We start from the raw sequence: 41,345 nt of genomic DNA, 5'->3' as shown, positions 1-41,345 counted from the left end.
CGCAGCGGATGCCGGGCCAGCACCGCCTCCACCTCCGGCGTCAGCGCCGCCGCCAGCCGGGTGGCGCAGGGCAGGGAGTCGTCACGCAGCGTCCGGGCCGCGGCCAGCACCACGTCCTGCCCGTCGTTCCTCGGGACCCCGGCCGCCGCGCGCTCGTGGAGATCGGCGCCCTCCTCCAGGACCAGCCCCGCGTCGATGCCCGCCGGGACCTTGATGCCGGCGGTCCGGCGCCAGGTGGTCACGGGGTCGCTCCAGGCCTCGACCCGGTAGGTCCACAGGCCCGGGCCGTCCGCGGCGACCTCGGCGCCCCACCGGTCCGTGCCGGGCGCCAGCTCCCGCATCGGCGTGAACGGCCCCGGCCGCCCCTCCGGATCCTTCAGCACCACGTTGGCGGCCACCGCGTCGTGCCCCTCACGGAACACCGTGGCCGTGACCTCGAACGCCTCGCCGGTGACGGCCTTGGCCGGCCGCCTCCCGCAGTCGACCGCAGGCCGCACGTCCCGTACCGGGACACGACCGATGGTCCGGGTCGTCTTCATCGGGTTGTGCACCTCCGCCGTGCTCGACGCCCGGGCGGTCGCCCGGGCGTGGGACCAGACAGCGGCGGGAAGGTCACTGCCTTCCCGCCGGGGAGCGCCGCTCGACGGCCGGCGGGCCCCGCCGGACCGTGGCGGCCGGACGGGGCCTGTCGTCCTGTTCCTGCAAGTAGGTGACGACGGTGGTGCGCAGATACCGTTCGGCGGCGTCGGCCGCCTCCCGCGCGCAGCGCTTTCCCATCAGCACGCAGAGGGTGTAACCGGAGTCCTCGAACGTGGCCCGCACCGTGCGGTCGGCGGGGGCCGCCAGCATCACGCGTTCCCAGGCCCGGTAACGGCGCAACTGCCGGGCGACTTCGGCTTTGGCGGGTAGCAGCATGCGGCCGTTCACCTTTCCGGGGCTCGATGGAGGCGCGTTGTCCCGGCGGTCGGGCGTGACCGTGCGCACCTGTGCACGGACCCGTAACGGCGATCGAGGTCTTCACACATGGTGCACGGGTGATGACCCACCGTCTTGTTAGATTTTCAATCAACCTGGCCGTGGCGTCCGCGGCTCCCCCCGGACCGGGTATCCGCACGTCCGGCGCCTTCCGCCACCCCACGCGCCTCACGAGGCGCTCGTGTTGCACGAATGGACCAACCCCCTCACTCTGAAGGTGACTCAGAAGCGACACCCGCTCACGTTCCGTGTCCGGGGGCTCGCCCCGCGGGGCGAGGAGGAGCGAGAGCTTCGCGGTGAGGAGCCGACGACGATGAAGACCGCAGTGCCCTGCTACTACCACCTCGACGTGGAAGTGAGCCCGGAGAAAGTGGGACAGGTCAGCCGCATACTGGCGGCCCACCTCCGGTTCTGGGATCTGGAGAACCTGATGGAACCCGTCTGCGGCGGCGCCGAGATGCTGTTGCGCGCCATCGCCGAACACGCCACCGACCGGAACATCTCGATCGAGATGTGGTGGAACGGACAGCACCTCATCACAGCGGTCGGGGACAACAACCGCGCCCTGCGCCCGGACCAGGAACTGCGCGGCTGCCTCCAGCACATCGCCGCGTGCAGCGACGGCTGGGGCTGCTGCGCCACCGAGAGCGGAGCCAAGGTCATCTGGTTCTCCCAGCGCGCCCGCGCCGGTGAACGCGTCCCCCTCGTGCCCACCGCGCCCGACCCGCGCGAGAGCGAGGGCCTCGACCTGCCCCGCGAGCTGAGCGTCACCCTGCTGGCCGGCCGGGTGCGCACGCCCGGCGGCCTCCTGGAGGAGGCCCGGTGACCCGGCGACATACCCGGAAAGGGGCGCCCGCGTGGAGCGGGCGCCCCTATCCGCTGGGTGCGACGTACGACGGCGAGGGCACCAACTTCGCCCTCTTCAGCGAGGTCGCCGAACGCGTCGAACTGGTCCTGGTGGACGACGACGGCCGGCACCGCACCGTACGGCTCACCGAGGCGAGCGGATTCGTCTGGCACGGCTACCTCCCCGGCATCGGCCCCGGCCAGCGCTACGGCTACCGGGTGCACGGCCCCTGGGCCCCGTCGGCCGGCCACCGCTGCAACCCGGCGAAACTCCTCCTCGACCCCTACGCCACCGCCGTGGACGGGCAGATCGACAACCACCCCTCGCTCTACGAGCGCGACCCGCACGGCCCCGACCCGGCCGACAGCGCCGGCCACACCATGCTCGGCGTGGTGACCGACCCGGCGTTCGACTGGGGCGACGACACCCGGCCCGGCCACCCCTACTCCGACACGGTGATCTACGAGGCCCATGTCAAGGGCATGACCCGCACCCACCCCGACGTCCCCGACGAGCTCCGGGGCACCTACGCCGGGCTGGCGCACCCCGCCGTCGTCGAGCACCTGACCTCGCTGGGCGTCACCGCCGTCGAACTGATGCCGGTGCACCAGTTCGTCCAGGACGGCGTGCTGCAGGGCCGCGACCTGGTCAACTACTGGGGCTACAACACCATCGGCTTCTTCGCCCCGCACAACGCCTACGCCGCCCGGGGCACCCGCGGGCAGCAGGTCACCGAGTTCAAGAACATGGTCAGGACCCTCCACGCGGCAGGGCTCGAGGTGATCCTCGACGTCGTCTACAACCACACCGCCGAGGGCAACGAGAAGGGCCCCACGCTCTCCTTCCGGGGCATCGACAACTCCTCGTACTACCGCCTGGTGGACGGCGACTGGCGGCATTACTACGACACCACCGGCACCGGCAACAGCCTGCTGATGCGCCACCCCTACGTCCTCCAGCTGATCATGGACTCGCTGCGGTACTGGGTGACCGAGATGCACGTCGACGGGTTCCGCTTCGACCTCGCGGCCACCCTGGCACGGCAGTTCCACGAGGTGGACCGGCTGTCGGCGTTCTTCGACATCATCCAGCAGGACCCGGTGATCAGCCGCGTCAAACTGATCGCCGAACCCTGGGACCTCGGTGAGGGCGGCTATCAGGTGGGCAACTTCCCGCCGCTGTGGTCGGAGTGGAACGGCCTCTACCGGGACGCCGTACGGGACTTCTGGCGCGGGGAGGAGCACACGCTCGGCGAGTTCGCCTCCCGGCTGACGGGCTCCGCCGACCTCTACGCGCACCACCGGCGCAGGCCCCGCGCCAGCGTCAACTTCGTCACCGCGCACGACGGTTTCACCCTGCGCGACCTGGTCTCGTACAACGACAAGCACAACGAGGCCAACGGCGAGGGCAACCAGGACGGCGAGAGCAGCAACCGGTCCTGGAACTGCGGCGCCGAGGGCCGCACCCGCGACCCGGCCGTGCTGGAGCTGCGCGCCCGCCAGCAGCGCAACTTCCTCGCCACGCTGCTGCTGTCCCAGGGCATCCCGATGCTGTCCCACGGCGACGAGCTCGGCCGCACCCAGCGCGGGAACAACAACGCCTACTGCCAGGACAACGAGACCAGCTGGATCGACTGGCGGCTCACCGGTGAGCAGCGGAGCCTGCTGGAGTTCACGCGCACCCTCATCGCGCTGCGCGTCGCCCATCCGGTGCTGCGCCGCCGCCGCTTCTTCCGGGGCGAGACGGTGCGCCACGCGGACCAGCCGCTGCCCGACCTGGTGTGGCTGCTGCCGAACGCCGAGGAGATGACCGACGACGACTGGCGGCGCTCCGACGCCCACTCGGTCGGCGTGTTCCTCAACGGCGACGCCATCGCGGAACCCGGCCCGCGCGGCCGGCGCCTGGTCGACGACTCGTTCCTGCTGCTCCTCAACAGCCACTGGGAACCGGTCGACTTCCGGCTGCCGGACGCCTCCTACGGCGAACGCTGGACGGCCCTGATCGACACCGCCGACCCGGACGGCGCCCCCGACGAGTCGGAACGCAAGGCCGGCACCACCCTCACCGTCGACGCCCGCAGCCTGGTGCTGCTGTCGCGCCCGTCCCGCGCGCCGCGGTGACGCGCGGCCCCGGGGAGGTCAGCGCCCCCGGCGCGAGGTCACCGTGAACTGGGCGCCCTCGTTGTCGCGGAGCACGGCCTCCCCGGGGCCCTCGGACAGCACGCTGCCGCCGTGCCGTTCGGCGGCACGGGCGCAGGCCGCCACGTCCTTCACCGCGAAATGGACCTGCCAGTGGGGCCGGATGGCCGGGTCGGGGGCCGATCCCAGCGCCCCCGACTCGATGCGCGCCACCACGTCCCCGCCGCTGCGCAGCACCACTTCGTCGCCTTCGTAGCCGACCTCGCAGTAGCCGGGCTTCGCGGACGCCCAGTCGAAGACCTCGCCGTAGAAGATCGCCGCGTCGAAGGCGTCCCGGGTGTGCAGCCGGATGAAAGCGGGCTGCGCCCGGTGCCAGGCGGCCCAGTCGCTGAACAGCTCCCCCTCCCACACCCCGAACGTCGCCCCGTCGCGGTCGGCGAGCAGCGCCGCGCGCCCGGGCGGCAGCGAGAGGGGACCGACCGCCGACGTCCCGCCGCGCTCCTGCACCCGCGCCGCGGCCTCGTCGGCACTGCGCACCGCGAAGTACGGCGTCCACGCCACCGCCATCTGCCACATGCCGGCGACGGCGGCGATCCCGGCGACCGGCCGGCCGTCGGCCAGGGCGACCCGGAACCGGTCGCCCAGGCGCATCGGACGCCACTCCCAGCCCAGCACCGCCCCGTAGAACTCCTCGGTGGTCCGCACGTCGCGGCTGGTCAGGCTCACCCAGCAGGGCGCGCCGTAGACGGAGTGCGTCGAGACGACTTCCGTCGCGGCGGAGGAGGGCGTGTCGTGGTTCATCGCAGTCGTGTCCTGATCTCTTCGGCCTGGCAGCCACCCGGATGGCACCAGTGTCGGCCGGGTACCGGCCCGGGCGCCTGCCGAGTACCCCGGCGGTGCCCCCGAAACGGTGCCCCCGCACGCCCCCGGACCACCCCGGTGGCACAGGGCGGCCGCAGTGGCGACGATGGAGGAATCGGACACTGGGTGAAGGCACTCAAGCACCCTGCGACGGCACGACGAGAGCGGCACACCGGACCCGGAGGTGACCATGCCCACGGACGGGGGCGCGGACCGGATTCTCCAGCTGGAGCAAGAGGTACGGCAGCTGAAGGACGCGGTCGTCTCGCACGCGGTGGTGGACCAGGCGATCGGCATGATCGTCGCACTGGGGCGGGTCTCGCCCGACCAGGGCTGGACGGTGCTCAAGGAGGTCTCCCAGCGCACCAACATCAAACTGCGCAACGTCGCCGACATGATCCTCGTCTGGGGCCGCACCGGCCTGCTGCCCGCGGAGGTGCGCACAGTGCTGGAGGAGGTCCTGGACCGGCTCGGCCCCACCCGGATCCCCGGCGCGCCGCCCGAGCGCTGACACCGCCGGGCCCGGTGCGGGGCCGGGCGGGGGTACGGTCAGCCGGCCTCGGTGCGCAGCTCCTCGCGCAGCTGCGCGAAACAGCTGCTGAGCAGCCGGGAGACGTGCATCTGCGAGATGCCGAGCTGCTCGGCGATCCCGCTCTGCGTCATCCCCTTGAAGAAGCGCAGATAGAGGATCAGCCGTTCGCGCTCCGGCAGCGCCTCCAGACAGGGCCGTACCGCCACCCGGTCGACGACCGTGTCGTAGCCCGGGTCCGGGCCGCCGAGCGCGTCCCCGAGGGCGTACCCGTCGGTGCCCGGCATCTCCGCCTCCAGCGACAGCGCGGAGAAGCACTCCAGGGCCTCCGCACCGGTGCGCACCTCGTCCTCGGTCAGGCGCGCGTACGCGGCGATCTCGGGGACGGTGGGGGAGCGCCCCGGAGTCGTCTGCGCCAGCTCCTTCGCCGCGTGCCGCACCCGGTTGCGCAGGTCCTGGACCCGGCGCGGCACGTGCAGGGTCCACATGTGGTCGCGGAAGTGCCGCTTGATCTCACCGGTGATGGTCGGCACGGCGTACGCCTCGAACGCGTTGCCGCGGTCCGGGTCGTAGTGGTCGACGGCCTTCACCAGGCCGAGGGCCGCCACCTGGTACAGATCCTCCAGTGCCTCGCCGCGCCCCCGGAATCGGACGGCGATCCGCTCGGCCATGGGCAGCCAGACGGTGACCAGCTCGTCGCGCAGCGCCCGGCGCTCGGGCCCTTCGGGCAGCGCGGCCAGACGCGAGAAGTGCCCCGCCGTGTCGGGGGCGTCGTCGTGGGAGTGCGGCTTCCTGGGACTGACGGTACGCATCGCGCGCACCTCCCTGAGCGGGATGCCGGATGGACGGACCCCGTGGGAAGCGGCGGACGGACCGGGCGGGCCCGGGGCCGGCGAGCCGGTTCCCACGGACGTGCCTCCTGTCCGAAGCACTGAGCTTTCCATTCCCCGTGCGCCGTCCTTTCAAAACGGCTCACGGAATTCCCGGTCATTCACGGGGTCCGCATTACGGAGGGAGTACGTTCTGGAATCGGAGGAATTCACTGCGTGAAATTCCGGGCCGGTCCGCGGAGGGGCCGGGGCCGTGGTGCGGCCGGCCGGCCCGCCCGCGGCCGCGGCGCCCCGGTGATCGTCGCGGCGGACGTGATGTGCGGCACGCCGCGCCGGCTGCCCGGCGGGCCGGTCGGGGGATTCCTCCAGCGCAGCGCTTGATCACTGATCAGATCGGGCGAACTGCCTGACCACGGCGCATTCCGCTCATTTGACAGTGCGCTGAGCCCACAGATAGGAAACAGCGGACAGAAGTCGAGAGGTGCACTGTGTACGAGCCGAACGTGGTCGGGGACTGGCAGGAGTACGACGAGCATGCCGGTCTGCGGGTCCGCGTCCACCGTCTGGAACCGGGCGAGCCGCCCCGCGGACGGGACGACGCCGCCGAGGGGCTGGCGTACTTCAGTGTCCGCGTGACCGTCGAGAATCGCGGGAACCGGCCTTTCTGCATTCACCTCGAAGACGGCCAGATCGACGTACGGACCGGTGCCGACGGCGAGAGCGCGTTCATCGACTGGCGCAACTCGCAGTTCATCGAGGGATTCGACGTCCACCCGCTGCGCCGCGCCACCGCGGTGCTCTACGCGGCGGGACCCGAGGCGTGCCTCGGCCAGGTCGACGTCCAGGTGCAGCTGCGCGCCGACGAGGAGTGGACCGGCCGCCGGATGTGGACCGGAGGAGTCGGGGTGCGCGAGGGGTCAGCGGGCACCCCCGTCGGCGCCGGCCGGGACAGCCTCGCCCAGCAGGTGAGCTTCTTCCTGCAGCAGCAGGCGGAGGAGGGCACCTCCTGACCGGGTGTCAGTGAGGGATGCCGTCGATGATCTCGCGGGCGCCCTGGCGCAGCAGTGCCACGGCGACCGAGGTGCCGAGGGTGGCCGGATCGAGCCGTCCCGCCCACTCGTGGGCGTTCAGTCGGGTCTTGCCGTCCGGGGTGAAGACGCAGGCGCTCAGGGACAGTTCGCCGCCGCGGTCGACGCGCGCGTAGCCGGCGATCGGACTGTTGCAGTGGCCCTGCAGCACGTGCAGGAACATGCGTTCGGCGGTGGCCTCGCGATGGGTGTCCGCGTGGCCGAGGACGCCGACCGCCTCGATGAGTCCGCTGTCCCCCTCGCGGCACTGGAGGGCGAGGACGCCCGCGCCGATGGGCGGCATCATCGCCTCGGGGGAGAGCACCTCGCTGATCACGTCGGTGCGGCCGATGCGTTCCAGCCCGGAGACCGCGAGGAGCAGCGCGTCCGCCTCGCCGTCCGCGAGCTTGCGCAGCCGCCGGTTGGCGTTGCCGCGCATCGGTACGCACCGCAGGTGCGGGTGGGAGGCGGCCAGTTGGGCGACCCGGCGCACCGAGGAGGTGCCGATCCGCGTCCCCGGCGCGAGTTCGTCCAGGGTGAGTCCGCCGGGGTGCACCAGGGCGTCGCGGATGTCGTCCCGCTTCAGGAACGCCGCGAACACCGTGCCCGCCGGAAGCGGCCGGTCGGCGGGCACGTCCTTGACGCAGTGCACGGCGACGTCCGCCTCGCCCGCCAGCAGTGCCGCGTCCACCTCCTTGGTGAACGCGCCCTTGCCCTCGACCTGCGACAGATCGCCCAGCCATTTGTCGCCGGTCGTCCGCACGGGTACGACCTCGGTGCGCACACCGGGCCACACGGCGGCCAACTCCTCGCGCACCCGCTCCACTTGAGCGAGCGCCATGGGTGAGTCGCGGGACACGATGCGGATCGTTCCGGGGACGGACATGGCGACACGATAGACCCTCCCCGCCCCCCGGGTGCCGGGAACGCCGTACGGCGCTCCCGGCGTCAACGGGACCGCCCCGCTCAGCCGTTCGGGTCGAACGGGATGCCCGCGGGTTTGGCCTTGGCGAGGTGGGAGGCGAAGCTGCCGTCCTTCAGCCCGAAGTGCGCGCTGCCGAAGTCGTGCGCGACCAGGGTGTCGCGCAGTCCCGCCGGATAGCCGTTCCAGCCGACCAGGGCCGGGTACTGCCAGCCGCCCCGGTGGTTCTCCGGCGGTTCGTCGCCCGCGCCCGCGAGACGGAAGCAGTGGGTCCCGATGCCGTCCTTGTGGTAGACGACCTTCGGGTGGGTGCCCTCGAAGCGGACCGCCGAGCGCGGGTGGATCGAGAACGAGCCGTGGTTGGACGTCGCGACGTACTGGACCGTGTCGTTCTGCACCCACACCACCACGTGCTCCCAGTCGTGGCGGTGGCCCCCGAGGCTGACGCCCGGCAGGGCCTGGTCCTTCTCGAAGTACAGGGCGTAGACGACGGCGCACCAGCCGTTGTTGCACTCGGAGCGGGCGTAGCCGTTGGTGTTCGCCAGGTCCGAGGCGTCGCGGCAGTTGCCGTTGAGGGCGCCGGTCGGCTTGAGACCGGGGTTGACCGTGCCGTCCGGGCCGATCGCGGCCGTGGGGTAGCAGCCGTCGGTGTCGTAGTCGTAGGCCGGCTGGTAGGTCTGCTCCAGCGCGTCGGCGCGGGCGGGCAGGGCGGGCGGGGGAGCGGCGAAGGCGGTGGCGGGGAAGGCGATGACGAGCGCGGCCGCACCGGCCAGGCCGGTCAGCCATCTCCTGCGGTTGGTTCGGGACGTGCTCGACGACACTGCGTCCTCCTCTGGACCCGGGCGCAGCCCAACGGCTGTGGGGGATGGGGGAGTTCAGCATCCCGGGTGGACGCAGACATGCCAAGGGGGAAGAGGCGTACCGCCGGTGAAGCGCGGCACAACAGTGACGGCACCGGGCCGCGGATCACACCATGTCGTCCGGAATGTCGGCCGCCGCCTCCTCGGGGGCGAGGTCCGGACGCAGCCGCAGCCAGGACGGCTGGCGCAGCATGCCGTCCCGGGTGCGCGTGCTGTAGCGCACCTCGCCGACCAGCCGGGGCACCACCCAGCGTGCCCCCGGGACGGCCGGTACCGGGTCGAAGGGGCAGACGTCGGTCGCCGCGGCCCGCAGCAGCGCGGCGAGTTCGGTGCGTTCGGCCTCGCTCCAGCCGGTGCCCACGCCGCCGACGTAGCGCAGCCGTCCCTCCGCACGCTGCCCGGCCAGGACGGCGCCCGGCAGCCCGCTCAGCCGCCCCCTGCCGGGCAGCCAGCCCCCGACCACGACGTCCTCGCTGCGCATGTTGCGGATCTTGATCCAGGCGCGGGAGCGCACTCCCGGCTCGTACACCGAGTCGAGCCGCTTGCAGACCAGCCCCTCCAGCCCGTGTTCCAGGGTGGCCCGCAGGGCCTGCCGGCCGTGGCCGGTGATCGCGGACGGAGTGGACCAGGCGGGCCCGTCGAGGGAGAGGTCCAGCAGCGCCTCGCGGCGCCGGACGTAGGGGAGGCGCAGCAGCGACCGCCCGTCCAGGTGCATGACGTCGAACAGCACCAGGTGGACCGGCACCGCCGCCGCGCGCCGCGCCGCCCGGGCGGGGGCGTGCGCCAGCCCCATCCGGGACTGCAGCAACTGGAAGCTCGCGCGGCCGTCCTCGTCGAGGGCGAGCACCTCCCCGTCCAGGACCGCGGGCCGCGGGCCGAGGGCGGTGGCCAGTGGGTGGAGCTCCGGGTACGCGCCCGTGATGTCCTGGCCGGAGCGGGCCCGCAGGACGAGGGTCCCGTCCCCGGGGAGGTAGACCACCGCCCGCTGCCCGTCCTGCTTGGTCTCGTAGGCCCAGCGTGCGTCCGCCGCCGGAGGCGGCAGCGAGCCGGACGTGGCGAGCATGGGCGGGATCAGCGGCAGGGTCGTCACGGGGGAGGTGTGGACGCCCGTGCCGGCCGCCACGCGCCCTCCGCGGCGGTTTCCCCCGATCGGCCGCCGAAGGGGGACGGGGCCCCGGACCGACGGCTCTTTTGATTGAGTTACGCAATGAGATGGTAAAGTTCGGGTATGCCCACACCCCCTCTCCCCGACGCCCCCGCTTCCCCGGAAGTGACCGAGATCGAGCGTGCGCTGCACCGCATCACGTATCTGAGCTCGCGGGCCCGTCGGCACGAGCGGCTGACCGCCCTGGCGGGGGTGCCGCTGGACCGGGCCGCGGTCGCGCTGCTGCGGAAGATGGCCGACACCGAGCCGATGCGGCCGGGTGAGCTGGCCGCGCAGCTCGGTGTGGAGGCCTCGCACGTCACCCGCACGGTGCAGCAGCTGGAGAAGTCCGGCCACGCCGTCCGGGTTCCGGACCCCGACGACCGGCGCGCGCAGCGCATCGAGCTCACCGACACCGGAAGGGAGGCCATCGCGCGGCTGCGTGAGACCGGTGTCCGGGGCATGCAGGCCGCCCTCGCCCACTGGTCGCCCGACGACCTGCGGCAGCTCGCCACCCTCTTCCACCGCATGGTCGACGACTTCCTCGCCCACGCCGCCGACGAGGACGCGGAACCAGGGGCCACCCGCTGACCCCTCGGCGGGGGCCCGGCGCCCGACCGTACTTACCGTCCGGTAATATCGCGCGGCAGGTCATCGGAGGAGGAACCGTGTCACGGTCCGAACGCTCGCCCCTGCTGCTCGCCGGCCTGCTGGCCGCCGCGGGCACCGCCCACTTCGCCGTCCCGCGCCGGTTCGACCACATCGTGCCGCGCTCCCTGCCCGGATCGCCCCGGGCCTGGACCCACGCCAGTGGTGCCGTGGAGCTCGCGCTGGCCGCCGGCCTGGCGCTGCCCCGCACCCGCAGGGCCGCTGCCCTGGCCTCGGCGGCGTTCTTCGTCGGGGTCTTCCCCGCCAACGTGAAGATGGCCGTCGACTGGCGGCACCGCCCCACGCCGCAGAAGGCCGCGGCCCTCGGCCGGCTGCCGCTCCAGCTGCCCCTCGTGCTCTGGGCGCGCGGCATCGCCAGGAACGCGGAGGGCCGGTCGTGAGCGGGCGCCCCGGCAAGGGCGACACGGTCGAGGATTTCGCGCTGCCGGACGAGACCGGCACCGTCCGCAGGCTCTCCGACCTGCTCTCCGAGGGGCCGGTGGTGCTCTTCTTCTACCCGGCCGCCCTCAGCCCCGGCTGCACCGCCCAGGCCTGCCACTTCAGGGACCTGGCCGCCGAGTTCGCCGCCGTCGGCGCCCGCCCGGTCGGCATCAGCGGGGACCCGGTCGAGCGGCAGGCGGAGTTCGCCGGACGGCACACGCTCGGCATGCCCCTGCTGTCCGATCCCGACGGCAGCGTCCGCGAGCGGTTCGGCGTGAAGCGGGGGATCGCCCTGGCGCCCACCAGACGAGCCACCTTCGTCATCGGGCGGGACCGCACCGTCCTGGAGGCCGTCCGCAGCGAGCTGCGGATGAACACCCACGCCGACCGGGCGCTCGCCGCCCTGCGCGCCCACCGGGCGTGAGCCCGTCCCGGGTGCCGCGCCGCGGTTGAGAGGGCGCGGCCCCGGGTCGATGCTGGACCAATGGAGGAAGCCTCCGGCGCGGTGATCGTCGACACCCGCTCCATCGTCACCTGCTGGAGCGAGGGTGCCCGGCGCCTGACCGGCCACCCGGCCGGGGACGCCGTGGGGCGGCCCGTGCGCGAGCTGCTCGCCGGGGACGTGCCGGCGGGCCCCGGGCAGCCGCGGCCGAGGACCGTCGTGGCGCGCCACCGCGACGGTCACCCCGTGCCGCTGCGGCTGACCGCGCAGCCCCTGCTGGACGCCCGGGGCGCACCGGCCGGACACGCCATCACCGTCGAGCCGTCCGGAGCCGGGGAGACCTCCCTGGCGGGCCTGGCGTTCCAGCAGGCGTCCCTCGGCATGTCCGTCCTCGACACCGAACAGCGCTATCTGGGTCTCAACGAGCTCGCCTGCCGGATGCTCGGCAGGCCCGAGAGCGATCTGGTCGGACGCAGCTACCTGGACACCATGGGCGACTCCGAGGCGAGCCGGGGCTTCAGCCGGCACCTCCGCCGGGTCGCCGAGACGGGCGACCCCGTGCACCTGGAGGACTTCACCCGGCTCCCCTCCGGCACCCGGATGCACGCCTGGCACGTGGAGATGTGGCCGGTCCGCGACACCACGGGCACGGTGCTCGGTATCGCCGTGGCGGCGCTCGACAGCAGCACGCAGCTCCGGGCCCGCGAACGCCTGACGATGCTGAACGAGGCGGCCGCCCGGATCGGTACCACCCTGGACGTGGTGCGCACCGCCGAGGAACTCGTGGAGATCCTCGCTCCGGGCTTCGCCGACTTCGCCGCCGTCGACCTGCTCGACGAGGTCATCGGGACCGGCGGACCGCCGGCCCGCCCCTCGGACGGCTCCCCGCTGCGCCGCGTGGCCCACCGCTCCGCCACCGAGGGGACGCCCGAGTCGGTCGTCCGCATCGGCGAGGTCGACGGACATCTCGCCGACTCGGCCCCCGCGCGCGCCCTGCGCGAGGGCCGCGCGGTGCTCCGGCGCGCGGGCGACCCGTGGTTCGACCGGTGGCTGCGCGACCGCGGCACCTCCCCGCGGGGCGAGGGCCCCACGGTCCCCGACGGCACCCACTCCCTGCTGAGCGTGCCGCTGCGCGCCCGCGGGACGACGCTCGGCGTCGTGGTCGCCGCGCGCACCACCCACCCCGACGCGTACACCGCCGACGACACCCTGCTCGCCGAGGAGCTCGCCAGCCGGGCCGCCGTGTGCGTCGACAACGCCCGCCGCTTCGTCCGCGAGCGCACCACCGCGCTGGCGCTCCAGCAGAGCCTGCTGCCGAAGGGACTTCCCGGCCAGGCGGCCGTGGAGGTCGCCCACCGCTACCTGCCCTCCGGGTCGGCGGCCGGCATCGGCGGCGACTGGTTCGACGTCATCCCGCTGGCCGGCAGCCGGGTGGGCCTCGTCGTGGGCGACGTGGTCGGCCACGGCATCCCCTCCACCGCCGCCATGGGAAGGCTGTTCACCGCCGTGCGCACGCTCGCCGACGTGGACCTCCCGCCCGACGAACTCCTCACCCACCTGGACGACCTGGTCCTCCACCTGGCCACCGACGAGAGCGACGACCACGTCGCCGAACTCGGCGCCACCTGCCTCTACGCCGTCTACGACCCGGTCTCCCGGCTCCTGACCGCGGCCGCCGCCGGACATCCGCCGCCCGCCGTGGTCCTGCCCGACGGGACGAGCCGGCTCCTGCCCGTCAACACGGGCCCGCCGCTCGGCGTCGGAGGGCTCCCGTTCGAGGCCACGGAGCTCCGGCTGCCGGAGGGATCCGTCGTCGCCCTCTACACCGACGGGCTGGTCGGGCACCGCGACCGCGATCCCGACCGCGCCACCGACGAGCTGCGCCGCGCCCTGACGGTGCCCGCCGAGTCGCTGGACGCCCTCTGCGACAGCGTGCTGAAGGCCGTGCTGCCGGAGGAGCCGGACGACGACGTGGCCCTGCTGCTGGCCCGTACCCGGGCCCTCGGCGACGACCGGGTCGCCACGCGGGACGTGCGGCCCGACCCCGAGGAGGTGGCCGCCGCCCGTGAGTGGACCACCGCCGTGCTGAGCACCTGGGGACTGGACGAGATCGCCTTCGTCACCGAACTGGTCGTCAGCGAACTGGTCACCAACGCCATCCGGTACGGCGTGCCGCCCGTCCAGCTGCGGCTGATCCGCGACCGCACCCTCATCTGCGAGGTCTCCGACGCCAGTTCCACCTCACCCCATCTGCGCCGCGCCCACGTCTACGACGAGGGCGGCCGCGGACTGCTGCTGGTGGCCCAGCTCACCCAGCGCTGGGGCAGCAGGCAGACCGACCACGGCAAGACGATCTGGGCGGAACAGGCGCTGCCACGCCGCTGATCCACCCGCGGCGCCCGCGCCCCGCGTCCGCACCGCGGGGGCGCCGGGCACCCGCTCAGAACTCCTCGTGCACCTCGGGGTCGCCGCCGATGCGCCGGTGCGCGCGGTCGGCGATCGTCCGCATCTGGGCGGCGTCCAGTTCGAAGCCGAACACGTCGAGGTTGGCGCGCTGCCGCGCCGGGTCGGACGACTTGGGGACGGGCAGGACACCCGACTGGACGTGCCAGCGCAGGACCGCCTGGGCCGGGGTGACGCCGTGCGCCTCGGCCACGGCGGCCACCGCGAGGTCGTCCAGCAGCCGCGAGCCGCGGCCCAGCGGGCTCCAGCTCTCGACGAGCACGCCCTTGTCCGCGTGGTAGGAACGCAGCTCCTCCTGGGGGAAGAAGGGGTGCAGCTCGATCTGGTTGACCGAGGGCAGCACCCCGGTCTCCTTCTCCAGCCGCTCGATGTGGGCGGGCGTGAAGTTGGAGACGCCGATCGACCGGACCAGCCCGTCCTCGCGCAGCTTGATCATGGCCTTCCAGGAGTCGACGTACCGGTCGACGCGGGGGAGCGGCCAGTGGACGAGGTAGAGGTCGACGTACTCCAGGCCCAGCCGGGCGCGGGACTCCTCGAAGGAGGCGAGGGTCTCCTCGTGACCGTGGTGCCGGCCCGGGAGTTTCGTCGTGACGACGATCTCCTCGCGGGGCACGCCGGAGGCGGCCACGGCCCGGCCGACGCCGGTCTCGTTGCGGTAGTTCGCCGCCGTGTCGATCAGGCGGTAGCCCGCCTCCAGGGCCGTGCCGACCGCCCGCTCCGCCTCGGCGTCGTCCATCGGCCAGGTGCCCAGGCCCACGGCCGGGACGGTGGTGCCGTCGTTGAGGGTGTGGCTCGGGATGCTGATCACGAGGGGGCCTTCCCGTTGACAGTGTCGTTCCCCCAGCGTCGCGGACGGCGGGGGAGGTGATCAACCGGAGCGGCGGGCCGTCGTGGCTCGAGGCCCTGTCGCCAGGCAGCCGCTTCGCTGCCACGATCTTCCCGGGAGCCGGTCCGAACGGACCCGGCGGGGACGAACGACCGAGAGGGGAAGCATGACGACGGACACGGACGGCGCGGCGGACGGGGAGCCGACCGGTCCCCTGCGGGTGCGCCCCGCCGCCGGGCACATCGGGGCGGACATCACCGGCGTCGACCTCGCCGGGGACCTCGACGAGGCCGTGATCGCAGGCATCAGGGCGGCGCTGCTGCGCTGGAAGGTGCTGTTCTTCCGCGATCAGCGCCTCGACCACGCCTCCCATGTGGCCCTGGCCCGCCGGTTCGGCGAGCCCGTCGTGCTGCCCCGGCGCGGCACGGCCTCCCCGCCGGACGTCCCCGAGGTCGAGACGACCGCCGACCGGCTGGAGCTGGGCGGGCGGTTCGGCATGGAGCACGACGAGTGGCTGCGGCGCCGCCGCCACACCCTGCTGCGCGGCTGGCACTGCGACCACGGCGCCCGCGTCGACCCGCCGGCCGCGACGATCCTGCGCGCCGAGACCGTCCCGCCCTACGGGGGCGACACCACCTGGTCGAATCTCGCCGCCGCGTACGCCGGACTGTCCGCGCCGCTGCGCGCGTTCGCCGACGGGCTGCGCGCCGAACACCGGCTCGGGGTCGGCTACCAGCCCCGTCCCGGCGACGACGCCTACCTGCGTCATCTCCTGGACCGGCAGACCGCCACCGAGCACCCCCTGGTGCGCGTCCACCCGGAGACCGGGGAACGGGTGCTGTTCGTCAACGGCTACTACGTCGAGCAGATCACCGGGCTGTCCCGTCCGGAGAGCGCGGCCGTCCTGGAACTGCTCCTCCACCAGGCCACCCGCCCCGAGTACACGGTGCGCCTGCGGTGGGAACCGGGCACCGTGGCGTTCTGGGACAACCGGGCCACCATCCACCTGGCGCCGGGCGACACGGCCCACCTCGACCACCCGAGGATCATGCACCGCGTGATGCTCGCGGGGGACGTCCCCGTGGGCGTGGACGGCCGGCCGTCCACGCCCCTCACCGGTACCGCGCCGGGCCGCTGGTAGCGGCCCGCGCTCATCTCAGCGGGATGGTCACCTCGTCCTCGACCGGCGGGGCGACCTCGTGCGCGCGCAGTCCGGTGGCCGCGTGGCAGCGCAGCCGGACCGCGTCCGGGCTCACGTCGAGGCGCAGGAAGCTCTTGAAGAACGGCGGGCTGTACGTCGCCGACCCCGGCGAGAACAACGACGTGTAGGCCTTCCGCACCGGCAGCCGCAGCCGCCTGCCCCGGTCCGGGCGGCTGCCGGTGCCCAGCAGCCCCGCCACCAGCCGCATCCGGCGGGTCACCCGGGGCGCGGCGCCCGGCGTACGGGTGGGGCCGATGCCGAGGCGCTCGGCGATCACGGCCATCGCCTCGGCGTCGGTGAGGGCGAAGAAGCGCCGCAGCCGCAGCCGCCGCCCGTAGAGGGCGCTGTAGAAGGCGAGGGAGTCGCCGCGCAGCGGGTAGCAGCGGAAGTCCCGCTCGGTGACCCCGGCGACGTCCACCCGGGGGATGGTGTGGGTGGCGTGGGTGAACGCGCCCGAGCCGCCCGCCACCACGTACTGCAGGGTGCGGCCGTCCTCCAGCCGCACCGGGTAGCGCTGGTAGTTGTGGATGTCACCGCCTATCGCGGCCACGTAGTGGTGGGCGGGATCGCGGACGACGTCGTCGACGGTCCCGCCGCCGTCGATCGGGCACGGCTCGTGCTTGCCGTCGACGTACAGCGGCGACCCCGTGACCAGGATCTTCGGACGCGGCCCCCGGGAGACCTCCCGCAGCCAGGCGCCCTGCTCGGCGTCGAGGGTGCCCCGCAGCCCGGTGTCGATGCCGACGATGCGCACCGGACCGGCGTCGATCGCCCAGTACGGCCCCGGCTGCACCGCCCTCTGATCCGCCCCGGACCGCAGTAGGCGCGCCTCGTCGAGACGCGCGCCGTCCCCGGGGCGCGGCCGGTGCCACAGCAGGGAGCGCAGCCAGGCCCGGGTGAGGGGGCGGGGCGCGGGCCCGGGCGGCAGCGGCGGGGCGTCGTCGCAGAAGACGCGCATGAAGCCGCCCAAATCCTCGTACCAGTCGTGGTTGCCCGGTATCGCGTAGATCGGCGCCCGGTAGTCCCGGTACGGGCGGAAGAACTTGGGGCCGTAGTCGTCGGCGCTGCCCACCGGGTAGATCACATCGCTGGCGAGCACGGCGAAGGCGGTGTCGCGGCCCTCTTCCAGCAGGCCGGGCACGACCGCGTACTGAGGATCGCCGCCCTCCCCGGTGTCGCCGATCACCAGGAACGAGAAGCGGTCCGGGTCGTCGCGCCGGATCACCTTGTCGGCCGGGGCGCCGGCCGCTTCCCGCTGGGCCACCCAGCGGGCGCGGACCTCCCCCGTGGGGTCGCCGAACAGCGTGGCCAGGACGCCGTTGCGGGCCGCCCACAGCATTCTCGGGTCGAGCCAGGAGATCCTCCTCGCGGCCCTGTGCGGCATCAGCCGCCGGTACGCGCCGTGTTCGGCGGCGCCCCAGCCGGCACCCTCGGAGGTATCGCGTGAAGATTCGGACACCGGTGCACCGTAACAACGTCGTGCCGGACGGCCGGTGGCCGGGTGCCCGCGGCGGGAGCGGTGAACCCCTGTCGTGGGCACCCCTGTTGGGCTCACCGGATCGGGCCGGACCGGACCGGCCGGGCACGGTGCGCGCCGGCCGGTCCGCCGCCCGTCCGGCCCCCGCGCCAGGTCAGAGGGCGCGTTCCAGCAGACCGAGCAGCGCCGCCCAGTGGCGCTCATCCGCCTCCTTGTCGTAGGCGGCCGTGTCGGACTGGGTGAAACCGTGCCCCGCCCCGGTGTACACCTCGCAGCGGTGACGGACACCGGCGTCCGTCAGGGCCCGCTCCAGGCGCTCGATCTGCTCCGGGGGCAGCGACGGATCCCGGTCGGCGTGCCCGAAGCAGACCTCGGCGGTGATCCGGCCGGCGAGGAGGTGCGGACTGTCCGGCGCGTCCGACGCCAGCCTGCCCCCGTGGAAGCCGGCCGCGGCGGCCACCCGCTCCGGACGGGCGCCGGCCGTACGCAGGGACAGCGCCGCACCCATGCAGTAGCCGGTCACCGCCACCGGCCCGCCGGCCGCCTCCGGACAGTCGGCCAGCCACCGCAGGTACGCTCCCGCGTCCTGCTCCGCCCGGCCGGGCGTCAGCTGCCGCATCACCGGCATCAGGCGCCGCAGCAGCCGGCCCCGCGACGCGTCGTCGATGAAGGCGGGCAGCTCGGCCACCGGGGCGGGGCCGCGCCGGTAGAACACGTTCGGCACCAGGACGGTGTAGCCGGCCGCGGCCAGCCGGTCGGCCATCGCCCGCACCGCAGGACGCAGACCGAAGGCGTCCGTGTAGAACAGCACGGCGGGCCGGGGTCCCCCGCCGGCGGGACGCGTCAGATAGGCGTCGGCCGTCCCGTCCTCCGTGGGAACGGCGACGGCGGTCCCGCGCACGGCGCCCGCCGCCGGCTCCCGGCTCACTCGAAGCGCGAGACGTCGCCCGCGCCCCGCCGTACGATCTCCGCCTCGCCGCCGGAGAAGTCGATCACCGTGGTGGGTTCGGTGCCGCAGTCGCCGGAGTCGAGCACCGCGTCCACCTGGTGGTCGAGCCGGTCCTTGATCTCCCAGCCCTGGGTCATCGGCTCGTCCTCGCCGGGCAGCAGCAGCGTGCTGGACAGCAGCGGCTCACCCAGCTCGGCCAGCAGCGCCTGGGTGACCACGTGGTCGGGGATGCGCACGCCGACGGTCTTCTTTTTAGGGTGCTGGAGCATGCGCGGCACCTCCTTCGTCGCGGGCAGGATGAAGGTGTAGCTGCCCGGGGTCGACGCCTTGACCGCGCGGAACACGTCGTTGTCGATCCGTACGAACTGACCGAGCTGTGCGAAGTCCCGGCACACCAGGGTGAAGTGGTGGCGGTCGTCCAGCTTGCGGATGGTGCGGATCCGGTCGATGCCGTCCCGGCTGCCCAGCCGGCAGCCGAGTGCGTAGCAGGAGTCCGTGGGGTACGCGATCAGGGCGCCGGAGCGGATGCTGTCGGCGACCTGGCCGATGGTGCGGGCCTGGGGGTTGTCGGGGTGCACGTCGAAGTACTTCGCCATTCACCGAGCTTATGCCGCCGGCGCGGCAGCATCGCGCACACGGCCCCGCGGCGCCGGCCGGGCCGGGGCTCCGCCGCGCCGCTGTGAGCCGTGCGCACGGGTGGGGTAACGTCCCCGGCCTGGGCCGATACGGCGGGGAGACGAGAGGGACACCGAGGTGGCAGGCCGTGGGGACGGGATCCGGGGGACGCGGGAAGCGGCCGGGGACACCCCCGGCTGGGCGCGGGAACTGCTCGAGCACCTGCGGCCGGCCGGGCGGGACGCCCGCAGGGTCGTCGACTGGCTGGCCGGCACCGTGCGGGCGGAGGTGGCCCTCCAGGACGCCGCCGGCATCCTCCTCGCCGGCACCCGGCTGCGGCTGGAGGAGTCCCTCGTCGCCGACCTGGGCTCCGGTCGCATCGCCTCCGCGGCCTGGGAGGGGGAGGGGCGCCACCAGCGCCTGGTACGGATCGGCCACCCGTCGGGCACCTGTGTGCTGGCCGTCTCCCGCGGGACGCCCTTCGACCGGCACACCGCCGACGTCGTCACGCACACCGCTCAGGTGATCGAACTGCTGCTGGCCGCCCACGAGACCACCGAGGCGGGGCGGCTGCTCCGGCGGGCCAGGGCCGACCTGCGGCTGGCGATCCTGCAACTGCTGATGGTGGAGGACACCGTGGCGGCCCGCCGGGTCGCGGCCGGGCTCTGGCCGGGCCTGCTGGACGCCGACACGGCGTGCGTGTACGTCGTCGAGTCCGCGCCCGAACGACGCGAACGGCTGGTGACGGAGTGCCTGGACAGCACGCGGGACGAGGCACTGGTGGTGCGGTGCCCCGCCATGGACGGGCACGTGATCGTCGTCAGCCCCCGCGAGAGCACGGCGTCCGAGCTGCGGTCGCTGGTCGGACGGCACCCCGACACCTTCCTCGGCGGCAGCGTGTGGCAGAGCCTCGCCCGCACCGCCACCGCCTACGGGCAGGCCGTCAGCGCCCTGGCCGTGGCGCGCTTCCGCGCCGACAAGACGGCCGTGTACGCCGAACGCACCCGTCCCGAGCGGCTGATGGACCCCGCCGTCCTGCGCGGCTGGACGGGCCGGGTGCTGCGGCCGCTGGACTCGCTGCCGCACCACACGCGCGCCGAACTCCTCGCCACCACCCGGCTGGGCCTGGAGTTCACGGCGGTCAACACCGCCAAGATCCTCGGTGTCAGCCGCAACACCGTGCGGGCCCGCATGGAACGCGTCGAGACCATGCTCGGCGTCGACTTCGGCGACATCACCGCCCGCGCCGTCGTCCACCTGGCGCTGCACACCCAGATCAGCCTCCTCGACGGGCAGCCGGAGCCCGGCCGGGACGCACCCTCCCCGGGCCTCACCGGCCTGCTGTCCGGCCCCGCCGTCGGCGCCTGGGCAGGGGAGCTGCTCGGGCGGCTGGACAACGACACCCGCGACCTGCGCCGCACCCTGCGCACCTGGATCCACGCCGGGGGCAACGCCGAGCGGGCGGCGCAGAGTCTGGGCGTCCACCCCCAGACCGTCCGGGAGCACGTGCGCAGCGCCGAACCGGTCCTGGAACGCCAGCTCCTGGCCACCGGCACCGATCTCTACGAGGTCGTGCTGGCCCACTTGGCGGTGGGCGACCTGGAACCGCCGGTGCTCGCGGCGGAGTGAACCGGGCGTATCGGACGCGGTTGTGCACGGATGAGTCATCCGGCCGCCGCAGCGGGCACCGGTGCGGTACACAGGCACGCCCCGTTCCGATTAGTTTCTAGCCACGGCGGGGGCACGACCGGAACGGGGGACCGGTCGCGCCCCCGGCCCCCTGCTCCGCCCGCCCCGGTGCGCGGGCCTTCTCCTCGTTTCCGGGCGTCTTCGCCGTCCTCGTCGTCGGCGCGGTGTGCCCGCGCGCCGGGCGGGTACCCGGCCGCGGCTGTCAAGCCCGCCCCCTGCGGCACCCGTGACGGGGCGGACGGTGAAACGAGCACCGCGAGGAGGAGATCCGATGAGCAGCGAGACGGAGACCGGCGGCGCCACCGGCACGCAGGACAAGGACTACAACCTGATCTGGTACGTCGAGGCGTGCCTGAGCAACGCCCTGCGCCTGGAGGGCTACATCCAGGACGCCGAGCGCGCGAAGGACACCGAGGTCGCCGACCTGTTCCGCAAGGCGCAGGCGGACAGCCGCAAGGGCGCGGAACTGGGCAAGGGGCTGCTGCGCGCACGCCTCGACGGCGGCTGAGCAGGCCGTACCCACCCGGGCCCGGTCACCGTGCGCGGCACGGTGACCGGACCCGTTCCGTGCCCCGGCAGGTTCGCACCTCCCCGGTGCGCGGCGGCCGGCCGCCCGGACGCCCGGCGCGCGCCCGCCGTGCCGCCGGACCTGTCGGCCGGATGGCGTACGGCCGGTCGGGGGCCGTCCGGCCGCGGTGTCCGACCCCGGCGCCGCACCGGGGCCGACCGGCGGCGTCCGTCCGCGCCGTCGAGTCGCAGCCCGCCGGGATGCGCGGCAGCATGACCCCCGTACGCACGCGACCGGGGGGACGACGAGCAGTGCAAGGAGCCCACGATCATGACGGACGTTTCGAGCCGGGGTCCCGCCCCGGGCGACGACCGCAAGGTACTGACCAACCGCCAGGGCCATCCGGTCTACGACAACCAGAACCAGCGCACGGTCGGCGCCCGCGGCCCGGCCACGCTGGAGAACTACCAGTTCCTGGAGAAGATCAGCCACTTCGACCGGGAGCGCATCCCCGAGCGCGTGGTGCACGCGCGCGGCGTCACCGCCTACGGGTTCTTCGAGGCGTACGGGAAGTGGGGCGACGAGCCCGTCTCCCGCTACACCCGGGCCAAGCTCTTCCAGGAGCAGGGCAAGCGCACCGACCTGGCCGTGCGCTTCTCCACCGTCATCGGCGGACGCGACTCCTCCGAGGCCGCCCGTGACCCGCGTGGCTTCGCCGTGAAGTTCTACACGGAGGACGGCAACTGGGACCTCGTCGGCAACAACCTGGGCGTGTTCTTCATCCGGGACGCCATCAAGTTCCCCGACGTCATCCACGCCCTCAAGCCCGACCCGGTGACCTTCGAGCAGCAGCCGCGGCGCATCTTCGACTTCATGTCGCAGACGCCGGAGGCCATGCACATGCTGGTCAACCTGTTCAGCCCGCGCGGCATCCCGGCGGACTACCGCCACATGCAGGGCTTCGGTGTGAACACCTACAAGTGGGTCAACGCCGAGGGCGACACCAAGCTGGTCAAGTACCACTGGATGCCCAAGCAGGGCGTGCGCTCCATGACCGAGGAGGACGCCGCCAACGTCCAGGCGGACTCCCTCGGCCACGCCACCAAGGACCTGTACGAGGCGATCGCCCGCGGCGACCACCCCGAGTGGGAGCTGCTCGTCCAGATGATGGACGACCACGACCACCCGGAGCTCGACTTCGACCCGCTGGACGACACCAAGACCTGGCCCGAACAGGACTTCCCGCCGAAGCCGGTGGGCCGCATGGTGCTCGACCGGATGCCGGACAACTACTTCGCCGAGAACGAGCAGATCTCCTTCGGCACCGGTGTCCTCGTGGACGGCCTCGACTTCTCCGACGACAAGATGCTCGTCGGCCGGACCTTCTCCTACAGCGACACCCAGCGCCACCGGGTCGGCCCGAACTACCTGCAACTTCCCGTCAACCAGGCGAAGAACGCCGAGGTGCGCACCAACCAGCGCGACGGGCAGATGACGTACTTCGTGGACGACAGCGGGGACAACCCGCAGGTCAACTACGAGCCGTCGATCACCGGCGGACTGCGCGAGGGCGAGTACCCGACGCACGACGACCAGGGCCCGGAGATCGTGGGCCGGCTCACCCGCAAGCGCATCCCGCGCACCAACGACTACCTCCAGGCGGGCCAGCGCTACTGCCTGATGGAGGACTGGGAGCGCGACGACCTGGTGAAGAACTTCACCGACTTGTTCGCGCAGTGCGACCGCGAGGTGCAGGAACGCATGGTCTGGCACTGTCTGCTGGCCGAGAACGACCTCGGCCGCCGGGTCGGCGAGGGCCTCGGCATCATGCCGGAGGACGTCGCCCACCTCGAACCGCTCGCGAGCCAGACCCTCACCGACGAGGACCGCAAGCGGCTGGCCAACCTGGGCGACAACCCGCCGCGCGACGTCGAGGGACTCACCATGACCCACTGCGTGCCCGACGAACGGCACGTGGTCACCCGGTGAGCGCTCACCCGGCCGCGGCGGCCCGCGCCACCGCGAGCGCCTGCTCGGCGTAGCCGCGGCCGAACAGCACGGCGTGCACCAGCAACGGGAACAGCTGGTGCACGCCGACGCGTGCCTCCCACCCGCCGGCGAGCGGCGCCGCCTGCCGGTAGCCGTCCAGGACCGCCCGGAGACAGGGGCAGCCGAAGAGGGCGAGCATCGCCAGATCGGTCTCCCGGTGCCCGCCGTGGGCGGCCGGGTCGATCAGCCGCACCTGGCCGTCGGCGCCCCACAGCACGTTGCCGTTCCACAGGTCGCCGTGCAGCCGGGCCGGCGGCTCGGCCGGCCCCGACAGCTCCGGCAGCCGCTCGCAGACCCGCTCCACGACGCCCGCCTCACCCGCACCGACGACGCCGTCGTCGACCGCCCGGCGCAGGTACGGCAGGACCCGGTGCTCGGCGTACCAGGCCGGCCAGTCGCCGCCGGTGACGTTGCGCATGGGGGCGAGTCCGATGAACGCCTCCACCGGGCCACCCGGCGGCGGCGCCCCGAACGCGGGCGCGCCCGCCGCGTGCAGACCCGCCAGCTCCCGGCCGAAGCGGACGGCCGCCTCCCGGTCCGGCCCGCCCCGCCGCACCCGGTCCACGACCAGCCGTCCCGCCTCGTGACCGTGCACCGCGGGCACCCGCACCGTCCCCGCCGCGGCCAGCCAGCGCAGCCCCGCCGCCTCGGCGCGGGCGGCCCGCGGGCCCGGGGTCCGTTTGACGACCACCACCCGGCCGTCGTCCAGCACGGCCTCGGCGAGCGAGCCGGACAGCTTCCGCACCGCGGTGACCGTCCGCCCGGTGAGCCGGGCCGCCACGGCCCCGTCTCCGTCCCCGTCGGCCGGCGGGGGCATCGGGTTCATGCGCGCGACTCCTCACGTCGGCGGAGGTGCCCAGCGTACGGGCCCGACCGCCGCCGAAAGCTCACGCGGGACGGTGAACTCCCGGCGCGCGCCGATGGAACGGGGCCGCGGCGGGGGAGCACTGGGACCATGACGAGTTCACCGTTCCAGCGCACCCTCACCCTGCCCGCCTCGCTCTGCGAGAACGCCGCACAGCACCTGGAACAGGCCGCCGGACGGACGGTCGACGGGGCCGGTGTCCCGCTCAAGGCGTTCCGCGCGGCCGCCGAGAACGACTACACCCTCCCGGTCGCCGTCGTCGAACAGGCGGCGGGCTGCCTGCTGGTCCTGGCCACGGAGACCGCGCAGACCGTACGCCCGTCCGTCCTGCGCACCACCATCGGCGTCGCCCTGCGCCTGCGCGACGCCGTCGAGGCGGTCCACCAGCCGGCGCTCACCACCCGGTTCTGGTGACGGCACGCGCCGAACGCCCCTCCCTCCGGCGGCGCCGAATGCCCCTCCCGCCGGAGGGAACCCGGCACCTACGCCACCACCGACACCCCCAGGAGTAGCCCATGAGTCTGTTGCGTGTCCTCGGCCGGCCGATGCTGGCGTCGATGTTCGTCGCGGGCGGGCTCGATTCCGTCCGCAACCCGCAGAACGTCGCGGGCCTCGCGGAGCCCGTCGTACGGCCCGTCACCGACCGGGTCGAGCTGCTTCCCGACAGCACCGAGGAATGCGTACGCCTCAACGGCGCCGTCCAGGTCGCGGGCGGTCTGCTGCTGGCCACCGGACGGCTGTCCCGCCCGGCCGCGCTCGCCCTCGCCGTCACGCTGGTGCCCACCACCCTGGCCGCGCACCGCTTCTGGGAGGAGGAGGACCCGGACCGCAAGAGCCAGCAGCGCATCCACTTCCTGAAGAACCTCGCCATGCTCGGCGGCCTGCTGATCGCCGCCGACGACACCGGCTCCGCCCCCTCCCTGCTGTGGCGCGGCCGGCACGCCGCGCACGACCTGCGGCGCGACGCCCACCTGGTACGCCGCTCCGTGCGGGCCGGGGCCGCCCCCGCGGCGATGGCCGGCCGCGTCCGGGGCAAGCTTTCGCGCTGACCGGCCCGGCACGTTACACCCGGGCCGCGAGGGGAACCGGGGAGCGGAGTGGGCCCGGCCGGGCGCCACACGGACCGGAAGGTGATGGACATGGGACACGGAGGCAACGTCATCGACGAGCTGGTGACCGACCACCGCGAGGTCGAGGAACTCTTCGGCAAGATCGAGGCTCTGCCGCCCGGCCACAAGGACCGCAAGGTGTACGCCGACCAGGCCGTGATCGAACTGGTCCGGCACTCGGTGGCCGAGGAGGCCTACCTCTACCCGGCGGTCCGCGAACACGTGCCGGGCGGGGACGCCCTGGCCGACCGGGAACTCGAGGACCACGCCACGGCCGAGCAGACCATGAAGGACCTGGAAGGCTGTGACGCGGACGACGCCGAGTTCGACCGGCTCATCGGCTCGCTGATGAGCGAGATCCGGGAGCACGTCGCCGACGAGGAGCGGAACCTCTTCCCGAAGCTCCGCGCCGCCTGCTCCACGGAGGAGCTCGACCGGCTCGGCGAGAAGGTCCGGCAGGCGAAGAAGACCGCCCCGACCCGGCCGCATCCGGCCGCCCCGGACAAGCCCCCCGCGAACAAGCTGCTGGCTCCGGGCACCGGCATGGTCGACCGGCTCCGCGACGCGCTGAGCGGGCGCGGCAAGCACGACTGAACGGCAGGGCACGACACGGGTGGGGGCCCGTCGCCGCGGCGACGGGCCCCCACCCGTGCCCGCTGCTTGTGAGCAACCCCACTCACCACCCCAACTCCCCGGGACACGCGCGCGCTTGACGCCCCCGGCCCGGTGACCTCCGGCCGCCCGGAGGGGACTCGGTGCCGCCTTCTGCCACGATGGTCCGCGCCCAGTCCGGGTGACGGGAACCGCCGCGCAGCGCAGCCGGCGTTCCGCTTCCCGCGCCCCTCGCCCCGAGCCCCCGGCTCGTCCGTCCGAGTAGCGCTCCTGTGTCTTCCTCACCCCCTCCCGCCCGGTCCGGGTCCCGTTCGCCCTGGCGCTCGCTGCGGCACCGCAGCATGCGCTGGTGGTCCGTCGCGAACTTCGTCTCCAACGCCGGTACGTGGATGCAGCTCACGGTGCAGAACCTGCTGGTCCTGCAGATCACCGGTTCCGCCGCGGCCACCGGTCTGTCGATGTCCGTGCAGGCCGCTCCCGCCCTGCTGATGAGCGTCGTCGGCGGTGCCGCGGTCGACCGCTGGCCGCGCAGACTGACCGCCGCCGTCAGCCAGGCACTGCTGTCGGTGATCGCGTTCACCACCGCCTTCCTGGTGGCGTTCGACCGGCTCGACCTGACCACCCTGATGGTGCTGGCCGCCGTCACCGGCATGGTCGCCACCGTCGACAACCCGGCTTGCGCCCTGCTGGGCAACGAGCTCGTCCCGGCCGAGGACGTGCCCTCCGCGATCGGGGTGGGAGCCCTCGTCTTCAACGCCGGCCGGCTCGCGGGCGCCGCGCTCGCCGGGGTGACCGTCGGGTTCCTCGGCACGGCCGCCGCCTACTTCGCCAACGGCTTCTCCTTCCTCTTCGTGACCGCGGTCATCCCCTTCCTGCACCCGGCGGCGGGCGCGGTACGGCACGTCGTCGACCGGAGCGGGCGCCCACGGGCCGCCCTGGGCGTACGTGAAGGGCTCGCCTTCTTCGCCCGCCGCCCCCGGCTGCTGGCGCTCGCCGGGGTCACCGGCGTCAGCGCCGTCTTCGGACGCAACTACGGGCTGACCCTGGCCGTCCTGGTCACCGGGCCGCTCGCGGGGGGCGCGGGCGCCTTCGGCACGGTGTCCACGGTCCTCGCCGTCGGCGGGATCGTCGGCGCGGTGCTCGGCGCGCGGCTGCGCAGGCCGTCCGTCCGGCTGGTCGGCGCCCTCGCGGCGACGGGCGCGCTGCTTCAGGTGGTGGCGGGCATGTCGCCGTCGCTGGGCGTGCTGCTGGTGCTGGTCCTGCCGATGGCGGTCGTCGAGTCCGTGTCCGACACCGCCGGTACGGCCGTCCTGCAGACCGACCCGCCCGCCCGTCTGCGCGGCCGCGTCCTCGGCGTGTGGGGCAGCGTCGGCACCGTGTGGAGCCTGGGCGGCCCGCCCGCCCTCGGTCTGCTCATGGAACTCGCCGGCGCCCGCGGCGCCCTGGTCACCGGCGGCCTGATCATCGCGTCGTCCATCGCCGCGGGTCACCTCCTCTCCCGCCGGAGGGACACCCCGCTCGCGCTCCCCACGGAGAACGCACCCCGCCCCGCCCTGGAGACGGCGGCCTGACCGGGGCGGCCGGGCCGTGGCCCGGCCGCCCCTCACCCCTTGCCCGACCTGACGGCCACGGCCGCCGCGTCGGCGGCCCGCCGCGCCAGCGACGTGGTCGACCGCCCGTCCAGGTACGGCAGCACCACCGCCTGGCCGCCCCACCCCCGCAGCACCTCCGCCTCCGGAAGGGCCTGCACCGAGTAGTCCCCGCCCTTCACCCACACGTCCGGCCGCAGCCGCTCCAGCAGCGCCGCCGGGGTGTCCTCCTCGAACACCACCACCGCGTCCACGCTGCCGAGCGCCGCCAGCACCCGCGCCCGGTCCGCCACCGGGTTGAGCGGCCGGCCCGCCCCCTTGCGCCGGGTGACGGAGGCGTCGGAGTTGAGGCACACGATCAGGCAGTCCCCGATCCGCCGGGCGCTCTCCAGCAGCCCGACGTGCCCGGCGTGCACCAGGTCGAAGCAGCCGCCCGTGGCGACGACCGTCCCCCCGCGCGCCCGCACGCCCTCCGCCAGCGCGAACGCGTCGGCCGTGCCGGCCCCGGGGCCGCGGCCCGGGGCGGGGACCGCCGGAGTCTCCCAGAGGTCCGGGTTGCCCGCCCCGCCCGCGGCGACGAACGCGGCGGCCGCCGCCACCGCCCGCTGCAGCGCCTCCTCCGGCAGCAGCCCGTCGGCCAGCGCCGCGACGGTGGTGGCGGCGAAGCAGTCACCCGCCCCGCACGGATCCCCCTCGGCCCGGAAGGGGGCCGGGATCAGCATCGGCGTCCCCCCTCCCGGCCGGGTCAGCAGCACGCCCCGGTCGCCGAGCGTCACGGCCACGCCCGCCGCCCGCCAGCGCTCCGCGAGGGCCGCCCCCCGCTCGGCGAAGGCGCCCAGCGACGGCCCCGACACCCCCGGCGTACCGGCGCACAGGGCCACGGCCTCCGCCGCGTTGGGCGTGACGATCCGCGCCCCCGGCACCGGGGACTCGCCCCTGGGGTGGGGGTCCCACACCAGCGGGGTCCGGCGGGCCGCGTCCTCCAGATGCGCGCGCACCGCACCCGCGGTGTGCCGGCCGTAGTCGGCGACGAGCACCGCGTGCGCGCCCGCGAGCGCCTCGCACACCGCGCCGTCCGGCTCCCCGGGCGTCCCGCCGCCCCGGTCGATGCGCACCACGGGCCGTCCACCCGCCAGCACCCTCGTCTTCACCGGCAGCGTGCCGTGCAGCGGCAGCTCCAGCAGCCGGACCCGGCCGCTGAGCCCGCGGCGGACGGCCTCGCTGGCGGGGTCGTCGCCGAGGGCGGTCACCAGGACCACGTCCCGGCCGCCCCGGGCGGCGAGCGCGGCGGCCAGCCCCGCCCCGCCCGGGTGCCTGCGGTCACCGGTGACGTCGACGACCGGCGCGGGGGCGTCCGGGGCCAGCCGGGTGGCGACCCCTTCGATGTCCTCGTCCAGCAGCACGTCACCCACCACGACGAGCGGCTTGAGAGCGGTCATGACGTCCTCCCGGGAACGGCCGCCGCCCGCCGCGCGAGGGGCGTGGACACGACGGTGTCGAACGACTCGCAGAGCAGGTGCACGGCGACGAGGTGCGTCTCCTGGACCGTCGCGGTGCTGCCCGCCTCCACGCACAGTGCCTCGTGGGCGGCCTCCGCCAGCGGATTGGGTCCGGGTCCGGTGAGCGCCCAGACCCGCAGTCCGGCCCGCCGGCCCGCCACGGCCGCCGCGATCAGGTTGGCGCTGCGCCCCGAGGTGGACAGCAGCATCAGCACGTCGCCGGGACGCCCGTGGGCGACGACCTGGCGGGCGTACACGTGGTCGAACCCGTAGTCGTTGCCGATCGCGGTGACGCTGGAGGTCTCCGCGTGCAGGGCGAGCGCGGAGAAGGCGCGCCGCTCCCTGCGGTACCGTCCGACCAGTTCGGCGGTCAGGTGCTGGGCCTGGGCGGCGCTGCCGCCGTTGCCGGCCGCCAGCAGCCGTCCCCCCTCGGTGAGGACGGCGGCGAGCCGGCCGCCCCAGTCGGCGATCCGGGGCAGGCCGTTCGCCCGGAGGCCGTCGAGGGCCTCCTGGAGCGACCGGCAGTGCAGATGCGCGGCGTCGAGCGCGGAGTGTTCGGTCATCCTGTTCCGGGCGCACCACCTCGGTGGGGACGGCGGTGGGACCCGCACCTCCTTCCAGGGTTCCGTTCGTGAGCGGTCGCCGGGGCCGGCCGGTCAGCCGGCCCGGGTCGCGGCGGGTTCCGCGTCGAGGACCTCGCAGTAGGCCGCCTCGGTGGCGGCGGCGATCCGCGGCCAGCCGTACCGGCTGAGCACCCGGCGGCGGCCGGCCGCACCGCAGGCGGCGCGGGCCGCCGGGTCGGCGAGCAGCGCGGCGACCGCCCGGGCCAGCGCCTCGGGGTCACCGGCCGGCACCAGCCGCCCGGTGCCCGGATCCGCGATCGTGTCGAGCTGACCGCCGACCGCGCTGGCCACCACCGGACGCCCGCATGCCATGGCCTCCAGCGGGACGATCCCGAACGGCTCGTAGTCGGCGGGGCACAGCACCACGTCGGCGGAACGCAGCAGCGCCGGCACCCGGGCGGCGTTCACCCCGCCGGTGAAGCGGACCCGGCCGGCCACCCCGGCGTCCCGGGCGAGCCCGCGCAGCCGGCGCACCTCCGGGTCGTCGTCCAGACCGCCCGGCGGCGGGCCGCCGACCACGACGAGCTCGGTGTCCGGCAGCCTGGCCAGCGCCGCCACCGACACCGCGGCGCCCTTGCGGGGCACCAGCCGGCCCAGCTGGAGCAGCCGGTACCTGAACGGCCCGCGCGGCGCGGCCGGTCCCACCGGGGTGAATTGGTCGGTGTCCACCCCGCACGGCACGACGCCGATCCGGTCCGCCGGCACCCCCATCCGCAGCAGCTCGGCCACCTCGTCCCGGCAGGTGGCGACGACACGGTCGCAGCCCAGCCCCACCTCGGTCTCGCAGCCGATCCGTTCCGGCGGGCTGGTGTCGGCCCGCCCCTGGTGCCGCCGCTTCACCGTGCCCAGCGCGTGGAACGTGTGCAGCAGCGGCAGCCCCAGCTCCCGGGCCACCCGCAGCGAGGCCAGCCCCGACATCCAGTAGTGCGAGTGCACCACGTCCGGGGTGCGGGCACGCCACGCCCGGGCCAGGTGCTGCCCGAACTCCTCCATGCAGGGCAGCAGCCGGTCCTTGGGCACCGGCCGCGCGGGGCCCGCGGGCACGTGGTGCACCTCGACGCCGTCGCGCAGCGGCACCCGGTCGGGCAGGGCGGGGTCGTCGCGGCGGGTGTGCACCGTGACGCGGTGGCCCCGGTCGGCGAGCGCCCCGGCCAGGGCGGCGACGTGGACGTTCTGCCCGCCGGCGTCCACCCCGCCGAGCGTGGCGAGGGGACTGGCGTGCTCCGAGACCAGCGCGATGGAGAGCACACCGGGCGCGAGGTCCTCGTCGGGGGAGGGGCCGGCGGGGACGGAACCGAGGGGCGGGGTCATGAGCACACCTCCGTGATCAGGCGCTCCCAGTCGTCCAGGAACCGCTTGAGCCCGTACCGTTCGAGCGCGGCCTGCCGGGCCCGCGCGCCGTCCGCGGCGGCCGCCGCCGGGTCCGCGAGGTAGCGGCGGGCCGCCCGGGCGAGGACGTCGGGCCGGTTGGACACGGTGCCCGCACCGCCCGGAACGGCCTCGGTCACCTCGGTGGTGGCCAGCGCCAGGACGGGCATGCCGAGGTGCATCGCCTCGAGCAGGGAGAGACCGAGGGAGGTCCAGCGCACCGGGTGCAGGTACATCCGGCGCTCGGCCATGGCCGCGTGCAGATCGCGCTGCGGCAGGTCGGCGGTCCGGCACCGCTCGGGCGGCAGGCCCAGGTGCCCGGCGAGCCCGTCGGTGCGCATGCCGAACACGTCCAGCGGCACCGCCCGGGACAGCTCGGGCAGCAGGTCCGTACCGGTGTACCGGCCGCGCCGTACCGGCTCGTTGACGACGACCGCGGCGCGCTCCAGCAGGCCCGTGTAACGGTGGCCCGGGTCGACGACGCCGTGCTCGATCACCTCGGTGCGGGTGCTGCCGCAGTCCCAGAACAGGCGGTTGAAGTGCGTGACGTGCACGACCGTCAGATCGGCGCGGTCCGCGAAGGGGTGGCGGGTGTCGGGGACGGCGCCGTCCGGGGCGTTGTGCTCCAGGTACACGGCCGGCACGTCCCGTCCAGGGCGGCGGCCACCGAGCCACTGCCGGGCCAGCTCGATCTCGTGCGGCCGTTGCAGGACGACCAGGTCGAACGGGGTCTCGCGCAGCTCCTCCGGTGCGGCCTCGCGCACCGACGCGGGCCAGGCGAAGGTCCGGGCACGGCCCAGTCCGTCGGGACCGCGGTCCTCGGTGACGGGGACGACGTAGGTGTGCGGGCCCTGGACGAACGCCGTCGTCCAGGAACCGTGGACGTGCCACAGCAGGATGTTCATACGCCGGCTCCTTCGTCCGTGCGCCGCCTTCGCTCCGGCGGCGGGCGGGTCATGACGGCTGCCGTTCGCCGGCCGACGGCGGGCGGACGGACGCGGGTGCCCCGGCCCGTCCGGGGCGGGGCGGCGCCACCCGGTGGCGGAGATGACCCCGCAGCCGGTGGAAGACCGCCACCGGGGGGATGACCGTGCTGGTGAGGACCATGGTGACGATCTCCTGCCGGGTGCGCGGGCCCGGGAGGATCCGGGCCAGGGCGAATTCGGCGGTTCCGGCCAGCCAGCCGCCGAGACAGACCGCCGAGGCCCGCGGCCGGCCGGCCAGCGCGCAGGCCACGGCCGCCAGACCCGCGGCGGTCACCGCGAGGTGACCGGGCAGGCGCCCCCGTGGCGCGTCCGCCCGCTGCCGCCAGTCGCGGCCGTGCAGCCGGGACATCAGCACGTCGTCGGCGTTGCCCGCCTGAGCCCGTACGGAGATCCAGCGCCCGGCCTCCCGCACCGGGTGGCTGGTCAGGCGCCGGCCCTCCGCCAGCGTCCAGCCGGCGTCGAGCACCCGCAGCGCCAGGTCCGCGTCCTCGCGGAAGGCCCGGCGGAACCGTTCGTCGAAGCCGCCGGTGCTCTCCAGCGCCCGGCGGCGGTACACCATGTCGGCGGTGATCCAGCGGGCGGTGGCGAGACCGGCGGTGTTGCGCTCCCAGTCGGTGGGCCGGCGGTCCGCCGGCAGCGGCACCTCGATCCGGGCGGTGATCCCGGCGGTGGCGACGCTCGCCCCGGCGAGGTCGAGGGCCAGATCGTCGGCCCAGCCGCTACCCGGGACCACGTCGTCGTCGAGGAAGACGATCCACGGCACGTCCCCGGCGGCCCGCCAGCCCGTGTTGCGGGCGGCGGCCGGCCCCCGTGCCCCGCCGGGCACGACGACGGTGCGCGAGCGCAGCGCCGGCGGAACGGCGGCGGTCAGCGGCGCACCGGCGGGGTCCGGGCGGTCGTCGACCACCACGACCCGGGCCGGTCCCGGCCCGTCCGCCTCCGCCAGCGCCCGGAGGCACCGGGCCAGGCAGGGCCGGCCGAGCGTCGGCACCACCACGGCGTACTCGCCGCTCGGCGCGGGGGACCCGGTCATCGCGGCACCCCGCCCTCGCCGGTGCGGAACAGGTCCGCGCGCCGGATGGCGTACGGGCCGATGGCCAGCAGGTCGACGGGGGAGGAGCCGAAGCACTCCAGGGCGTCGCGCGGGTCGTCCACCATGGGCCGGCCGGCGGTGTTGAGGCTGGTGTTGACGACCACGGGCAGCCCGGTCAGCCGTTCGAACCCGGTCAGGACGGCCGCCACCAGGGGCTCGCGCGCCGGATCGACGGTCTGGATGCGGGCGGTGCCGTCGACGTGCACCACGGCGGGGATGCGTTCCCGCCAGGCGGGGGCCACGTCGTGCACGAACAGCATGTACGGGCTGGGCAGCGGTCCTTCGAAGATCTCCGCGGCCCGGTCGGCGAGGACCATGGGCGCCACCGGACGGAACTGCTCGCGGCCCTTGACGTCGTTGAGCCGCTCCAGGTTGCCCGCGTGCCCCGGGTGGGCCAGCAGCGAGCGGTGGCCGAGTGCCCGGGGGCCGTACTCGCTGCGTCCCTGGAACCAGGCGACGATGCCGTTGTCGGCCAGCGTCCCGGCCACGGTCGCGGCGATGTCGGCGGGCCGTTCGAAGGGCACGGCCGCCGTCTTCAGCCACGCTCCCAGCTCCGCGTCCGACCAGTCCCGGCCGAGGTCGGCGCCGGGCATGGGTTCCGGTCCGTCACCGGCCCCGGCGGACAGCAGCAGGGCGCCGCCCAGCGCGGTGCCCGCGTCCCCGGCCGCCGGCTGCACCCACACCCGGGAGAAGGGGCCCTCCCGGGCGATGCGGGAGTTGGCGACGCAGTTCAGGGCGACGCCCCCGGCGAGGGTGAGCACGCGGTCGTGGGTGCGGCCGTGCAGCCAGCGCACCAGGTCCAGCAGGGTCTCCTCCAGCACGGCCTGCGCACTGGCGGCGACGTCGGCGTGGTCCCGGGTCCAGGGTTCGTCGGGCCCGCGCGGCGCGCAGAACTCGTGCCAGGGCACGCCCGCGGCGTGGAAACCGCCGTCGCCGGTCGGATACACGTACCGGCGCAGTTCCGCCAGCATGCGGGGGGTGCCGTGGGAGGCGAGGGCCATCACCTTGAACTCGTCCGAGGAGCGCAGGAAGCCGAGGTGCCCGGTGAGTTCCTCGTAGACGAGGCCGAGGGAGTGCGGGAGGTCCTGCGCGCGCAGCGACTCCAGCCGGTCGCCCACCCGGCGGGCGGCGAGGTGGGAGGCGCGTTCCCCGCGCCCGTCCAGCACCAGCACCGAGCAGTCCCCGCCGCCGGGTGCGGCGAAGGCGCCCGAGGCGGCGTGCGCCAGGTGGTGCGGGACGAAGCGGACGGCCTCGGGGTCCAGGCCCGGCAGCACGGTCCCGAGGAACCCGGGGGCCTCCCGCGCGTAGGTGAGCCGCAGGTGGTCCCACGGGTCGTCCAGGCCCATCGCGTCGGCGGGGCGGGCGAGCGCCGGGTCGAAGGAATACGCGACCGCGTCGAGGTCCTGGGGGCGCAGCCCGGCGCGCTTCAGGCACCAGGCGGCGGCCTGCTCGGGCAGCTCCCACGCGGAGAACGGCACGGGCCGCTTGCCGTGCTTGCGCCGGGAGAACCTCTCCTCCTCCGCGGCGGCGACGGTACGTCCGTCGATCACCAGGGCGGCGGCGGGGTCGTGGAAGAGGGCGTTGATTCCGAGGATGCGCATGGCGGACGCCTTTCGCGGATCGGGGCGGCCCGGGGCCGCGTGTCGCGGGCGGTAACGGCCGCGCTCAGCCACCGGCCTCCGAGCGGAACCAGGCGATCGTGCGCCGCAGCCCCTCCTCGGCGTCCACGCGGGGCTCCCAGCCGAGCTTGTCGCGGGCCAGCGTGATGTCGGGGCAGCGCACGGCCGGGTCGTCCACCGGTCGTTCGATGTAGCGGATCTCGGACGCCGACCCGGTCAGCCGGACGACCGTCCGGGCCAGGTCCAGCATGGTGATTTCGCCCGGGTTGCCGATGTTGACCGGGCCGCGCATGCCGTGGGCGGCCGCCGCGAGGATCCCGGCCACCGTGTCGTCGACGTAGCACAGCGAACGGGTCTGACGGCCGTCACCGGTCACGGTGAGCGGCTCACCCGCCAGGGCCTGCCGGACGAAGGTCGGCACGGCGCGCCCGTCGTGGCCGCGCATCCGCGGGCCGTAGGTGTTGAACAGCCGCACGATGCACGTGTCGGTGCCGTGGGTGTCGGCGTGGGCGGTGGTGAGCGCCTCGCCGAAGCGCTTGGCCTCGTCGTAGACGCTGCGCGGGCCGACGGGGTTGACGTTGCCCCAGTAGCGCTCGTCCTGGGGGTTCTGCAGCGGGTCTCCGTACACCTCCGAGGTGGAGGCGAGGACCAGGCGGGCTTCGGAGCGCTGGGCGAGCCGCAGCGCGTTGCGGGTGCCGAGGCTGCCGGCCTCCATGGTGTGCAGCGGCAGCCGCAGGTAGTCCGCCGGGGAGGCGGGCGAGGCGAAGTGCAGCACGAGGTCGGGCCGCCGGTCCACCGGCAGTTCCTCGGCCACGTTGGCGCGTACGAGGGTGAATCCGGGCCGTTCGAGCAGCTCGGTGACGTTCTCCGGCCGCCCGGTGCTGAAGTCGTCCACGCAGGTGACGGCGGCTCCCGCGTCGAGCAGGGCGGTGCACAGGTGGGAGCCGACGAAGCCCGCGCCGCCGGTGACGACGACGTGCTCCCAGTTCCGGGATATGGCGGTGGTCATGTCGCTCAGCCCTCCGTCGGAGGTGTCGGTGTCCGGGCCGACACGGTGCGTCCGGCACCTGGATCGTGGCCGTCGAGCCCTCGATCAGCCTGAGCCGTCACCCTCGCCACGGCACGGTCGCCTACTGCAAACCGGTGAATCACGGAGCGTGAGCGCGGGGTGGTGCGGACCGTCTGCGCAGGTCACAGCGGTGCCGGACGGTCGGGGCGGGTACGACGGTCGGCGACGCGGCCGGACCCGGACCGTGGCGGCGCGGCCGGGCGGGGGTCCCCGCGCGGGTCAGGCGACGAGCGCGGGGTCCGGCCCGAGGCGGGCGAGGAGGGCGGCGTGGTGGAGGGTCGCGACGGGGAACAGCAGGTCGGGGTGGCGCAGCAGGACCGCGGAGCGGCGGTCGGTCGCGTCGGGGGCGAGCAGCCGGCGGAACTCGGCAGGCGTGTCCGCGTCGAGGGAGCCGACGGCGAGACGGGCCAGGTGGGGGTCGGCGAGCAGACAGGCCGCCCAGCTGGCCACCACCTCGTCGACCCAGGTGCGCCAGGCGTCCTCGTCGCCCCCGCCGGTGACCTGGTCGAGCCGCGCCGAACCCCCCGGGCCCGCGAGGGACAGCAGGGCCGCGTCCATCGCCGAGGGGTACCGGAGCCTGGCCGCGACCGTCACCGCCTGCCGCGCCTGCGCCTCGCACAGCGCCGCGGCCAGCGCCCCGCCGGACGGGGGGAAGGCGCGGGTCAGCCACTGAGCGGTGGCCGCGATGACCGGGGTGAGATCTGCATGCACTGCCGGGCCGTCCGAACCGTCGGGAGCGAGGGGACCGCGGCGAACGCTAGCCGCCGGACGGTCCGCCGCGGCGTGACCCGTGCCTCCTTCACCGCGTGGTCTCGGCCACACCGCCCGGGCGCGGTGCCGCCGCCCGGCGTGTCCGAGCGGGCCCGGCGGGCACCCGACGGCCATGGACGTACTCAGCCGCCCCCTGATCGACCGCACCCTCCCCCTGCTGGCCGAGGGTTACGCCTGGCTGCCCAACCGGATGCGCGACGCCCCCGGCCCGGTGGTCCGCACCCGGATCATGGGCCGCCCCGCCCTCGCCCTGCGCGGGCCGGAGGCGGTCCGGTTCTTTTACGACGAGCAGAACGTGCACCGGCACCGCGCCATCCCCGAACCGGTGCTCGCCACCCTGTTCGGCCACGGGGCGGTGCACACCCTCGACGGTCCCGCCCACCGTGTCCGCAAGTCACTGTTCCTGCCCCTGCTGGAACCCGGCCGGATCACCGGCCTCGCCGAACACGTCGGCGCGGCCTGGGACGACGCCGTACCGGGCTGGGCCCGGCGCGGCTCCGTGGTGCTGTTCGACGAGGCGAGCACGGTCCTCACCACCGGGGTGCACCAGTGGGCCGGCCTGCCGGTGGGGGACGCCGGGGCCGAGGCGACGGCCCGGGACATGATCGCGATGGTCGACGGCTTCGCGACCGCGGGGCCGCGCCATCTGCGTGCCCGGCGCGCCCGTGCCCGCCAGGAGGAGCGGCTGGGCCGGCTGGTGCGCGGCGTGCGCTCCGGCGAGGTCCCCGCGGAGCCGGACTCGGTGCTCGGCCTGGTGTGCCGGCACCGTGACGCCGACGGCGAGCCGCTCGACGAGAAGACGGCCGCGGTGGAACTGCTCAACGTCGTGCGCCCCACGACCGCGGTCGCCTGGTTCGTCGCCTTCGCGGCACACGCCCTGCACCGGCGGCCCGAACTGAGGACCCGTCTGGCGGACGGGGACCCCGCGTTCACCGCGGCGTTCACGCACGAGGTGCGCCGCTTCTACCCGTTCGTTCCGTTCCTCGCGGGGCTGGCCGCTCGCGACCTGTTCTGGCGGGGGCAGTGGATCCCGGCCGGGGGACTGGTGGTGCTCGACGTGTACGGGCAGAACCATGACGAGTCGCTGTGGGGCGATCCGTACGCGTTCCGCCCGCAGCGCTTCCTGGAGCGGCCCGTGGGGCGCGACGAGCTGATACCGCAGGGGGGCGGCGACCCGGCCGCGAACCACCGCTGTCCGGGCGAGGGGATGACCCTGGGCGTGCTGGAGGCGCTCGCGGGGCGGCTCGCCCGAATGGAGTACACGGTGCCGGAGCAGAATCTGTCCATCCCGCTGAACCGCGTACCGACCCGCCCGCACAGCGGTGTTCTCCTTGCGGGAGTACGGCCGGCGGCCGGTTAGCGGGGCGCTTCCCGAGGGGCCTTGAGCGTCAGGCATGTTGAAGAAGTGATGAAAGTAAGTTCTGTAGAAGTGGCGTGATTTGTCCTATTCGGGTGAGTCTGACATGGAACGTACTCGCTACGCCTCAGGGAGATGGTGTCATGCGTTCCGAACAGATCACCGAAGAGCTGACCGGCGTCAAGAGCGCCGACATCGAGGCGGCACTCGACCCGGTCGAGGCCGACGGTGTGTACCGCGACAGCCGGCAGTGCGCCGCGGCGGCGCTGCTCTCCGGTGCGGCCAAGCTGCTGCTCTCGCCCCCGACCCCGCGCCCCAAGAAGGGCTGAACGGATCGACGGGAGCAGCCAGATGGAGCAGTCAGGCACTTCGACCCGCTTGCAGGCCGCGGTGCAGGGCCTCGCCTCCGGTGTGGTCTCCGCCCTTCGGGGCGGGGACCACCCGCACGTCGTCCCCGCGGGGGACGGCGCGGAAGCGGGAGACCTCGCACTCGCCGCCGTACGCGTCCTGGGCGCGGACGCGTTGCTGCCCGGCCTGGTGCGGCCCACTCCGCCCGACCCGGCGGAGGTGGCCGTGTTCCGCAAGGCCGTCGAGGCGTATCCGCCCCGCCCCGACGCCGCGCCCACCGTCCGCTGGAGCCACTGGGGCATGACACGCGCCCTGCGACGGCTCGACCCCTCCTTCCTCCCGGGCCCGTCCGCCGAGCCGGACACCGGATGGCTCGAAGGGGCGGGCTGGCAGTACCTCACCCACCAGCTCGCCGTGCTGGCACCGCTCGCGGTACCCGGAGAGGAGTGCGCGGTGAGCGCCCTCGCCGCGCGCCGCCCCGTGGACGTCGCCCGCGGATTCGTCCGGGCGGTGCGCCGCCGGGACTGGCGGCAGGCCGCCGGCGCCGGCCGCTGGCTCACCCTGCTGCCCGGTGTCCCGGACACCGTCGGCCTCGAAGCGGGCCTCGACTTCGTGGAACTGATGGGCGGACAGGACCCGTTGGTCGTCCTCCAGGTACAGGCGGCCAGGGCGGCACGGACCGGGGCACCGGTGTGACCGCGCCGGACGGCGTCACGGACGTCCGGCGGACCGCCGAGACCGCGCTGGCCTGGGTGGACGCCCATCGCGCCGGTTTCACCCTCGGCGAGGACGCCCTGGCGGTGGACGGCGAGGCCGACCGGAGCTGGAAGCCCCTCGGTGAACTGGCCCAGGTCTGCGTGACCGTGTCCCGCCACACCGAGCGCTCCGACCCCCTCCACGCCCGCGCCCGCGCCCTGCTGGACTTCGCCTGGCGGGAGACCGAGGAGGGCGACCTGTTCCTGCGGCTGCATCGGCTGGAGCCGTTCGCGACCTACCCGCTGGAGGTGTACGCGACCCTGGCCTCGGCCGGATACCGTCACCGCGCCTTCGAGGAGGCGGCCGCCGTGGTCGCCCGCACCCGCGGCTGGCGGCTCACCGAACAGGACCCCACCCGGCGCCTGGGCGTCCTGCGCGCCGAGGAACGCTGCGGCATCCGGCGGCCGTCCCCGGCGCCCGAGCCGCCGCTGACGTGGCTCGGCGGGCTGCCCGAACCGTGGACCTTCGAACGCGACGCCGGATACGCCCTCACCCACGTGGTCTTCCACCTCACCGACTGGGGCGACGACGCCGCCGGACTGCCGCCCGGCCTCGCCGCCTACCTGGCCGACTGGCTGCCGCCCTGGATCGACACCTGCCTGGAGGCCCGGAAGTGGGACCTGAGCGCCGAACTGCTCGCCGTGGCCGCGGTCGTGGCCCGCCCGGCCGGGGACCTGCCGCCGTTCGACGCCTGGCAGGTGCTGCGCGCGGCGCAGCGCCCGGCCGGTGAACTCCCCCTGGAGGACCGCGATCCACCGCCGGAGGAGCCCGGCGCGCCCGCCCTGCCCGCGGACGACGAGTGGTACTTCCTCCACCACTACCACTCCACCCTGATGGCCGCCTTCGCGGCCGTACTGACCTGTGAACGCCCCGCCGCCCCACCCGCCGGCACCGGCGCACGGCACCGGCACGGCGGACGAGGAGCGCCTCGATGACGGACACCCGCCTCATCCACACCGTCGGGGTCGGCGCCCTGGAATGGCTCTGGGCGCACCGCGACGGCTTCCGGCTGGAACCCGACGCGGACCCGGAAGTGGGCTTCCTGGAACGCTTCAAACCGGTCGGCGAACTCGCCCTGGTCTGCAAGGTGCTGTTCCGCGAGGGCGTCGCCGGCTCCCGCCAGGCGGAGCTGGCCCGCAGACTGCTCGACCACGTCTGGCGCGACACCCTGGACGGCGGCACCATGCTGGTGCGCGGACAGCGGACGGAACCCGCCTCGCCCATTCCCTTCGAGGTGTACCTCCCCTTCCGCGAACTCGGCTACAGCCAGCCCGAGGTGGAGCGCGCCGCCGCACTGAACCACCGGCTCGACAGCTGGGCCGCCCTGGAGACGACCCCCACCCGGCGCCTCGGACTCTCCGCCTTCGAGCGCCGCTTCGGGCTCACCCCCCGCCCCCCGGAGCCCGAGGCCCTGCGCGCCACCTGGCTGGCCCGCACCCCCGAACCCTGGACCGTCGAGGGCCACATCGCCTACGACATCACCCACTGCGTCTTCCACCTGACCGACTGGGGGGAGAACCCCGGCGGCCTGCCCGGGGACATCGCCGGCTACCTCGCCACCTGGCTGCCGGTGTGGATCGACGACTGGCTGGACCTGCGACGCTGGGACCTGCTGGGCGAACTCCTCGTGGTCGACGCCTGTCTGCCCCGCCCCACCCTGGACGAGCCCGCCTGGACCGCGTTCGCCGCCGCACAGCAGCCGGACGGCGCCATGCCCGCGGTCCGCGCCATGCCCGAGGGCGACGAGGAGGCCGTCTTCGACGTCGTCTACCACTCCACGCTGGTCGCCGCCTTCGCCTCCGTCCTGGCCACCTCCCGCGCCCTCACCGAGCTGGCCCGGGCCTCATGACGACGGCGTACCGCGCGTCCTGGCCGGGCCGTACCCCCGACCGGGACGCCGGTCCCGCGGACCGCCCGGCGCCGCACCCCGGCGACGACCCGGGGGCGCGGCTGGAAGCGGCCGTCGCCGCGTCCGACGCCCCCGACACCGTCTTCGCCCTCTCCCGCGACGGCCGCCGCACGGTACGCACCGGTGGTACCGCCCCGCCCCCGCCCCGCCCCCGCGACACCCTGCGCTACGAGGCCGGCTCGGCGACCAAGACGTTCACCGGGCTGCTGCTGGCCGCGCTGGTGGAAGAGGGCCGGCTCTCCGGAGGCGAGCCGGCCCTCACCCTCCTCGACCCGGGCCGTCCGCCCGGCG

Annotated in this window: 42 protein-coding genes (1 of these 42 cut by a window edge); 22 read left to right on the top strand and 20 right to left on the bottom strand. The window is 74.5% G+C overall.

Annotated features, from left to right (window positions below):
• Positions 1 to 539: maltotransferase domain-containing protein (locus tag IE118_RS24250; protein WP_189560137.1), on the bottom strand; the 539-nt coding region annotated here is incomplete at its 3' end.
• A gap of 73 nt (positions 540 to 612) precedes the next feature.
• The gene (locus IE118_RS24245; RefSeq protein WP_189560136.1) at positions 613 to 915 is read right to left on the bottom strand and encodes a DUF5133 domain-containing protein; all 303 of its coding nucleotides are present in this window, start codon (positions 913 to 915) and stop codon (positions 613 to 615) included.
• A 373-nt stretch (positions 916 to 1,288) separates the two neighbouring features.
• Here IE118_RS24245 and IE118_RS24240 point away from each other — a divergent pair, with 373 nt between their 5' ends.
• Together IE118_RS24240 and glgX are read left to right on the top strand one after the other, a co-directional pair.
• Complete coding sequence (locus IE118_RS24240) at positions 1,289 to 1,801, top strand: pep a2 (protein WP_189560135.1); 513 nt, start codon at positions 1,289 to 1,291, stop codon at positions 1,799 to 1,801.
• A complete protein-coding gene (glgX, locus tag IE118_RS24235) occupies positions 1,798 to 3,942 on the top strand; it encodes a glycogen debranching protein GlgX (RefSeq protein WP_189560134.1) in 2,145 nt (714 codons plus the stop codon). The genes IE118_RS24240 and glgX overlap by 4 nt, the downstream gene beginning before the upstream one ends.
• Before the next feature lie 18 nt (positions 3,943 to 3,960).
• Here the strand turns inward: glgX and IE118_RS24230 are convergent, their stop codons facing one another.
• Positions 3,961 to 4,761 (bottom strand): VOC family protein, encoded by an 801-nt coding sequence (locus IE118_RS24230; RefSeq protein WP_189560133.1) that lies wholly within the window; start codon positions 4,759 to 4,761, stop codon positions 3,961 to 3,963.
• 250 nt (positions 4,762 to 5,011) lie between these two features.
• Here IE118_RS24230 and IE118_RS24225 point away from each other — a divergent pair, with 250 nt between their 5' ends.
• Positions 5,012 to 5,332 carry an ANTAR domain-containing protein gene (locus IE118_RS24225; protein WP_437051049.1) on the top strand — a complete coding sequence of 107 codons (321 nt, stop codon included), beginning with the start codon at positions 5,012 to 5,014 and terminating at the stop codon, positions 5,330 to 5,332.
• Positions 5,333 to 5,370: 38 nt separating this feature from the next.
• Here the strand turns inward: IE118_RS24225 and IE118_RS24220 are convergent, their stop codons facing one another.
• Positions 5,371 to 6,162: an RNA polymerase sigma factor SigF gene (locus IE118_RS24220; RefSeq protein WP_189560131.1), complete on the bottom strand. Its 792-nt coding sequence runs from the start codon at positions 6,160 to 6,162 to the stop codon at positions 5,371 to 5,373.
• A 506-nt stretch (positions 6,163 to 6,668) separates the two neighbouring features.
• On the opposite strand from IE118_RS24220, the gene IE118_RS24215 reads away from it, so the two are divergent.
• Positions 6,669 to 7,190: a hypothetical protein gene (locus tag IE118_RS24215; RefSeq protein ID WP_189560130.1), complete on the top strand. Its 522-nt coding sequence runs from the start codon at positions 6,669 to 6,671 to the stop codon at positions 7,188 to 7,190.
• Between the two features lie 7 nt (positions 7,191 to 7,197).
• Here the strand turns inward: IE118_RS24215 and hemC are convergent, their stop codons facing one another.
• The 3 genes from hemC to IE118_RS24200 form a co-directional block, all read right to left on the bottom strand.
• Positions 7,198 to 8,133 carry a hydroxymethylbilane synthase gene (gene hemC / locus IE118_RS24210; RefSeq protein ID WP_189560129.1) on the bottom strand — a complete coding sequence of 312 codons (936 nt, stop codon included), beginning with the start codon at positions 8,131 to 8,133 and terminating at the stop codon, positions 7,198 to 7,200.
• A gap of 80 nt (positions 8,134 to 8,213) precedes the next feature.
• The gene (locus IE118_RS24205) at positions 8,214 to 8,990 is read right to left on the bottom strand and encodes an NPP1 family protein (protein WP_189560128.1); all 777 of its coding nucleotides are present in this window, start codon (positions 8,988 to 8,990) and stop codon (positions 8,214 to 8,216) included.
• A gap of 145 nt (positions 8,991 to 9,135) precedes the next feature.
• Entirely contained in the window at positions 9,136 to 10,092 is a 957-nt protein-coding gene (locus tag IE118_RS24200; RefSeq protein WP_189560152.1) for an ATP-dependent DNA ligase, read from the bottom strand.
• 165 nt (positions 10,093 to 10,257) lie between these two features.
• Between IE118_RS24200 and IE118_RS24195 the strand changes: the two genes are divergently transcribed.
• The 4 genes from IE118_RS24195 to IE118_RS24180 all read left to right on the top strand — a co-directional run bounded on the left by IE118_RS24195 (position 10,258) and on the right by IE118_RS24180 (position 14,089).
• The gene (locus IE118_RS24195; protein ID WP_189560127.1) at positions 10,258 to 10,764 is read left to right on the top strand and encodes a MarR family winged helix-turn-helix transcriptional regulator; all 507 of its coding nucleotides are present in this window, start codon (positions 10,258 to 10,260) and stop codon (positions 10,762 to 10,764) included.
• 77 nt (positions 10,765 to 10,841) lie between these two features.
• A complete protein-coding gene (locus IE118_RS24190; protein ID WP_189560126.1) occupies positions 10,842 to 11,222 on the top strand; it encodes a DoxX family protein in 381 nt (126 codons plus the stop codon).
• Complete coding sequence (locus IE118_RS24185) at positions 11,219 to 11,686, top strand: peroxiredoxin (protein WP_189560125.1); 468 nt, start codon at positions 11,219 to 11,221, stop codon at positions 11,684 to 11,686. Before IE118_RS24190 ends, IE118_RS24185 begins: the two co-directional genes overlap by 4 nt.
• 60 nt (positions 11,687 to 11,746) lie before the next feature.
• On the top strand, positions 11,747 to 14,089 hold the full coding sequence (locus tag IE118_RS24180; RefSeq protein WP_189560124.1) for a SpoIIE family protein phosphatase: 2,343 nt from the start codon (positions 11,747 to 11,749) through the stop codon (positions 14,087 to 14,089).
• A gap of 55 nt (positions 14,090 to 14,144) precedes the next feature.
• Here IE118_RS24180 and IE118_RS24175 read toward each other — a convergent pair whose 3' ends face one another.
• On the bottom strand, positions 14,145 to 14,975 hold the full coding sequence (locus tag IE118_RS24175) for an aldo/keto reductase (protein ID WP_189560123.1): 831 nt from the start codon (positions 14,973 to 14,975) through the stop codon (positions 14,145 to 14,147).
• Between the two features lie 184 nt (positions 14,976 to 15,159).
• On the opposite strand from IE118_RS24175, the gene IE118_RS24170 reads away from it, so the two are divergent.
• Complete coding sequence (locus IE118_RS24170) at positions 15,160 to 16,134, top strand: TauD/TfdA dioxygenase family protein (protein ID WP_189560122.1); 975 nt, start codon at positions 15,160 to 15,162, stop codon at positions 16,132 to 16,134.
• Positions 16,135 to 16,144: 10 nt separating this feature from the next.
• Here the strand turns inward: IE118_RS24170 and IE118_RS24165 are convergent, their stop codons facing one another.
• The 3 genes from IE118_RS24165 to IE118_RS24155 all read right to left on the bottom strand — a co-directional run bounded on the left by IE118_RS24165 (position 16,145) and on the right by IE118_RS24155 (position 19,216).
• On the bottom strand, positions 16,145 to 17,653 hold the full coding sequence (locus tag IE118_RS24165; protein WP_189560121.1) for a metallophosphoesterase family protein: 1,509 nt from the start codon (positions 17,651 to 17,653) through the stop codon (positions 16,145 to 16,147).
• Positions 17,654 to 17,825: 172 nt separating this feature from the next.
• Complete coding sequence (locus IE118_RS24160; protein WP_189560120.1) at positions 17,826 to 18,599, bottom strand: dienelactone hydrolase family protein; 774 nt, start codon at positions 18,597 to 18,599, stop codon at positions 17,826 to 17,828.
• Positions 18,596 to 19,216 (bottom strand): L-threonylcarbamoyladenylate synthase, encoded by a 621-nt coding sequence (locus tag IE118_RS24155; RefSeq protein WP_189560119.1) that lies wholly within the window; start codon positions 19,214 to 19,216, stop codon positions 18,596 to 18,598. Before IE118_RS24155 ends, IE118_RS24160 begins: the two co-directional genes overlap by 4 nt.
• Before the next feature lie 157 nt (positions 19,217 to 19,373).
• Here IE118_RS24155 and IE118_RS24150 point away from each other — a divergent pair, with 157 nt between their 5' ends.
• From IE118_RS24150 to IE118_RS24140, 3 genes are all read left to right on the top strand, one after another.
• Positions 19,374 to 20,864, top strand: coding sequence for a helix-turn-helix domain-containing protein (locus tag IE118_RS24150; protein WP_189560118.1), 1,491 nt, complete (start codon positions 19,374 to 19,376; stop codon positions 20,862 to 20,864).
• A gap of 331 nt (positions 20,865 to 21,195) precedes the next feature.
• The gene (locus IE118_RS24145) at positions 21,196 to 21,432 is read left to right on the top strand and encodes a hypothetical protein (RefSeq protein WP_189560117.1); all 237 of its coding nucleotides are present in this window, start codon (positions 21,196 to 21,198) and stop codon (positions 21,430 to 21,432) included.
• Positions 21,433 to 21,762: 330 nt separating this feature from the next.
• Positions 21,763 to 23,421, top strand: a complete 1,659-nt coding sequence (locus IE118_RS24140) for a catalase (RefSeq protein ID WP_189560116.1) — start codon at positions 21,763 to 21,765, stop codon at positions 23,419 to 23,421.
• A 4-nt stretch (positions 23,422 to 23,425) separates the two neighbouring features.
• Here IE118_RS24140 and IE118_RS24135 read toward each other — a convergent pair whose 3' ends face one another.
• The gene (locus IE118_RS24135; protein WP_189560115.1) at positions 23,426 to 24,307 is read right to left on the bottom strand and encodes a fructosamine kinase family protein; all 882 of its coding nucleotides are present in this window, start codon (positions 24,305 to 24,307) and stop codon (positions 23,426 to 23,428) included.
• Positions 24,308 to 24,436: 129 nt separating this feature from the next.
• Between IE118_RS24135 and IE118_RS24130 the strand changes: the two genes are divergently transcribed.
• The 4 genes from IE118_RS24130 (at position 24,437) to IE118_RS24115 (ending at position 27,638) form a co-directional block, all read left to right on the top strand.
• Entirely contained in the window at positions 24,437 to 24,760 is a 324-nt protein-coding gene (locus IE118_RS24130) for a hypothetical protein (RefSeq protein WP_189560114.1), read from the top strand.
• A 101-nt stretch (positions 24,761 to 24,861) separates the two neighbouring features.
• On the top strand, positions 24,862 to 25,395 hold the full coding sequence (locus tag IE118_RS24125; protein WP_189560113.1) for a DoxX family protein: 534 nt from the start codon (positions 24,862 to 24,864) through the stop codon (positions 25,393 to 25,395).
• A gap of 90 nt (positions 25,396 to 25,485) precedes the next feature.
• The gene (locus tag IE118_RS24120) at positions 25,486 to 26,049 is read left to right on the top strand and encodes a hemerythrin domain-containing protein (protein ID WP_189560112.1); all 564 of its coding nucleotides are present in this window, start codon (positions 25,486 to 25,488) and stop codon (positions 26,047 to 26,049) included.
• Positions 26,050 to 26,408: 359 nt separating this feature from the next.
• Positions 26,409 to 27,638: an MFS transporter gene (locus tag IE118_RS24115; protein ID WP_229846924.1), complete on the top strand. Its 1,230-nt coding sequence runs from the start codon at positions 26,409 to 26,411 to the stop codon at positions 27,636 to 27,638.
• A 32-nt stretch (positions 27,639 to 27,670) separates the two neighbouring features.
• On the opposite strand, the gene rfaE2 is transcribed toward IE118_RS24115, so the two are convergent.
• The 8 genes from rfaE2 to IE118_RS24075 form a co-directional block, all read right to left on the bottom strand.
• Positions 27,671 to 29,095 carry a D-glycero-beta-D-manno-heptose 1-phosphate adenylyltransferase gene (gene rfaE2 / locus IE118_RS24110; protein ID WP_189560110.1) on the bottom strand — a complete coding sequence of 475 codons (1,425 nt, stop codon included), beginning with the start codon at positions 29,093 to 29,095 and terminating at the stop codon, positions 27,671 to 27,673.
• Positions 29,092 to 29,718: a D-sedoheptulose-7-phosphate isomerase gene (locus tag IE118_RS24105; protein ID WP_189560109.1), complete on the bottom strand. Its 627-nt coding sequence runs from the start codon at positions 29,716 to 29,718 to the stop codon at positions 29,092 to 29,094. The genes rfaE2 and IE118_RS24105 overlap by 4 nt, the downstream gene beginning before the upstream one ends.
• 93 nt (positions 29,719 to 29,811) lie before the next feature.
• Positions 29,812 to 31,089, bottom strand: a complete 1,278-nt coding sequence (locus IE118_RS24100) for a glycosyltransferase (protein ID WP_189560108.1) — start codon at positions 31,087 to 31,089, stop codon at positions 29,812 to 29,814.
• Entirely contained in the window at positions 31,086 to 32,051 is a 966-nt protein-coding gene (locus IE118_RS24095) for a glycosyltransferase (RefSeq protein ID WP_189560107.1), read from the bottom strand. The genes IE118_RS24100 and IE118_RS24095 overlap by 4 nt, the downstream gene beginning before the upstream one ends.
• A 49-nt stretch (positions 32,052 to 32,100) precedes the next feature.
• Positions 32,101 to 33,165 carry a glycosyltransferase family 2 protein gene (locus IE118_RS24090; protein WP_189560106.1) on the bottom strand — a complete coding sequence of 355 codons (1,065 nt, stop codon included), beginning with the start codon at positions 33,163 to 33,165 and terminating at the stop codon, positions 32,101 to 32,103.
• Positions 33,162 to 34,826, bottom strand: a complete 1,665-nt coding sequence (locus IE118_RS24085) for a carbamoyltransferase family protein (RefSeq protein WP_189560105.1) — start codon at positions 34,824 to 34,826, stop codon at positions 33,162 to 33,164. Before IE118_RS24085 ends, IE118_RS24090 begins: the two co-directional genes overlap by 4 nt.
• Positions 34,827 to 34,890: 64 nt before the next feature.
• The gene (locus IE118_RS24080; protein WP_189560104.1) at positions 34,891 to 35,853 is read right to left on the bottom strand and encodes an NAD-dependent epimerase/dehydratase family protein; all 963 of its coding nucleotides are present in this window, start codon (positions 35,851 to 35,853) and stop codon (positions 34,891 to 34,893) included.
• Between the two features lie 279 nt (positions 35,854 to 36,132).
• Complete coding sequence (locus IE118_RS24075; protein ID WP_189560103.1) at positions 36,133 to 36,624, bottom strand: hypothetical protein; 492 nt, start codon at positions 36,622 to 36,624, stop codon at positions 36,133 to 36,135.
• 172 nt (positions 36,625 to 36,796) lie between these two features.
• On the opposite strand from IE118_RS24075, the gene IE118_RS24070 reads away from it, so the two are divergent.
• From IE118_RS24070 to IE118_RS24045, 6 genes are all read left to right on the top strand, one after another.
• The gene (locus IE118_RS24070; RefSeq protein WP_189560102.1) at positions 36,797 to 38,044 is read left to right on the top strand and encodes a cytochrome P450; all 1,248 of its coding nucleotides are present in this window, start codon (positions 36,797 to 36,799) and stop codon (positions 38,042 to 38,044) included.
• 140 nt (positions 38,045 to 38,184) lie between these two features.
• Entirely contained in the window at positions 38,185 to 38,370 is a 186-nt protein-coding gene (locus IE118_RS24065; RefSeq protein WP_189560101.1) for a hypothetical protein, read from the top strand.
• 22 nt (positions 38,371 to 38,392) lie between these two features.
• On the top strand, positions 38,393 to 39,085 hold the full coding sequence (locus IE118_RS24060; RefSeq protein ID WP_189560100.1) for a hypothetical protein: 693 nt from the start codon (positions 38,393 to 38,395) through the stop codon (positions 39,083 to 39,085).
• Positions 39,082 to 40,080, top strand: a complete 999-nt coding sequence (locus IE118_RS24055) for a DUF6895 family protein (RefSeq protein WP_189560099.1) — start codon at positions 39,082 to 39,084, stop codon at positions 40,078 to 40,080. Before IE118_RS24060 ends, IE118_RS24055 begins: the two co-directional genes overlap by 4 nt.
• The gene (locus IE118_RS24050; RefSeq protein WP_189560098.1) at positions 40,077 to 40,994 is read left to right on the top strand and encodes a DUF6895 family protein; all 918 of its coding nucleotides are present in this window, start codon (positions 40,077 to 40,079) and stop codon (positions 40,992 to 40,994) included. Before IE118_RS24055 ends, IE118_RS24050 begins: the two co-directional genes overlap by 4 nt.
• Positions 40,991 to 41,345: the 5' end (the start) of a serine hydrolase domain-containing protein gene (locus tag IE118_RS24045; protein WP_189560097.1), read on the top strand. 734 nt of this gene lie beyond the right edge of the window; only the first 355 of its 1,089 coding nucleotides appear in the window; the start codon lies at positions 40,991 to 40,993; its stop codon lies beyond the right edge, outside the window. The genes IE118_RS24050 and IE118_RS24045 overlap by 4 nt, the downstream gene beginning before the upstream one ends.

It is taken from the genome of Streptomyces pilosus (assembly GCF_014649835.1).
GTDB lineage: Bacteria > Actinomycetota > Actinomycetes > Streptomycetales > Streptomycetaceae > Streptomyces > Streptomyces pilosus.
Note: the sequence above shows the minus strand (reverse complement) of the source record. Positions and strands in the feature narration are given on the sequence as shown.

What these genes read in the sequence shown, in the direction of transcription:
- IE118_RS24245 (WP_189560136.1), bottom strand. Translation starts at nt 915, where the DNA reads ATGCTGCTACCCGCCAAAGCCGAAGTCGCCCGGCAGTTGCGCCGTTAC.
- IE118_RS24100 (WP_189560108.1), bottom strand. Translation starts at nt 31,089, where the DNA reads ATGACCCCGCCCCTCGGTTCCGTCCCCGCCGGCCCCTCCCCCGACGAG.
- IE118_RS24170 (WP_189560122.1), top strand. Translation starts at nt 15,160, where the DNA reads ATGACGACGGACACGGACGGCGCGGCGGACGGGGAGCCGACCGGTCCC.
- IE118_RS24130 (WP_189560114.1), top strand. Translation starts at nt 24,437, where the DNA reads ATGACGAGTTCACCGTTCCAGCGCACCCTCACCCTGCCCGCCTCGCTC.
- IE118_RS24140 (WP_189560116.1), top strand. Translation starts at nt 21,763, where the DNA reads ATGACGGACGTTTCGAGCCGGGGTCCCGCCCCGGGCGACGACCGCAAG.
- IE118_RS24050 (WP_189560098.1), top strand. Translation starts at nt 40,077, where the DNA reads ATGACGGACACCCGCCTCATCCACACCGTCGGGGTCGGCGCCCTGGAA.
- hemC (WP_189560129.1), bottom strand. Translation starts at nt 8,133, where the DNA reads ATGTCCGTCCCCGGAACGATCCGCATCGTGTCCCGCGACTCACCCATG.
- IE118_RS24115 (WP_229846924.1), top strand. Translation starts at nt 26,409, where the DNA reads ATGCGCTGGTGGTCCGTCGCGAACTTCGTCTCCAACGCCGGTACGTGG.
- IE118_RS24225 (WP_437051049.1), top strand. Translation starts at nt 5,012, where the DNA reads ATGCCCACGGACGGGGGCGCGGACCGGATTCTCCAGCTGGAGCAAGAG.
- IE118_RS24220 (WP_189560131.1), bottom strand. Translation starts at nt 6,162, where the DNA reads ATGCGTACCGTCAGTCCCAGGAAGCCGCACTCCCACGACGACGCCCCC.
- IE118_RS24080 (WP_189560104.1), bottom strand. Translation starts at nt 35,853, where the DNA reads ATGACCACCGCCATATCCCGGAACTGGGAGCACGTCGTCGTCACCGGC.
- IE118_RS24120 (WP_189560112.1), top strand. Translation starts at nt 25,486, where the DNA reads ATGGGACACGGAGGCAACGTCATCGACGAGCTGGTGACCGACCACCGC.
- rfaE2 (WP_189560110.1), bottom strand. Translation starts at nt 29,095, where the DNA reads ATGACCGCTCTCAAGCCGCTCGTCGTGGTGGGTGACGTGCTGCTGGAC.
- IE118_RS24240 (WP_189560135.1), top strand. Translation starts at nt 1,289, where the DNA reads ATGAAGACCGCAGTGCCCTGCTACTACCACCTCGACGTGGAAGTGAGC.
- IE118_RS24095 (WP_189560107.1), bottom strand. Translation starts at nt 32,051, where the DNA reads ATGAACATCCTGCTGTGGCACGTCCACGGTTCCTGGACGACGGCGTTC.
- IE118_RS24085 (WP_189560105.1), bottom strand. Translation starts at nt 34,826, where the DNA reads ATGCGCATCCTCGGAATCAACGCCCTCTTCCACGACCCCGCCGCCGCC.
- IE118_RS24090 (WP_189560106.1), bottom strand. Translation starts at nt 33,165, where the DNA reads ATGACCGGGTCCCCCGCGCCGAGCGGCGAGTACGCCGTGGTGGTGCCG.
- IE118_RS24125 (WP_189560113.1), top strand. Translation starts at nt 24,862, where the DNA reads ATGAGTCTGTTGCGTGTCCTCGGCCGGCCGATGCTGGCGTCGATGTTC.
- IE118_RS24200 (WP_189560152.1), bottom strand. Translation starts at nt 10,092, where the DNA reads ATGCTCGCCACGTCCGGCTCGCTGCCGCCTCCGGCGGCGGACGCACGC.
- IE118_RS24070 (WP_189560102.1), top strand. Translation starts at nt 36,797, where the DNA reads ATGGACGTACTCAGCCGCCCCCTGATCGACCGCACCCTCCCCCTGCTG.
- IE118_RS24145 (WP_189560117.1), top strand. Translation starts at nt 21,196, where the DNA reads ATGAGCAGCGAGACGGAGACCGGCGGCGCCACCGGCACGCAGGACAAG.
- IE118_RS24180 (WP_189560124.1), top strand. Translation starts at nt 11,747, where the DNA reads ATGGAGGAAGCCTCCGGCGCGGTGATCGTCGACACCCGCTCCATCGTC.
- IE118_RS24195 (WP_189560127.1), top strand. Translation starts at nt 10,258, where the DNA reads ATGCCCACACCCCCTCTCCCCGACGCCCCCGCTTCCCCGGAAGTGACC.
- IE118_RS24230 (WP_189560133.1), bottom strand. Translation starts at nt 4,761, where the DNA reads ATGAACCACGACACGCCCTCCTCCGCCGCGACGGAAGTCGTCTCGACG.
- IE118_RS24135 (WP_189560115.1), bottom strand. Translation starts at nt 24,307, where the DNA reads ATGAACCCGATGCCCCCGCCGGCCGACGGGGACGGAGACGGGGCCGTG.
- IE118_RS24060 (WP_189560100.1), top strand. Translation starts at nt 38,393, where the DNA reads ATGGAGCAGTCAGGCACTTCGACCCGCTTGCAGGCCGCGGTGCAGGGC.
- IE118_RS24155 (WP_189560119.1), bottom strand. Translation starts at nt 19,216, where the DNA reads ATGGCGAAGTACTTCGACGTGCACCCCGACAACCCCCAGGCCCGCACC.
- IE118_RS24065 (WP_189560101.1), top strand. Translation starts at nt 38,185, where the DNA reads ATGCGTTCCGAACAGATCACCGAAGAGCTGACCGGCGTCAAGAGCGCC.
- IE118_RS24105 (WP_189560109.1), bottom strand. Translation starts at nt 29,718, where the DNA reads ATGACCGAACACTCCGCGCTCGACGCCGCGCATCTGCACTGCCGGTCG.